The 53495-nt window shown below is 67.8% G+C and carries 60 protein-coding genes (2 of these 60 running past the window's edge); 32 read left to right on the top strand and 28 right to left on the bottom strand.

Annotated features, from left to right (window positions below; translation table 11 throughout):
- Positions 1-569, top strand: the final stretch of a protein-coding gene (cysS, locus tag PFX90_RS13380) for a cysteine--tRNA ligase (RefSeq protein WP_285713039.1). The gene continues 949 nt to the left of window position 1, outside the view; 569 of the gene's 1518 nt are visible here — the last part of the coding sequence; its start codon lies off the left edge, out of view; it ends in the stop codon at positions 567-569.
- Here the strand turns inward: cysS and PFX90_RS13375 are convergent.
- Positions 566-1180 carry a 2OG-Fe(II) oxygenase gene (locus PFX90_RS13375; protein ID WP_285713038.1) on the bottom strand — a complete coding sequence of 205 codons (615 nt, stop codon included), beginning with the start codon at positions 1178-1180 and terminating at the stop codon, positions 566-568. The two genes, cysS and PFX90_RS13375, sit on opposite strands and share 4 nt — an antisense overlap.
- Positions 1181-1291: 111 nt before the next feature.
- Here PFX90_RS13375 and PFX90_RS13370 point away from each other — a divergent pair, with 111 nt between their 5' ends.
- From PFX90_RS13370 to PFX90_RS13355, 4 genes are all read left to right on the top strand, one after another.
- Positions 1292-1648 (top strand): hypothetical protein, encoded by a 357-nt coding sequence (locus PFX90_RS13370; protein ID WP_285713037.1) that lies wholly within the window; start codon positions 1292-1294, stop codon positions 1646-1648.
- Positions 1649-1658: 10 nt separating this feature from the next.
- On the top strand, positions 1659-2597 hold the full coding sequence (locus tag PFX90_RS13365; protein WP_285713036.1) for a D-2-hydroxyacid dehydrogenase: 939 nt from the start codon (positions 1659-1661) through the stop codon (positions 2595-2597).
- A gap of 169 nt (positions 2598-2766) precedes the next feature.
- Positions 2767-4425, top strand: coding sequence for an acetolactate synthase large subunit (locus PFX90_RS13360; protein WP_285713034.1), 1659 nt, complete (start codon positions 2767-2769; stop codon positions 4423-4425).
- Positions 4426-4560: 135 nt separating this feature from the next.
- Positions 4561-5994, top strand: coding sequence for an aldehyde dehydrogenase family protein (locus PFX90_RS13355; RefSeq protein WP_285713033.1), 1434 nt, complete (start codon positions 4561-4563; stop codon positions 5992-5994).
- A gap of 151 nt (positions 5995-6145) precedes the next feature.
- On the opposite strand, the gene PFX90_RS13350 is transcribed toward PFX90_RS13355, so the two are convergent.
- Positions 6146-6571 (bottom strand): hypothetical protein, encoded by a 426-nt coding sequence (locus PFX90_RS13350; protein ID WP_285713032.1) that lies wholly within the window; start codon positions 6569-6571, stop codon positions 6146-6148.
- Positions 6571-6786 (bottom strand): hypothetical protein, encoded by a 216-nt coding sequence (locus tag PFX90_RS13345; protein ID WP_285713031.1) that lies wholly within the window; start codon positions 6784-6786, stop codon positions 6571-6573. The genes PFX90_RS13350 and PFX90_RS13345 overlap by 1 nt, the downstream gene beginning before the upstream one ends.
- Positions 6787-6909: 123 nt before the next feature.
- Here PFX90_RS13345 and PFX90_RS13340 point away from each other — a divergent pair, with 123 nt between their 5' ends.
- From PFX90_RS13340 to PFX90_RS13330, 3 genes are read left to right on the top strand one after another with little or no spacing between them, the layout of a single operon-like run.
- Entirely contained in the window at positions 6910-7590 is a 681-nt protein-coding gene (locus tag PFX90_RS13340) for a S24 family peptidase (protein WP_285713030.1), read from the top strand.
- Between the two features lie 11 nt (positions 7591-7601).
- A complete protein-coding gene (locus tag PFX90_RS13335; protein WP_285713029.1) occupies positions 7602-8045 on the top strand; it encodes a hypothetical protein in 444 nt (147 codons plus the stop codon).
- A gap of 59 nt (positions 8046-8104) precedes the next feature.
- Positions 8105-8746, top strand: coding sequence for an MBL fold metallo-hydrolase (locus tag PFX90_RS13330; RefSeq protein ID WP_285713592.1), 642 nt, complete (start codon positions 8105-8107; stop codon positions 8744-8746).
- A 156-nt stretch (positions 8747-8902) separates the two neighbouring features.
- Here the strand turns inward: PFX90_RS13330 and PFX90_RS13325 are convergent, their stop codons facing one another.
- Positions 8903-9229 carry a metalloregulator ArsR/SmtB family transcription factor gene (locus tag PFX90_RS13325; protein WP_285713028.1) on the bottom strand — a complete coding sequence of 109 codons (327 nt, stop codon included), beginning with the start codon at positions 9227-9229 and terminating at the stop codon, positions 8903-8905.
- 90 nt (positions 9230-9319) lie between these two features.
- Here PFX90_RS13325 and PFX90_RS13320 point away from each other — a divergent pair, with 90 nt between their 5' ends.
- Positions 9320-10222 (top strand): acyl-CoA desaturase, encoded by a 903-nt coding sequence (locus PFX90_RS13320; RefSeq protein ID WP_285713027.1) that lies wholly within the window; start codon positions 9320-9322, stop codon positions 10220-10222.
- Here PFX90_RS13320 and PFX90_RS13315 read toward each other — a convergent pair.
- On the bottom strand, positions 10219-10614 hold the full coding sequence (locus tag PFX90_RS13315; protein ID WP_285713026.1) for an MAPEG family protein: 396 nt from the start codon (positions 10612-10614) through the stop codon (positions 10219-10221). The genes PFX90_RS13320 and PFX90_RS13315 overlap by 4 nt on opposite strands.
- Positions 10615-10846: 232 nt before the next feature.
- On the opposite strand from PFX90_RS13315, the gene rpmF reads away from it, so the two are divergent.
- The 5 genes from rpmF to PFX90_RS13290 all read left to right on the top strand — a co-directional run bounded on the left by rpmF (position 10847) and on the right by PFX90_RS13290 (position 14011).
- Positions 10847-11023 carry a 50S ribosomal protein L32 gene (gene rpmF / locus PFX90_RS13310; RefSeq protein ID WP_086736123.1) on the top strand — a complete coding sequence of 59 codons (177 nt, stop codon included), beginning with the start codon at positions 10847-10849 and terminating at the stop codon, positions 11021-11023.
- 38 nt (positions 11024-11061) lie between these two features.
- Positions 11062-12156 carry a phosphate acyltransferase PlsX gene (plsX, locus tag PFX90_RS13305; protein ID WP_285713025.1) on the top strand — a complete coding sequence of 365 codons (1095 nt, stop codon included), beginning with the start codon at positions 11062-11064 and terminating at the stop codon, positions 12154-12156.
- A complete protein-coding gene (locus PFX90_RS13300; protein ID WP_285713024.1) occupies positions 12153-13118 on the top strand; it encodes a beta-ketoacyl-ACP synthase III in 966 nt (321 codons plus the stop codon). The genes plsX and PFX90_RS13300 overlap by 4 nt, the downstream gene beginning before the upstream one ends.
- Positions 13119-13260: 142 nt before the next feature.
- The gene (locus PFX90_RS13295; RefSeq protein ID WP_197426385.1) at positions 13261-13560 is read left to right on the top strand and encodes an integration host factor subunit alpha; all 300 of its coding nucleotides are present in this window, start codon (positions 13261-13263) and stop codon (positions 13558-13560) included.
- A 19-nt stretch (positions 13561-13579) separates the two neighbouring features.
- Positions 13580-14011, top strand: coding sequence for a MerR family transcriptional regulator (locus tag PFX90_RS13290; RefSeq protein ID WP_285713022.1), 432 nt, complete (start codon positions 13580-13582; stop codon positions 14009-14011).
- Between the two features lies 1 nt (position 14012).
- On the opposite strand, the gene PFX90_RS13285 is transcribed toward PFX90_RS13290, so the two are convergent.
- The 4 genes from PFX90_RS13285 to PFX90_RS13270 all read right to left on the bottom strand — a co-directional run bounded on the left by PFX90_RS13285 (position 14013) and on the right by PFX90_RS13270 (position 19609).
- Entirely contained in the window at positions 14013-17435 is a 3423-nt protein-coding gene (locus tag PFX90_RS13285; protein WP_285713021.1) for a chromosome segregation SMC family protein, read from the bottom strand.
- A gap of 27 nt (positions 17436-17462) precedes the next feature.
- On the bottom strand, positions 17463-18209 hold the full coding sequence (locus PFX90_RS13280; protein WP_285713020.1) for a DsbA family protein: 747 nt from the start codon (positions 18207-18209) through the stop codon (positions 17463-17465).
- A gap of 102 nt (positions 18210-18311) precedes the next feature.
- Entirely contained in the window at positions 18312-19043 is a 732-nt protein-coding gene (locus PFX90_RS13275) for a thioredoxin domain-containing protein (protein WP_285713019.1), read from the bottom strand.
- 5 nt (positions 19044-19048) lie between these two features.
- Complete coding sequence (locus PFX90_RS13270) at positions 19049-19609, bottom strand: DUF721 domain-containing protein (RefSeq protein WP_285713018.1); 561 nt, start codon at positions 19607-19609, stop codon at positions 19049-19051.
- A 14-nt stretch (positions 19610-19623) separates the two neighbouring features.
- On the opposite strand from PFX90_RS13270, the gene PFX90_RS13265 reads away from it, so the two are divergent.
- Positions 19624-20667 (top strand): A/G-specific adenine glycosylase, encoded by a 1044-nt coding sequence (locus PFX90_RS13265; RefSeq protein WP_285713015.1) that lies wholly within the window; start codon positions 19624-19626, stop codon positions 20665-20667.
- On the opposite strand, the gene PFX90_RS13260 is transcribed toward PFX90_RS13265, so the two are convergent.
- Positions 20664-20885, bottom strand: coding sequence for a hypothetical protein (locus PFX90_RS13260; protein WP_285713014.1), 222 nt, complete (start codon positions 20883-20885; stop codon positions 20664-20666). The genes PFX90_RS13265 and PFX90_RS13260 overlap by 4 nt on opposite strands.
- A gap of 109 nt (positions 20886-20994) precedes the next feature.
- Between PFX90_RS13260 and PFX90_RS13255 the strand changes: the two genes are divergently transcribed.
- From PFX90_RS13255 to PFX90_RS13245, 3 genes are read left to right on the top strand one after another with little or no spacing between them, the layout of a single operon-like run.
- Positions 20995-22314: a serine hydrolase domain-containing protein gene (locus tag PFX90_RS13255; protein WP_285713013.1), complete on the top strand. Its 1320-nt coding sequence runs from the start codon at positions 20995-20997 to the stop codon at positions 22312-22314.
- On the top strand, positions 22314-23207 hold the full coding sequence (gene nudC / locus PFX90_RS13250) for an NAD(+) diphosphatase (RefSeq protein ID WP_285713012.1): 894 nt from the start codon (positions 22314-22316) through the stop codon (positions 23205-23207). Before PFX90_RS13255 ends, nudC begins: the two co-directional genes overlap by 1 nt.
- Positions 23204-23890: a DsbA family oxidoreductase gene (locus PFX90_RS13245; RefSeq protein ID WP_285713011.1), complete on the top strand. Its 687-nt coding sequence runs from the start codon at positions 23204-23206 to the stop codon at positions 23888-23890. The genes nudC and PFX90_RS13245 overlap by 4 nt, the downstream gene beginning before the upstream one ends.
- Here PFX90_RS13245 and PFX90_RS13240 read toward each other — a convergent pair.
- From PFX90_RS13240 to mgtE, 5 genes are read right to left on the bottom strand one after another with little or no spacing between them, the layout of a single operon-like run.
- Entirely contained in the window at positions 23887-24279 is a 393-nt protein-coding gene (locus tag PFX90_RS13240) for a DUF1489 family protein (protein WP_285713009.1), read from the bottom strand. The two genes, PFX90_RS13245 and PFX90_RS13240, sit on opposite strands and share 4 nt — an antisense overlap.
- 31 nt (positions 24280-24310) lie before the next feature.
- Positions 24311-25684: an aromatic ring-hydroxylating dioxygenase subunit alpha gene (locus tag PFX90_RS13235; RefSeq protein WP_285713006.1), complete on the bottom strand. Its 1374-nt coding sequence runs from the start codon at positions 25682-25684 to the stop codon at positions 24311-24313.
- Positions 25681-26175, bottom strand: coding sequence for a nuclear transport factor 2 family protein (locus tag PFX90_RS13230; protein WP_285713004.1), 495 nt, complete (start codon positions 26173-26175; stop codon positions 25681-25683). The genes PFX90_RS13235 and PFX90_RS13230 overlap by 4 nt, the downstream gene beginning before the upstream one ends.
- Positions 26172-26930 carry a glucose 1-dehydrogenase gene (locus PFX90_RS13225; protein WP_285713003.1) on the bottom strand — a complete coding sequence of 253 codons (759 nt, stop codon included), beginning with the start codon at positions 26928-26930 and terminating at the stop codon, positions 26172-26174. Before PFX90_RS13225 ends, PFX90_RS13230 begins: the two co-directional genes overlap by 4 nt.
- Before the next feature lie 28 nt (positions 26931-26958).
- Positions 26959-28407 carry a magnesium transporter gene (gene mgtE, locus PFX90_RS13220; protein WP_285713002.1) on the bottom strand — a complete coding sequence of 483 codons (1449 nt, stop codon included), beginning with the start codon at positions 28405-28407 and terminating at the stop codon, positions 26959-26961.
- Between the two features lie 102 nt (positions 28408-28509).
- On the opposite strand from mgtE, the gene PFX90_RS13215 reads away from it, so the two are divergent.
- Positions 28510-28971 carry a peptidylprolyl isomerase gene (locus PFX90_RS13215; RefSeq protein WP_285713001.1) on the top strand — a complete coding sequence of 154 codons (462 nt, stop codon included), beginning with the start codon at positions 28510-28512 and terminating at the stop codon, positions 28969-28971.
- 25 nt (positions 28972-28996) lie between these two features.
- Positions 28997-29410, top strand: coding sequence for a hypothetical protein (locus tag PFX90_RS13210; RefSeq protein ID WP_285713000.1), 414 nt, complete (start codon positions 28997-28999; stop codon positions 29408-29410).
- A gap of 23 nt (positions 29411-29433) precedes the next feature.
- On the opposite strand, the gene PFX90_RS13205 is transcribed toward PFX90_RS13210, so the two are convergent.
- Positions 29434-29832 carry a hypothetical protein gene (locus PFX90_RS13205; protein WP_285712999.1) on the bottom strand — a complete coding sequence of 133 codons (399 nt, stop codon included), beginning with the start codon at positions 29830-29832 and terminating at the stop codon, positions 29434-29436.
- A gap of 182 nt (positions 29833-30014) precedes the next feature.
- Between PFX90_RS13205 and miaB the strand changes: the two genes are divergently transcribed.
- On the top strand, positions 30015-31364 hold the full coding sequence (gene miaB / locus PFX90_RS13200) for a tRNA (N6-isopentenyl adenosine(37)-C2)-methylthiotransferase MiaB (RefSeq protein WP_285712998.1): 1350 nt from the start codon (positions 30015-30017) through the stop codon (positions 31362-31364).
- On the opposite strand, the gene PFX90_RS13195 is transcribed toward miaB, so the two are convergent.
- Entirely contained in the window at positions 31335-32240 is a 906-nt protein-coding gene (locus PFX90_RS13195; RefSeq protein ID WP_285712997.1) for a hypothetical protein, read from the bottom strand. The genes miaB and PFX90_RS13195 overlap by 30 nt on opposite strands.
- A gap of 179 nt (positions 32241-32419) precedes the next feature.
- Here PFX90_RS13195 and PFX90_RS13190 point away from each other — a divergent pair, with 179 nt between their 5' ends.
- From PFX90_RS13190 to PFX90_RS13170, 5 genes are all read left to right on the top strand, one after another.
- Positions 32420-33463: a PhoH family protein gene (locus tag PFX90_RS13190; RefSeq protein ID WP_285712995.1), complete on the top strand. Its 1044-nt coding sequence runs from the start codon at positions 32420-32422 to the stop codon at positions 33461-33463.
- A gap of 12 nt (positions 33464-33475) precedes the next feature.
- Entirely contained in the window at positions 33476-33859 is a 384-nt protein-coding gene (locus PFX90_RS13185; protein WP_285712994.1) for a hypothetical protein, read from the top strand.
- A gap of 20 nt (positions 33860-33879) precedes the next feature.
- Complete coding sequence (ybeY, locus tag PFX90_RS13180; RefSeq protein WP_285712993.1) at positions 33880-34362, top strand: rRNA maturation RNase YbeY; 483 nt, start codon at positions 33880-33882, stop codon at positions 34360-34362.
- A gap of 23 nt (positions 34363-34385) precedes the next feature.
- The gene (locus PFX90_RS13175; RefSeq protein ID WP_285712992.1) at positions 34386-35309 is read left to right on the top strand and encodes a hemolysin family protein; all 924 of its coding nucleotides are present in this window, start codon (positions 34386-34388) and stop codon (positions 35307-35309) included.
- 94 nt (positions 35310-35403) lie between these two features.
- On the top strand, positions 35404-36285 hold the full coding sequence (locus PFX90_RS13170) for a LysR substrate-binding domain-containing protein (protein WP_285712991.1): 882 nt from the start codon (positions 35404-35406) through the stop codon (positions 36283-36285).
- Between the two features lie 193 nt (positions 36286-36478).
- On the opposite strand, the gene PFX90_RS13165 is transcribed toward PFX90_RS13170, so the two are convergent.
- From PFX90_RS13165 to PFX90_RS13135, 7 genes are all read right to left on the bottom strand, one after another.
- Entirely contained in the window at positions 36479-37339 is an 861-nt protein-coding gene (locus PFX90_RS13165; protein ID WP_285712990.1) for a lysophospholipid acyltransferase family protein, read from the bottom strand.
- Entirely contained in the window at positions 37332-37754 is a 423-nt protein-coding gene (locus PFX90_RS13160; protein ID WP_285712989.1) for a Fur family transcriptional regulator, read from the bottom strand. Before PFX90_RS13160 ends, PFX90_RS13165 begins: the two co-directional genes overlap by 8 nt.
- 178 nt (positions 37755-37932) lie before the next feature.
- Complete coding sequence (locus PFX90_RS13155; RefSeq protein ID WP_285712988.1) at positions 37933-38385, bottom strand: Ros/MucR family transcriptional regulator; 453 nt, start codon at positions 38383-38385, stop codon at positions 37933-37935.
- 113 nt (positions 38386-38498) lie between these two features.
- Positions 38499-38978, bottom strand: coding sequence for a GNAT family N-acetyltransferase (locus tag PFX90_RS13150; protein WP_285712987.1), 480 nt, complete (start codon positions 38976-38978; stop codon positions 38499-38501).
- The gene (gene tsaB, locus PFX90_RS13145; RefSeq protein WP_285712986.1) at positions 38975-39601 is read right to left on the bottom strand and encodes a tRNA (adenosine(37)-N6)-threonylcarbamoyltransferase complex dimerization subunit type 1 TsaB; all 627 of its coding nucleotides are present in this window, start codon (positions 39599-39601) and stop codon (positions 38975-38977) included. Before tsaB ends, PFX90_RS13150 begins: the two co-directional genes overlap by 4 nt.
- A gap of 41 nt (positions 39602-39642) precedes the next feature.
- The gene (locus PFX90_RS13140; protein WP_285712985.1) at positions 39643-40251 is read right to left on the bottom strand and encodes a malonic semialdehyde reductase; all 609 of its coding nucleotides are present in this window, start codon (positions 40249-40251) and stop codon (positions 39643-39645) included.
- Positions 40248-40829, bottom strand: coding sequence for a NifU family protein (locus PFX90_RS13135; RefSeq protein WP_285712984.1), 582 nt, complete (start codon positions 40827-40829; stop codon positions 40248-40250). The genes PFX90_RS13140 and PFX90_RS13135 overlap by 4 nt, the downstream gene beginning before the upstream one ends.
- Positions 40830-40953: 124 nt before the next feature.
- Between PFX90_RS13135 and PFX90_RS13130 the strand changes: the two genes are divergently transcribed.
- The 5 genes from PFX90_RS13130 (at position 40954) to PFX90_RS13110 (ending at position 48945) form a co-directional block, all read left to right on the top strand.
- The gene (locus PFX90_RS13130; protein WP_285712983.1) at positions 40954-44019 is read left to right on the top strand and encodes a M16 family metallopeptidase; all 3066 of its coding nucleotides are present in this window, start codon (positions 40954-40956) and stop codon (positions 44017-44019) included.
- A gap of 140 nt (positions 44020-44159) precedes the next feature.
- Entirely contained in the window at positions 44160-45545 is a 1386-nt protein-coding gene (locus tag PFX90_RS13125; RefSeq protein WP_285712981.1) for a class II 3-deoxy-7-phosphoheptulonate synthase, read from the top strand.
- Between the two features lie 125 nt (positions 45546-45670).
- A complete protein-coding gene (gene egtB, locus PFX90_RS13120) occupies positions 45671-46960 on the top strand; it encodes an ergothioneine biosynthesis protein EgtB (RefSeq protein ID WP_285712980.1) in 1290 nt (429 codons plus the stop codon).
- 1 nt (position 46961) lies between these two features.
- Positions 46962-47948 (top strand): L-histidine N(alpha)-methyltransferase, encoded by a 987-nt coding sequence (gene egtD / locus PFX90_RS13115; RefSeq protein WP_285712979.1) that lies wholly within the window; start codon positions 46962-46964, stop codon positions 47946-47948.
- A 31-nt stretch (positions 47949-47979) separates the two neighbouring features.
- Positions 47980-48945 (top strand): NAD(P)/FAD-dependent oxidoreductase, encoded by a 966-nt coding sequence (locus PFX90_RS13110; RefSeq protein WP_285712978.1) that lies wholly within the window; start codon positions 47980-47982, stop codon positions 48943-48945.
- On the opposite strand, the gene PFX90_RS13105 is transcribed toward PFX90_RS13110, so the two are convergent.
- The 4 genes from PFX90_RS13105 to PFX90_RS13090 form a co-directional block, all read right to left on the bottom strand.
- A complete protein-coding gene (locus tag PFX90_RS13105; protein WP_285712977.1) occupies positions 48918-49694 on the bottom strand; it encodes an FkbM family methyltransferase in 777 nt (258 codons plus the stop codon). The genes PFX90_RS13110 and PFX90_RS13105 overlap by 28 nt on opposite strands.
- Positions 49687-50856, bottom strand: coding sequence for a hypothetical protein (locus PFX90_RS13100; RefSeq protein ID WP_285712976.1), 1170 nt, complete (start codon positions 50854-50856; stop codon positions 49687-49689). Before PFX90_RS13100 ends, PFX90_RS13105 begins: the two co-directional genes overlap by 8 nt.
- Positions 50853-51650: an NTP transferase domain-containing protein gene (locus tag PFX90_RS13095; protein ID WP_285712975.1), complete on the bottom strand. Its 798-nt coding sequence runs from the start codon at positions 51648-51650 to the stop codon at positions 50853-50855. The genes PFX90_RS13100 and PFX90_RS13095 overlap by 4 nt, the downstream gene beginning before the upstream one ends.
- A 93-nt stretch (positions 51651-51743) precedes the next feature.
- Positions 51744-53255: a tryptophan halogenase family protein gene (locus PFX90_RS13090; RefSeq protein WP_285712974.1), complete on the bottom strand. Its 1512-nt coding sequence runs from the start codon at positions 53253-53255 to the stop codon at positions 51744-51746.
- 195 nt (positions 53256-53450) lie between these two features.
- Here PFX90_RS13090 and PFX90_RS13085 point away from each other — a divergent pair, with 195 nt between their 5' ends.
- On the top strand, positions 53451-53495 hold the 5' portion of the coding sequence (locus PFX90_RS13085) for a TonB-dependent receptor domain-containing protein (protein WP_285712973.1). The gene runs 3315 nt beyond the window's last position; 45 of the gene's 3360 nt are visible here — the first part of the coding sequence; the start codon lies at positions 53451-53453; its stop codon lies off the right edge, out of view.

Genomic DNA, 53495 nt, shown 5'->3' with positions numbered 1-53495 from the left:
AGGCGCATTATCGCTCCGAGCTGGAGTTCTCGTGGGAGGGATTGGGCGCGGCGCTGACGCGGTTGAAGCGAATGGTGATGGCGGTCGAGGCTATCAGGGCTCGTCATGCTGAACTTGGTTCAGCATCCATCACGCCTCAAACGCCGGCGCTTGCGGACGGATGGACCCTGAAACAAGTTCAGGGTGACGATTGGGGTAAGTTGCAGCCGATGCTCGACAAGTTCGATGCGGCGATGGGGGACGACCTCAATACGGCGGTTGCGCTGACGGCGTTCGACGACGTGCTGGCGGCCAAAAAGGTCGACGTTGAAAAGAAAGGGCGACTGGCGACGGCAATGGACTCCGTTCTCGGCACGAACCTGTTCAGCCTCACCCGCGCCGACCTGCGCATCCGCCCCAAGGGCGCGACCATTACCGAGGACGAAATCGAAGCCGCTCTCGCCCGCCGCAAGGAAGCCCGCGCTGCCAAGGACTTTGCCGCCTCCGACGCGATCCGCGACGAACTCGCCGCGCAGGGCGTCGAGGTGATGGACGGCGATCCGCTCGGGTGGGAGTGGAAGCTCGGCTAAGCCGCCGGTGCGCCGGCCCGTTCGCGCCCAAGCCAGCACACCAGCGAAAAGCGCGCGTCGGCAAAGCGGTTGCCCGGCAGGCTGATCGGCGCGACCTGGTGCGGGGCGATCGAGGGGAAGGCCACCAGCCGGTCGTGGCGCGGCGCGATAACCCGGCGTTCCTCTCCGACCAGCGCGTGCATTACCAGATCGCCGCCCGAAAACACCTTGGGCTTGGCGTGGAGGTAATAGACGAGGCTCAACACCCGGTCCGCCGGACCGAGCATCCGGCTGGCCCCGGTCGCCGTGTCGACATGGCGGCGAAAGCGGTGCCCGTCGCAATGCGCGACCAGTTCCAGATCGGTGAGATCGGGGCCGAAATCGCCGCAGCCGGTCGCCGCCTTGAGCTTGGCCGCCTCGCGCGCGACCGCGGCGGCGAAGGGGGCGATGACCTCGCCGAGATCGCCCTCGAAGGACAGCGAGTTGCGGGTCTCTGGCTTGACCACCTGATCGCCCTCCGACCCGACTTCCGACGGCACAAAATCCGCCTCATGCGCCAGCGCGAAGGCGAGCAGGTCTCCCGCCGCGTCGGCTCCGAGGAAATCGTCGATGATCACGGCGGGCAGCAGCATGGACGGGAGTATCGGAGTGCGGCCTTGCCGGTGTCAAGGGCGCGCCGTGCCCGACCCGGCCAGCCGGTAGGGAGGCTTGCGCGCGGTGCGCAGTGGGGTTAGACCAGTTGCATGATGCAACCTATCCTCTGGCTGATCCTTGCCGCGATCCACGCCATGCCCGCGCTCGCCTTCTTCCGGCCTGCGACGCTGACGAGCCTCTACCGCTTGCAGCCGGACAATCCGCTGTTCCTGCTGATGCACCACCGCGCGGGGCTGTTCGTGGCGGTCTTCGCGGCCTGCATCTGGGCCGCTTTCATCCCCGAAGGCCGCAAGCTCGCCGTGCTGGTGGTCGGCATCAGCATGGTGAGCTTCCTCGCGCTCTACTGGCAGGCCGGATCGCCGCCGGCCCTGCGCAAAATCGCCAACGTCGACCTGGCCGGCCTGCCTGTTCTGGCAGGGGTGGCGTGGCTCGCGTTCCGGCAGTAACGCTGGCGCCATGACCATTCTCGCCATCTCCGGGCTGATCCGCCCGATGCTCGAACACCGCCTTCCGCAAGGCCTCGACGTGCGCTGGTTCATGTCCGCCGAGGAAGCCGCGACCGCCGTCGCCGACGCCGAGATCGGCTGGTTCGACATGAACGACAAGGAGGCGATGGCAGCGACGCTGATTGCGGCGAAGAAGCTCAAGTGGCTCAATTCGATCTACGCCGGCCTCGATTTCCTGCCGATGGACGTGCTGATCGAGCGCAATATCACCGTCACCAACGGGGCGGGGATCAACGCTGTCACCATTGCCGAATATGTGGTGATGGGAATGCTCACCATCGCCAAGGGCTATCGCGAGGTGGTGCGGGCGCAGGACCGGTACGAGTGGCTGTTCGACAGCCCGGGCAAGCGCGAACTCGCCGGATCGAAGGCGCTGCTGCTCGGCTACGGGGCGATCGGCAAGCTGATCAAGCCACGGCTCGAGGCCTTCGACATCGATGTCACCGTGGTGCGCCGCTCTGGCGGAGAGGGCACGCTCGGCCCCGACCAGTGGCGCGCCGCGCTCGGCCAATTCGACTGGGTGATCCTCGCCGTCCCCGCCACGCCCGAGACCGACGCGATGATCGGCGCCGAAGAGCTCGCGGCGATGAAACCCGACTGCATCATCGTCAACATCGCGCGCGGCGCGGTGATCGACCAGCCGGCGCTGGTGGCGGCGCTTCAGGCGAAGCAGATCGGGGGCGCCTTCCTCGATGTCACCACGCCCGAGCCGCTCCCGGCCGACGACGTGCTCTGGACCCTGCCCAACGCGCATATCTCGATGCACCTGTCGGGCCGGGCGCAGGACAAGATGTTCGTCCGCTCGGGCGAGCGTTTCCTCGACAATCTAGAGCGTTACCTGCGCGGAGAGCCGGTCGCGCCGGTGTTCGACCCGAAGCTGGGGTACTGAAGGCAGCGCGCGCGGCAGAATCGCACTGGCGATCTGGCGCTTTTCTGCAATACTCCGCCCTGCAAATCGCCCATCACCGGGCGGTAATACGCGCGCGCTATCTCATGGGGATGGGATGGCGCGCGGCTCTTGCCAGCCGGGGGGCTGCGTTATGCGAAGGGGGGAACAGATGAGCGATACCAAAAAAGCCTCGGACGTATTTGTCGAGTGTCTCGAAGCGGAAGGCTGCGAGTATATCTTCGGCGTGCCGGGGGAAGAGAACCTCGATTTCCTCGATTCGCTCAGCCGGTCGACCAAGATCAAGCTGATCCTCACCCGCCACGAACAGGGCGCGGGTTTCATGGCCGCGACCTATGGCCGTCACACCGGGAAGACCGGCGTGTGCGTTGCCACGCTCGGCCCGGGCGCGACCAACTTCGTGACCTCGGCGGCCTATGCGCAATTGGGCGGGATGCCGGTGCTGATGATCACCGGGCAGAAGCCGATCAAGAAATCGAAGCAGGGCCGCTTCCAGATCGTCGACATCGTCTCGCTGATGAAGCCGATCACGAAGTATGCGATCCAGATCGCGGCGGGCGACAACATCCCCAGCCGCGTGCGCGAGGCCTATCGCCTCGCCGAGGAGGAAAAGCCCGGCGCCACGCTGATCGAGCTGCCCGAGGATATCGCCGAGGAACCCACCACCGACTGGAAGCCGCTGCCCAAGAGCATCGCGCGCCGCCCCAGCGCCGAGCCCAAGGCGGTGCGCGCCGCGGTGCAGGCGATCGAGAAGGCGAAGAACCCGGTGCTGGTGATCGGCGCGGGTGCCAACCGCAAGCTGTGCGGGCGGATGCTCGAACAGCTGGTCGAGAAGACCGGGATCCCCTTCCTCACCACCCAGATGGGCAAGGGCGTGATCGATGAGCGGCACCCCAAGTTCCTCGGCTGCGCGGCGCTGTCGGCCGGGGACTTCGTCCACCGTGCGGTGGAAGCAGCGGACTGCATCATCAATGTCGGCCATGACGTGATCGAAAAGCCGCCCTTCTTCATGAAGGATAACGGCGTCACCGTGATCCACGTCTCGACCCGCACCGCGGAGGTCGATCCGGTCTACTTCCCGCAGATCGAGGTGATCGGCGACATCGCCAACGCGATCTGGCAGATCAAGGAAGACATCAGCCCCAACCGCAGCTGGGATTTCGCCCACATGCTCGCCTATCATCAGGCCGAGATGGAACACACCGGCAAGCTTGCGGCTGACACCCGCTTCCCGATCTTCCCGCCGCATCTGGTGCAGCAGGTGCGCGACGCGATGCCGCATGACGGGATCATCTGCCTCGACAACGGGGTCTACAAGATCTGGTTCGCGAGGGGCTATACCGCTTACCTGCCCAACACCGTGCTGCTCGACAACGCGCTGGCGACGATGGGCGCAGGGCTGCCCTCCGCGATGATGAGCGCGATGCTCTATCCCGAACGCAAGGTCATGGCGATCTGCGGCGACGGCGGGTTCATGATGAACAGCCAGGAGATGGAGACCGCGGTGCGCCTCGGCCTCAATCTCACCGTGCTGATCCTGCGCGACGATGCCTACGGGATGATCCGCTGGAAGCAGGCCAATATGGGCTTCGTCGATTTCGGCCTGACCTATGGCAACCCGGACTACGTCAAATACGCCGAAAGCTACGGCGCGACCGGGCACCGGGTGACCTCGTCCGAGCATCTGCGCGAACTGCTCGTCCACTGCCGCGACACGCCGGGGGTGCATCTGATCGATTGCCCGGTGGACTACACCGAGAACGACCAGATCCTGAACAAGGATATCAAGGCGCTGTCGAAGGCGTTGTAATCCCATGTCCCCCTCCCGCTCGCGGGAGGGGTTAGGGGTGGGCCCGAAACGCCGCCCCTGCTTTCCCACCCGTGATCGGAGTCACGCGCCTCCGATCACCCCCTCCCGCAGTCAGGAGGTGCGAAGGAAGTGACCATGCTCAAGGATGTCTACCCGCTCTACCTCAACAACAAGGCGGTGCAGCCCAACGCCGATCTCGAGGTGACCGACAAATACACCGGCGAGGTCGCCTTTCGCACCGCGCTGGCGACGCCCGATGTGATCGAGGAAGGCATCGCGGGTGCGGTGCGCGCGGCCGAGCCGATGGCGCGGCTGGCGAGCTTCGAAAAGCAGGACGTGCTGATGCACTGCGTCAAGCGCTTCCGCGAGCGCTTCGACGAGCTCGCCTATGCCCTGTGCGTCGAGGCCGGCAAGCCGATCAAGGATGCCGAAGGAGAGGTCACCCGACTGATCGACACCTTCCGCATCGCGGCCGAGGAAGCGGTGCGCAACTACGGCGAGGTCCAGCCGCTCGACATCTCCCCGCGCGCCAAGGGCTATCAGGGGATGTGGAAGCGCGTGCCCATCGGCCCGTGCAGCTTCATCTCGCCGTTCAACTTCCCGCTCAACCTTGCCGCGCACAAGATCGCGCCCGCCATCGCGGTCGGCTGCCCCTTCGTGATGAAGCCCGCCTCCAAGACGCCGCTCGGCGCGATCATCATGGGTGAGGTGCTGGCGGAGTGCGACGTCCTGCCCGAGGGCGCCTTCTCCATCCTCCCCGCCAGCCGCGACGGGGCCGACCTGTTCACCGAGGACGAGCGGCTGAAGCTCCTCTCCTTCACCGGCTCGCCCGGGGTGGGCTGGGACCTCAAGGCCAAGGCGGGCAAGAAGAAGGTCGTGCTTGAGCTCGGCGGCAATGCGGCGGTGATCATCGACCGCGATGCCGATCTGGCCGACGCGCTGGAGCGGGTGATCTTCGGAGCCTTCTACCAGTCGGGCCAGTCGTGCATCGGGGTGCAGCGCATCCTGATCCACGCGGGGGTTTACGACACATTCAAGGCGATGTTGGTCGAGCGCGCTGGCAAGCTGATCGCGGGCGATCCCAAGGACCGCGACACCTTCATCGGCCCGATGATCTCGGACGGCGAGGCCAAGCGCTTGAAGGGCTGGATCGACGAGGCGGTCGCGGCGGGCGCGAGCCTGCTGTGCGGCGGGGGGTTGTCGCGGGGCAACATGCTTGAGGCGACCCTGCTCGAAGGCGTGCCCGATGATGCCAAGGCGAAGAACGAGGAAGCCTTCGGGCCGCTCGCGATCCTCCAGAAGTTCGACCACTTCGATGAAGCGCTCGAGGAGGTCAACAACTCCAAGTTCGGGCTGCAGGCCGGCATCTTCACCCGCGACCTGTTCCAGATGTTCGACGCCTGGGACCGGCTCGATGTCGGCGGCGTGGTCATCAACGACGTGCCGAGCTACCGGGTCGACAACATGCCCTATGGCGGGGTGAAGGATTCAGGTCTGGGCCGCGAAGGCGTGCGCTTCGCGATGGAGGACATGAGCGAGATCCGGAATTTGGTTATTCGCAGAACCTAGTCACCCCTCCTCTTCAGAGGAGGGGCAGCGAGACTTGGCCCGGCACTTGCCGGGCCATAGTCGCAGCGGGGTGGTGCCTATATCCGGGCGCGACGCTTCGCGCCGCGCAACCACCCCCAACCCCCTCCTTTGAAAAGGAGGGGGCTCCTTCCTAACCCTCCTCCAGCAGCAAAAGCACCGCCGTCACCTCCAGCCGCTCCATCGCGCCGAAGCGGTGGTCGACCTTGGTGATGGTCGCATCGGCGACCAGCTGGCGGGGGATGGTGAATTCGTGGTCGGGCAGGCGCTCGATCAGCTCCTCGCCCGCCACCACCGCATCGGCACCGCAGAATTCGAGCGTCACCTCGTGGCGCGTGCCGGCGAAGGTGATCGAGGCCCAGGCCTTTTCCTCGTGGGCGAGCACCGTGCCCGCGCCGCCGGTGATGTCCATCAGCCCGGCGCGGACCCGGTCGGCGAGCGTGCGGCGGGGGCGCAGCGCGGGGGGAGCGCTAACCGGCAGCGGGGCAGATTTGACCTCGACAGGCGCGAAGTCGGCGGCGAGATCGGCGAAGGGATCGCGCAGGCTTTCGGTAAGCATCAGGCCATCTCCCCCTGCTTGGAAAACTCCGTCTCCGCCGCGCGCGCGGCATAGCCCTGCATCCAGGCGCGGGTGCGCATCTCGGTGTCACGGCGCGGGGTGCGGCCCATGCGCAGGTCGAGCACGAAGCGCGGATCGTGGTGGGCAAGCCGCCCGAACTTGGTGGCGGGCAGGTTGTGGGTCCTCAGGAAGGTTTCGACGGTCCTTAGCAGCATGGTTTTGCGTCCCTCAAATAGCTGATCTGGGCGATTCGCACCGGGCGACTCGCCCGATGTTCCTGATTTGTTTCACTACATTTCCTACTTGTCTAGGAAAAATCCTTCGCGTAGGATGAATTCATGTCAGACACCGCTCAAAAACCCCGTGGAATCCCCGATGGCCCCCGCGCGCGGCTGCTCGAATTGTCTCAGGCGAGGGGGGTGAGCCTTGCCGCGTTATCCGAGTTGCTCGGGCGTAATCCGAGCTATCTCCAGCAATTCATTCGCAAGGGTAGTCCGCGTAAGCTGGAGGAACAGGACCGCGCGACGCTCGCCCGCTTCCTTGGCGTGGGCGAGGAGGAATTGCGCGAGGCGCAGGAAAATTCCTATGTAGTCCCCCCTAAGCGGCGGGGCGAGGCCGAGTGGGTGGAGGTCCCCCGCCTCGATCTTGGCGCGGCTGCCGGGGCAGGGCGGGTGCCGGGCACCGAGGCCGCTTTCGACACCTTCCGCTTCTCGCGCCGCTGGCTCGAGGAACAGGGCCTCGCCCGCGCCGAGCTCTCCGCGATCCGGGTGGAGGGGGATTCGATGGAGCCGCTGCTCAACGACGGCGACGAAATCCTCGTCGACCGCGCGCCGCGCGCCTTCCGCGACGGCATCCACGTGGTGCGCGTGGGCGAGACACTGATGGTGAAGCGCGTCGCGAGCGCGGGGCCGGGGCGGGTGGCGCTGCTTTCGCAGAACTTCGCCTACCCGCCGGTCGAGGTAGCGGCCGAGGAGGTCGAGATCATCGGGCGGGTTGTGTGGAAGGGGGGGCGGGTCTAGGCGCGCCGGCCATGACCGATCTCGCCAGCGACCACGCCATCGCCGCTCACGCCGCAAAGGTGCAGGCGGCGTGTTTGCCCAAGACCGAATGGACCCATGCCGGCCACTTCGCCTACGCCCTCTGGTGCCTGCGCCATGCGCCTGAAAGCGCGACGCCGGAGGCGATGCGCGAGACCATCATGGCGCTCAACGATGCGCATGGAACGCCCAACACCGACAGCGCGGGCTATCATCACACCATCACCATCGCCTCGCTTCATGCTGCACAGGCGGTGCTCGAGGCGCATCCCGGCGCGCCGCTTGGCGACGTCCTTGCGGCGCTGATGGCGGGGCGTTTCGGGCGTTCGGACTGGATCCTCGAGCACTGGTCGCGCGAGGTGCTGTTCACGCCCGCAGCGCGGCGCAACTGGGTAGCGCCCGACCGCGCGCCGCTCCCCACCGCGCACTTTGGGTGATTGCATTTGGCAGTCGCGAGCGGCATTTGCATGGCATGACCGAACAGCCCCAACTCCCCATGCGCGCCGCGATCATCCCCGTGACGCCGCTCCAGCAGAACTGTTCGCTGATCTGGTGCACCAAGACCATGAAGGGTGCGCTGGTCGATCCCGGCGGGGACTTGGACAAGCTCAAGGAGGGCGTCGCCAAGGCGGGCGTTACCCTCGAGAAGCTGTTCGTCACCCACGGGCACTTGGACCATTGCGGGCAGACCGGGATGCTGGCCGACGAACTCGGCCTGCCCATCGAAGGCCCGCACGAGGATGACCGCTTCTGGATCGACCAGCTCGACGACGACGGCCCGCGCTGGGGGATGGTCGCGAAGAGCTTCACCCCGACCCGCTGGCTCAAGCACGGCGACACGGTGACGGTGGGCGAACTCACCTTGGACGTGATCCACTGCCCCGGCCACACCCCGGGCCATGTGGTGTTCTTCCACGAACCCAGCCGCTTCGCGATCGTCGGCGACGTGCTGTTCCAGGGCTCGATCGGGCGGACGGACTTCCCGCGCGGCAATCACCAGGACCTGATCGACTCGATCACCCAGCGCCTCTGGCCGCTGGGTGAGGACGTAATGTTCATTCCCGGCCACGGCCCGACGAGCACCTTCGGCCGCGAGCGCAAAACCAATGCGTTCGTGAGCGATTATATCTTGAGCTGATCGCCAAGGTGCCTCCCCGTCCCGCAGGGATGGGGAGGGGGACCGCCCGCGTGAGCGGGTGGTGGAGGGGTTTTGCTGCGACGCCCTACCCCTCCGTCAGCCCTGCGGGCTGCCACCTCCCCATTCGCAAGCGAACGGGGAGGGACGGGTTGATCCTCAGTCGTCTTCGCGGCCGCCCTTCGCCGCTTCGCTCAGCGCCTTGCTCTCCTTCTTGAGCGGGCGTGAGACCGGGCAGACTTCCTGCACATAGCCGTTCAATGTGTTCGCGAGGTTCTCGCGCACCAGCCGGTAATGCACGAACTGCCCGCGCTTCTCGCTCTCCACGAGTCCCGCATTCTCCAGTACGCTAAGGTGCTGCGAGACCGCCGGCTTGGAGATGGCGAATCGCTCCGCGATCTGCCCGGCGGTCAGTTCGGATTCCGACAGGTAGGCCAGGATCTTGCGGCGCACCGAGGAGGCGAGGGCTTCGAAGACTTTCTGCATGGGCCCATCATGTAAGGGCTTGCTTAAATACTTTCCAGTGCTATCGAGTAATTAAGCGATGCATTAATTATCTACACAATGGAGAGCCCGATGACGCGTGACCGATGCGAGGTGAACTGGATCGCCCATACCCCCGGCGCCGACGCGGTCCACGGCACGGTGCGCTGGGATGCGGGGCACAGCCTGTGGAACGGCGGGATGCTGCTCGGAGCGCTCGGCTTCGCGCCGTTTTTCACCACGCCGGCGGCGGTCGTCACGGGCATCACGCTGACCGGTGCGATGCTGTTGCTGGGCCACTCTGTCGGCTTCCACCGCCTGCTGATCCACGGCAGCTTCCGCACGACTCCGGCCTTGCGGGCCTTCCTGATCTGGTGCGGCACCGTGGCGGGGATGAGCGGGCCCTTGTGGATCGTGCGCACCCACGACCTGCGCGACTGGGCGCAGCGCCAGCCGCGCTGCCACGATTACCTCGCCCACCGCCGCCCGATGCTGATCGACGCATGGTGGCAGCTCCATTGCCGTCTCGATCTCGAAAGCCCCCCGCGCTTCGACATCGCCGCGCTCGAGGCCTCGCCTTTCCTGCGCTGGCTGGAGCGGACGTGGATGCTCCAGCAGCTGCCCGTCGCGGGCGTGCTCTACCTCGCGGGCGGCTGGGCCTTCGTGGTGTGGGGCGTCTTCGTGCGGGTCGCGCTGACGGTGCACGGGCACTGGCTGGTCGGCCACCTCGCCCACCGGCGCGGCCCCCAGCACTGGCAGGTCGCGGATGCGGGCGTGCAGGCGCATGACGTGCCCTGGGCCGGGCTCCTCACCATGGGCGAGGCGTGGCACAACAACCATCACGCCTATCCCGGCAGCGCGCGCATCGGCTTGCACAAGGGCCAGAGCGACTGGGGCTATGCCTTCATCCGCCTACTCGAGCAGACGGGGCTCGCCTGGGACATATGCCTGCCTGCCGACCTGCCCGAGCGCGCGGGCAAGCTGATGCGGGTCTAGATGATGCCGGCCATGATCAGCGCGGCGGCCACCGACAGGCCGAGCAGCGTCAGCAGCGTGGTCATGGTGCCGATGAACCGCCCCTTCAGCAGCGCTCCGCCGTCCATCCCGAAGCCATGGCCGATGCGCCCCGCGAAATAGACCGCCGCAACCACCCCCAGCCACCAGCTGCCCTTGCCCGACAGCTCGATCGCCCCGATCAGCGCGAGCACGAAGGGGGTGTATTCGACGAAATTCGCCTGCGCCCGCATCCGCCGCTGGATCGCCTCGTTGCCGCCGTCGCCGAGATAGACCCCGGCGGCGCTGCGCGCGGCGTTGATCCTGAGCGCCAGCCAGATCGAGAGGATGCCTGCCGCAGCGGCGGAGGCGAGGGTTACGGGCAACATAATCATGTAGCGATCCCTTCACTATTGCCACGCCGTGCTAGGCCGCGCCGAGGCTGCTTGCAACGCGCGAATTTTTCGCTATAGCGCGCCGCTTCCCGCCGCTGCTGGCCAAGGAAAGCGCGCAAGTCTCGTGCTTGTGTGCTTGGGCTCCTTGCCGTAAGGGCGGCCTTCGAGAATCAGGGCGCCGCCACTTCCAACAGGCGTTGCCACGTCAGTTATTTGAGGAAATGGTGCGACCATGGCTGTCCCCAAGAGAAAAGTATCGCCTTCCCGTCGCGGCATGCGTCGCTCGCACGATGCCCTGAAGGTCGAGGCATTCCACGAGTGCCCGAACTGTGGCGAACTCAAGCGCCCGCACAACATCTGCGGCCATTGCGGCCACTATAACGGGCGTCAGGTCGTCGCCGTCGGCTAAGCGCCGGTGGCTCACATCTTGAACCGGAGTAACGCAGCATGAGCCTCCCGCGTATCGCCGTTGACGCGATGGGCGGCGATGAAGGCGTGCGCGTCATGGTCGAGGGCGCGGCGCTCGCCCGTCGCCAGCACGAGAAGTTCAAGTTCCTGCTGGTCGGCGATCAGGCGCGGATCGAAGCCGCGCTCGACAACCACCCCAATCTGCGCGCCGCCTCCGAAATCCTCCATTGCGACGATGTGGTGGGCGGTGACGAGTTGCCGAGCAAGGCTATCCGCCGGGCCAAGACCACCTCGATGGGGCTCGCCGTCAACGCGGTGAAGACCGGCGAGGCCGGCGCCGCGGTCAGCGCGGGCAATACCGGCGCGCTGATGGCGATGAGCAAGCTCGCCCTCAGAACCATGCCCGGGATCGACCGCCCCGCGCTCGCGGCGATCATGCCGACCCTGCAATCGCACGACGTGGTGATGCTCGACCTCGGCGCCAATACCGAGGCCGATGCGAGAAACCTCGTGCAATATGCGGTGATGGGCGCGGCCTATTCGCGGATCGTCAACGGCTTCGACAAGCCGGTCGTCCGCCTGCTCAACATCGGCACCGAAGAAATCAAGGGCACCGAGGAACTGCGCGATGCCGCCGCAATGCTGACCGCGGCCTCGGCCAATGACGGGCTCGCGCTGACTTTCGACGGCTTCGTCGAGAGCGACAAGATCAACCGCGGCGAGACTCATGTGGTCGTGACCGACGGCTTTTCGGGCAATATCGCTTTGAAGGCGATCGAGGGCTCGGCGCGCTTCGTGACCGATCTGCTGCGTCAGGCCTTCACCTCCTCGCTGCGTTCCAAGATCGGCTTTCTGGTCTCGCGGCCGGCGACCGAGTTGCTCAAGCACCATCTCGATCCCAACAACCACAATGGCGCGGTCTTCCTCGGTTTGAACGGCGTGGTGGTGAAGAGCCACGGCAGCGCCACCGCCAAGGGCGTCGCCCATGCCGTGGCCGTGACCGCGCGGCTGCTCGAGAACAAGCTCACCGAACGGATCGCGCAGGATCTCTCGCGGCTGGGCGAGGGCACGCTGCGCCAGAGCGCACCGGCGGCCCCGGCTGGCACCTCCAAGGACAGCGAGGCGACTGCGTGAGCGGTTCGCGCGTGCTCGGCACCGGTTCGGCGCTGCCTAAGCGGGTGGTGACCAATGCCGAACTGGCCGAGACCGTCGATACCTCGGACGAATGGATCGTCGCGCGCACCGGCATCCGCCAGCGCCACATTGCCTCGGACGACGAGACCACCTCCACCCTCGCCATCGCCGCCGCGCGCGCGGCGCTGGCCGATGCGGGCGTGGAGGCGTCCTCGATCGGCCTGATCGTCCTCGCCACCGCCACCCCCGACAACACTTTCCCCGCCACCGCCACCAAGGTGCAGGCCGCGCTCGGCTGCCAGGGCGGGATCGCCTTCGACGTCGCGGCGGTTTGCTCGGGCTTCCTCTACGCGCTCGCCACCGCCGATTCGCTGCTGCGCACGGGAATGGCCAAGCGCGCGCTGGTGATCGGCGCGGAGACCTTCAGCCGCATCCTCGACTGGGAGGACCGCACCACCTGCGTGCTGTTCGGCGACGGTGCGGGCGCGGTGGTGCTCGAGGCGCCCTCGGGCGCGAATGACGGGGTCGGCATCCTCGGCACTAGGCTGCACGCGGACGGCGACCAGCACGATCTGCTCTATGTCGACGGCGGGCCTTCCAGCACCCGGACCGTCGGCCATGTCCGCATGCGCGGGCCCGAAGTGTTCCGTCACGCGGTGGTGAACCTGTCGGACGTCCTCAAGGAAGTGCTTGAGGAAACAGGCTTTAAGCCAGCCGACATCGACTGGGTCGTGCCGCATCAGGCCAATGCCCGGATCCTCGATGCGACCGCGAAGAAGCTCGGCCTGGCGCCCGAAAAGGTGGTGGTGACGGTGCAGGACCACGCCAACACCTCGGCCGCCTCGGTGCCGCTCGCGCTCGACGTTGCGCGCAAGGACGGGCGGATCAAGCAGGGCGATCTGGTGATGCTCGAGGCGATGGGCGGCGGCTTCACCTGGGGGGCAAGCCTCATCCGCATGTGAGGCCCCCACGACTACACCTGTCACTTTTGGTAAGACAGGTGAGGAAAACTCAACAATCCGCACTCCATCGCTTTGCAATCGCGTCCAAAAATCGTAAGCACCTGCCACCTTTGTTCGGGTCGCGCCGCGAAGGAGAATTCGCATGATGCGTTCGGTTGGCACTTTGACCCGCGCCGATCTGGCGGAAACCATCAATCGCAAGATGGGTTTCAGCCGCGCGGAGTCGCTCGATCTGGTCGAGGCAATCCTCGCCAAGATGAGCGACGCGCTTGCCCGGGGCGAGAACGTCAAGATTTCCGGTTTCGGCAGCTTCGTGCTGCGCGACAAGAACGAGCGGATCGGCCGCAATCCCAAGACCGGGATCGAAGTGCCGATCACCCCGCGCCGGGTGATGACCTTCCGCGCCAGCCAGCTGCTCAAGGAACGCATCGCCAAGGGGTGATTTTGCAAGGTGAGGCCAGATGACAGCATTCGATGACGGCAAGGACGAGGGCGCGCTGCGCACCATCGGCGAAGTCAGCGAGGCGCTGGACATCCGGCCTCACGTGCTACGTTATTGGGAGGCGCAGTTCCCGCTGCTGAAGCCGCTGAAGCGCAGCGGCGGGCGGCGCTACTATCGCCCAGCCGACGTCGAGCTGGTCCGGACCATCGACCGGCTGGTCAACCGCGAGGGCTATACCCTGAAGGGCGCCGAGGCGGTGCTGCGCGCGGCCGCCAAGTCCCCGCTCGACCGCCGCCACGCCGACCGCCGCGCGGGCGACCGCCGCGCCGAGGCCGATCCCGATGCGACCCCGGGCGTGCGCATCGCGGTCGCCGAGGGGCCGGACATGGCCGAAGTGATCGCAGGACTGAAAGCGGTGCGCGCCAAGCTGGCTGCGGCGCTGGAGGCGTAAGCTATTCCGCCGCCAGCAGCGCAGCCTCGCCCAGATCGACGCTGACGAGGCGCGAGACGCCCTTTTCCGCCATCGTCACCCCGAACAACCGGTGCATCCGGCTCATCGTGACCGCGTTGTGGGTGACGATCAGGTAGCGGGTGGTGGTGGTGCTCACCATCGATTCGAGGAGGTCGCAGAAGCGTTCGACGTTCGCATCGTCCAAGGGCGCGTCGACTTCGTCGAGCACGCAGATCGGGGCGGGGTTGGTGAGGAACAGCGCGAAGATCAGCGCGGTCGCGGTTAGCGCCTGCTCGCCGCCCGACAGCAGCGACAGCGACTGCAACCGCTTGCCCGGTGGCTGGGCATAGATTTCGAGGCCCGCCTCCAAGGGATCGTCCGAATCGACCAGCGCGAGGTGCGCCTGCCCGCCTTCGAACAGGCGGGTGAACAGCACGCGGAAATGCCCGTCGACGGCCTCGAAAGCGGCCCGCAGCCGCTCGCGGCCCTCGCGATTGAGGTTACCGATCGATCCCCTCAGCCGCGCGATGGCCTCGACCAGTTCGGCCTGCTCCTCGGCGCTGGAGCCATGCTCGGCCTCGATCCGGGCGAGTTCGTCCGCTGCCACCAGATTGACCGGCCCGATCCGCTCGCGCGCGGCGGTGAGTTTTTCGAGTTCCTCGGATTCCTGCTGGGCTTGGGCGAGGTCGTTTTCGTCGAAACCGAAGCGCGACAGCAGCAGCGGCGGGGGGCACTGGAAGCGCTCGCCCGAGATGCGGGCCATTTCGGCGCGGCGGAGCTCCTCGTTCTCGGCGCGCGCGGCGAGGCTGGCGCGGGTCTCGCGGGCCTGGGCGAGAACCTCGGTGCATTGCGCGAGCGCGGTGTCGGCGGCGCGGGCGCGCCCGTCGGCCTCGCGCATCGCGGCGTCGGCTTCGGCGAGTTCGGCGGCAAGCCGCGTGCGGGTGGCCTCGCCCGCCTCGATCTCGGCGGCGAGCGCGGCGGGCTTGGCGGCGATGACGGCGTGCTCCTCGGCGATTTCGGCGAGGCGGCGGCCGGTTTCGGCCATGCGCCGCTCGGCATCGGAGGCGCGCGCCTGCCACCCGGCGTGGTCGGCCTGCTGCCCCGCGAGCCGCTCGCGCGCGACGGCGAGGGCCTGATCCTGCGCCGCGAGGTCGGCCATCGCGGCCTGCACGGCGGCGCGGGCGGCGGCGTTCTTCGCTTGCGCCGCCTCGAGCGCGGCGCGTCCGGCATCCTTTTCAGGGAGGCGCGCGCAGGCTTCGCGAGCAGTCTCGACCTCGTCCTTCGCCGCGGCGATCTGGGCCTCGATGTCCGAGGCGCTGGCGGCGAGTTCGGCGAGGCGCGCGGCGAGGCGTTCCTTGGCGGCCTCGGCCTGGTCGAGCCGGCGCAGCGCCTGCCGCTCGGCCTCGATGGCCCCGGCGATGGCACGTTCCTGCGCGACGAGGCTAGTCTGCAGGCTGGCGAGTTCCTCGCGGGCTGCCTTGTCCTCGGCCTCGGCGGCGGCGGCGGCATCGCGCAAGGGGGGGAGGGCGGCGTCGAGTTCGGCGAAGCGGTTGGCGGCTTCGAGCTGCGCGGCTTCGGCAGCACCTTCGCCCCGCGCGACGAAGCCGTCCCAGCGCCGCAGGTGCCCGGCGCGGGTGACGAGCCATTCGCCGGGCGCGAGCGCGCGGCCATCGTCTTCATCGACGCAATGCACCAGCGCGAGGCGCGCGGCGAGTTCATCGGGCCATTGCGAAAGCCGGTGGGCAAGGCTGTCGGCGACCGGCTTGGGCGGGGTGGCACCCGTCCAGAACCGGCCATCGGGTGTCCCCGCAGGCGCGCCCAGCGGCGATTTGCCGTCGCGCCCCAGCACTGCCGCAAGCGCGCGTTCGTAACCGGGGGTGACGGTGACCCGGTCGAGCGGGGTTGCCATGCCCTGCCGCCCGGCCTCGCGCTTGGCGCGGGCTTCGCGGTCACGGGCGAGGGCGGTGTGCTCACGTTCCACCCCGGCGAGTTCTGCCCGCGCTGCGGCGAGAGCGCTGGCGACTTCATCACGGCGCGCTTGCAGGTCTGCCTTGCGCGCCTGATCCTCGGCGAGGCGGGCGCGCAGGTCTGCCAGTTCCGCCGCCGCCTCCTCGGATGCATCGCGCGCGGCAATCACGTCGGCCTCAGGATCGCCGCTTGCCGCGAGTTCTTCGCGGGTGCGGGCGAGCCGGGCGGCTTCGGCCTCGATCCGGGCAAGCCGCGCCTGCGCCTGATCGACTGCCGCTTCGGCCACGCGCCATTCGGCCTCGACCCCGGCCTGATCGGCGGTGGCCTTGGCGAGCGCGAGTTCGGCGGTGCGGCTGGCGCGTTCCTTGTCCTCGGCCTTTTCGGCGAGCAGCGGGCGCGCGGCCTCTGCCGTCTTCACGCCGGCGCGGCTCACTTCAAGTTCCTGCGTCAGCCGCGCCAGCGCCTCGACCGCAGCCGAGGTCAGCCGGTCGGCATCCGTTCGGTCTTCCTCGAGCCGCACGCGCTGGCGTTCGAGATCGCGCAGCCGCGTTTCGGCAGCGTCGAGCTTCTCCGCCAGAGCCGCCATGCGGTGTCCGTGCGCCGAGGCATCGTCGCGCCGGTCGGCGAGTTCGTCGCGCGCTTCGGCGAGGGCTGCGGCAGCCTCGGCCTGTTCCTTCTGGACGACCTCGACCGCCTTCTGCGCTTCTGCCACGCGCGCCTCGGCCCCCTCGGCGGCGGCGCGCGCCGCTTTCGCGGCTTCCGCCGCCTCGCGCCAGCGGGCGAAGAGCAGTCGCGCCTCGGCGGCCTGGATCTGCTTGGTGAGTTCGGTGTAGCGCTCGGCCTGCCGTGCCTGACGCTTCAGCGAGGCGATCTGCGCGTCGAGCCCCGCCATGAGGTCTTCCAGACGCGCGAGGTTGGTTTCGGCGGCGCGCAGCTTGCTCTCGGCATCCTTGCGGCGGACGTGGAGGCCCGCGATCCCGGCCGCTTCTTCGAGCATCGCACGGCGCTCGGCCGGCTTGGCGGCGATCACCTGCGCGATTTTGCCCTGGCTGACGAGCGCGGGGGAATGCGCGCCGGTCGCCGCATCGGCGAAGGTCAGCGCGACATCCTTGGCGCGCACGTCGCGGCCGTTGACGCGGTAGGCTGACCCAGCGCCGCGCTCGATCCGGCGGGTGACGACCAACTCGTCGCCCGCATCATCGCTGGCGTGGAGCACCACCTCGGCAAAGTCGCGGGGCGGCCTCGTGGAGGTGCCTGCGAAGATCACGTCCTCCATGCCCCCAGACCGCATCGACTTGGCCGAGGTTTCCCCCATGACCCAGCGGATCGCTTCGAGGAGGTTCGACTTGCCGCAGCCGTTGGGGCCGACGACGCCGGTTAGCCCGGGCTCGATGCGCAGTTCCGCCGGCTCGACGAAGCTCTTGAACCCGCTGAGCTTGAGCCGGTGGATCTGCATCTATGTCGGCGCCCCCGCGTGCCCGCCTCAGCGCGCGCCGGCGCGCTGGAGCTTGGGTTCGAGATCGGCCCAGCTCGAGGCATCGACCTTGTTGCCGTTGAGCACGAAAGTCGGGGTCTGGCTGATATTGTCCTCGGTGCCATAGGCTTCCGAGGTCTTGGAGATCTTCTCGAGGCTGGCGAAGTCGGCCATGCAGGTGCGCGCCTGATCGGCGCTGATCCCGCGCGCGGCGAAGAATTCGTAGAGGCCGAGCGCCTCGGCGAAAGTCACGAAACGCTGGTTTTCGGGCAGGGTGTTGATGTTGGCGAGCGCCGGGGCTGCGGCCTGCTGGCGCATCTGGATCTCGCCGAGGTTGGCCCAGATCTGGTCGGCCAGCGGCAGTGCGGCGCCCGGGGTCGAGCAGCCGATCAGTCGGGTCAGGGCGAGGTCTACGGGTCCGTGGATCACGAAGCTGCGGAATTCGAAGCTGACGCGGCCCGAATTGACGTAGGTCTCCATCAGCGGCTTCATCCCCTCCTCGGCAAAGCGTGCGCAGGCCGGGCAGGTGAGCGAGCCGTATTCGATGAGCTTCAGGGGCGCATCGGGATTGCCGACGAGGTAGCCGCCCTTCTCGGTGGTGGCGACCGTCTGCGCCCAGGTCGTGCCCGCCGGCGGCGCGACGACCGGCAGCGGCTCGCTGCTGGCGCCATCGGCGGTGGCGTCCCCGCCGCAGGCCGCGAGCAGCAGCGGCGCGAGTGCGGCAAGGCAGAGCGAGAACAGGCGGGTCAGGGTCATCGTGTAATCCTCGGGACTTCGCTTAGGGGAGAAGGATAGCCCCGCACGCGCCATGCCAGCAAGCACCGGCATGCGGGGGATGTGGAACAATCTGTGGGCGCGTCAGTCGGCCTTGGCGGTGAAGCGGTCGCGCAGCAGCGGGTAGAGAGCCTCCCAGCTGTGGACCTCGGCGAGCAGCTTGCCGTCCATCGCGAAGCTGGGGGTGCTGGTGACGCCGAATTCAGCGGCATCGGCCTCGTCGTTGCGCAGCAGCTTCTGCGCGGCGGCATCATTGGCGATGCAGGCGTCGAGCTCGGCCTTGGACTGGCCCTTGGCGGCGAGCATCGCGGTGAGCCCCAGCGCGCTCGCGGCATTCTGCCGCCCGGCGCGGTCGCCGCGCTGCCAGATCGCCTGCTGGCTCTGCGGCGCGAGGCGCGCCTTGTCGAGCCAGTCGGCCTGGGCGAGGATCAGCGTGCGGTGGCGCACCTTGAACTGCGCCGGATCGCCGCAATTGGCGAGCAGCGTCACCGCAAGGTCGAGCCCGTTGCGGATCACCGGGCGCACCTCGGTCCTGATCTTGCCCGGCCCCAGCAGCACCACATCGAGCGCCGGTTCGCCGCGCGCGGCAAAATCGGCACAGTGCGGGCAGGTGTAGCTGATGAACTCGACCAGCGTGGTCTTGGCCTCGGGATTGCCGATCAGGTGGCCGCGCTCGGTCCGCTCGACGGTGTTCTGCCAGTTGCCCGCCTTGGGCTTGGGCGCGAAGCTGCTGTCGGGGCGCGAGAGGTCCTGCGCCGAGGCGACCCCGGCGGCCAGCGCCAGGGCGGCGGCGGTGAAGAGGAGGGGCTTCATCATGGGGGCTATTCTTCCGGTGGGGTCGGTGTTTCGCTGTTGGTGAGGCTGCGGGCGAGCGATTCGAGCACGGTGCGCAGTTCCGGATCACCGATATCGCGCAAGCTGTCGCCCAATTCCAGCGGGATCGGCTTGAGCGAGGGCGGCGGCTTGGCGGGGCGGCCGTCTGCAGGGGGCGTGACCGCGCCGTGGCGCAGCTTGACCCGGGCGACGGCGCGGTAGCCGAAGAAGCGGTTCACCCGCTCGATGATCTCGGGGATCACCTGGGTGATGAGCGGCGCGTGGGCCGGGATCACCACCAGATCGAGGATGCCCTCGGCCTTCTCGCCCAGGGGGAAGCGGATCGCCTCGGGGCTGCACACGCGGGCATGTTTGGGCCCGACGATCTCGGGCCAGCGGGTGACGACCGAGCTCTGCACGAAGCCGAAGCGGCGGAAGGCGGTGCGGCCGATCTCGGGCATGAGATCGCCGATCGCCTTCGCGCCCTGGCCGCGGGGGCGGGTGTAGGGCTTAATCTTGCCGTCCTTGGCCGGAGGTTTCTTGTCGCTTCCCATGATTGCGTCTGCCATGCCATAGGCCGCGCGTGACTGCCAGCATCTCGGAAAATCTGCTCGAATGGTATGACCGCAACGCGCGCGATTTGCCGTGGCGCCTGCCGCCGGGCGCGCCGCTGCCGGACGATCAGGCATGGTCCTACCGCGTGTGGCTGTCGGAGGTGATGCTCCAGCAGACCACGGTTGCGGCGGTGAAGCCCTATTTCGCGAAGTTTACGGGCATCTGGCCGACGGTCGAGGCGCTCGCGGCGGCCAGCGACGATGACGTTATGGCGGCATGGGCAGGGCTCGGCTACTATTCGCGCGCCCGCAATCTGCTCAAATGCGCGCGGGCGGTGGCGGAGCGGGGCGGGTTTCCCTCGACCGAGGCCGAATTGCGCGCGCTCCCCGGCCTCGGCGACTACACCGCCGCCGCGATCGCTGCGATCGCCTTTGGTCAGCGCGCGGTGGTGGTCGATGCCAATGTCGAGCGGGTGGTCGCGCGGCTCTTCGCCATCGACGCGCCGCTGCCGGGGGCGCGGAAAGCGATCCGCGCCGCCGCTGCCACGATTACGCCCGAGGCGCGCGCGGGCGATTTTGCGCAGGCGATGATGGATCTCGGCAGCCACGTCTGCACCACCCGCACGCCGCGCTGCCTCATCTGCCCGCTCGGCGAGGCCTGCGAAGGGCGCAAGGCGGGCGAGCCCGAGCGCCTGCCGGTGAAGCCGCCGAAAAAACAGGTGCCCGAGCGGCGCGGCACCGCCTTCTGGATCACCCGCGCGCGCGGCACGCAGGTCTGGCTCGTCACCCGCCCGGCGCAAGGAATGCTCGGCGGGATGCGCGCGCTGCCCGATGACGGCTGGAGCGCGCAAGCCGACGGTTCGGGCAAGGTGCCGCTTGCGGGCGAATGGCGGCGGCTGGGCGCGGTGCGGCACGGCTTCACCCATGCCCATCTGACACTCGAGGTGCAGGCGCTCGAGACCCTGTCACAGCCGCGCGGGGCGGGGCAGTGGTGGCCGGTGGAGACAATCGGCGAGGCGGGGCTCGCGACCCTGTTCGCCAAGGCCGCGCGGCTCGCGATTGCCTCGGGCTAGATGACGCCGCCTCCGAGGCTCAGCCGCACGCCCGCGATCAGCAGCACCACCAGGCAAAAGTTGCGCCCCCCGTCCTTCGACGACAGCGCCCCCAGCACGATCCCGACCACGATCACCGGCAGGGCAAGCCAGTTGCCCCAGCCGAGCAGCGGAATCTGCGAGGGGATGACGATGACGAGGCTGAGAAGGCCGACGAGATAGGCAAGGGCGTTGAGCATGTGTCTTATATAGATAAGACACCGCGCGCCTGCAAGCCTCCTCGCGGATTGACGGGGCCCGCGCCCTGCCGCAGACAGGCGCGCAAAATCCCTTGGGAGATTCTGCACTATGCCCCTCGACACCTTGGCCGACCCCCGTTTCTCCCGCCGTTCGCTGCTGCGGGCGAGCGCGTTGTTCGCTGGCGGCGCGGCGCTCTCGGGCCTGCCCTTCGGCCGCGCTGCCTTTGCCCATGATGTCGCCGAGGACTGGCCCAATGTCGCAGCGCTCGCCGACAAGTATGTCTCGCAGCGCAAGCTCGCCAACCTGTTCCTGACGTTCGGCTGGGACCAGCAGCCCCACGCCCACACCGTCGGCGGCGGCACGCTCGCGCTCGGCAAGCCGGCGATGGTGGACGAGAACTCGCTCTACCGGATCTATTCGATGTCCAAGCCCATCACCGGCATGGCGACGATGATCCTGATCGACGAGGGCAAATTGGGCCTCGATCAGCCGGTCCACGAGATCCTCCCCGCCTTCCGCGACATGCAGGTGCTGGTCGATCCCGAGGGCCCGCTCGAGAACACCGTGCCCGCCAACCAGCCGATCACGATCCGCATGCTGCTGACCCACACCGCGGGTCTGGGCTACCAGATCATCAGCAAGGGGCCGCTGCAGAAGGCCTTCAACGAACAGGGCCTGATCGGCGGCCGGGTGAGCCGCTTGCCGATCCCGGGGATCGAGCCGGTCACGCCTGCGCCGGGCCTCGCCGTCTGGGCCGACCGTCTGGCCGAACTGCCGCTGATGTATCAGCCCGCGACCAAGTGGAGTTACTCCTGCTCGATCGACCTCCTCGGCCGCGTGATCGAGGTGGTGAGCGGGATGGAATTCGAAGCCTTCCTGAAGTCACGCATCTTCGAGCCCTGCGGCATGACCAGCACCTGGATGCAGGTTCCCGCGAGCGAGGCGCATCGCCTCACCGACAATTACGGCATCGTCGGCGGCACGCCCTTCCCGATCGATCCGGGCCCGGCCTCGGTCTTCCTCGATCCGCCCGAAGTGGCAGCGGGCGGCGGGGGCCTCGTCTCGAGCCCGAAGGACTATGACCGCTTCCTCAGGATGCTGCTCGGCTATGGCCGGATCGACGGCAAGTTCGTGATGAGCGAGGAGGCGGTCCGCGTCGGCACCTCGAACCTCATCCCGGCCAGCGTCGACACCAAGGGCAGCTGGCTCGAGGGCGAGGGCCACGGCGCGGGCGGGCGCTCCAAGGGGTCGAGCTTCGGCTGGGGCGGGGCGGCGGGCACGCTCGGCGCGGTCGATTTCGACCTGAAGCTGCGCTCGTGCCTGTGGACCCAGTATATGCCGTCCGAGGCCTATCCGATCCGCGATGAATTCATGGCCGCGATGGAGAAAGACCTCGCGGCGATGCGCGCCAAGAAGAAGGCCGCCTGATGCACGCGCCTGCCGCAGCGCCGGGAATGGCCTTCGCCGGATCGCCGCTCGACCGGGCCGACCACATCCGTGTGGATGACGAAGCGCTCGCGGGCCTGATGAACTGGCGCGCGAGGGTGCTGCTGCTCGACGGGTTGCTGCCGGGGGTGGACGAGCAGGGCGGGCTCGTGTGGGGCAGCCTCGCCGATGTGCCCGAGGATGCCGAGCTGGTGTTCCTCGGAATGCTCGACGGCAAGGCCCATTTCGCCCCCGTGCCGGGCGAGGGCGCCGATGGCCCGGCCTATGCCATGCCGAGGGCGTGGGCGCTGATGACCCAGCTCGCGCCGCCCGACCTTGCGATCTATGGCGGGGCGCGCAGCCTCGTCGACTGGCACGCCCGCCACCGCTTCTGCGCGCGCTGCGGCTCGGCGACGAAGCTGGTGAAAGGCGGCTGGCAGCGGCATTGCGACAATTGCGGCGCAGACCATTTTCCGCGCACCGACCCGGTGACGATCATGCTGGTCGAGCATGAGGACAAGCTCCTCCTCGGCCGCCAGCCGCGCTTTCCGCCCAAGATGTATTCCGCGCTCGCGGGCTTCGTCGAGCCGGGCGAGACGATCGAGGAAGCGGTCGCGCGCGAGATCCACGAGGAGGCGGGGGTGCGGGTGCGCGATGTGACATACATCGCCAGCCAGCCCTGGCCCTTCCCGAGCCAGCTGATGATCGGCTGCACGTCCGTGGCCGACGATCCGACGCTCAACATCGACACCACCGAACTGGAAGACGCGCGCTGGTTCACCCGCGAGGAACTGCAAGCCGCGCGCGCGGCGGGCGAGGCGGGGACCGACCTCCTCTATTTCCCGCGCCCCTTCGCCATCGCCCATCACCTCGTGTGCTGGTGGCTCGACCGATGACCCAGACGCTCACCATCGACATCTATTCCGATGTCATGTGCCCGTGGTGCCTGATCGGCTACGGCCAGCTGACTAAGGCCCTGCGCGAGCTGGAAGGCGAGATCGCGGCGGAAATCCGCTGGCGGCCGTTCGAGCTCAACCCGCAGATGCCCCCCGAGGGCGAGGAGCAGGAAGCGCACCTGCGCCGCAAATATGGTCGCCCCGCCGAGGAGGGCGCGCGCATTCGCGGGCAGATGAAGGCGATCGCGGAAGGCGCGGGGGTGTCCCTCTCCTATGAAGGCGAGGGCGAGGCCCCCCCTGCGATGATGTGGAACACCCGCGATTGCCACAAGCTGCTGGCCTTCGCGCTCGAACAGGCCGGGCCGGAAGTGCAGACCGCGCTGAAACTCGCGCTGTTCCGCGCCCATTTCAACCAGCGCCGCAACCTCGGTGACCGCGCCGTGCTGCTCGATATTGCGGCCAGCGTCGGCCTGCACCGCGAGGCCGCCAAGGCGGCGCTCGACGATCCCGAACTCGAAGCCCGCGTGCTGGCCGAAGAGGCGCAGGCGTGGGACATGAATATTTCGGGCGTGCCCGCGATGATCGTGGAGAACAAGTTTCTCATACCCGGAGCGCAGGCCCCAGAGGTCTATGTCAACGCACTCCGGCGCGTGGCGGAGAAGGCGCGGGCGACGGCGCTTTAGACCAGCCCGAGCCGCTCCAGCTTCATAGCCAGCCTTCCGGGGAGCGCGTCTCCGATGTCCTCGCCCTCGGCGACGTCCTTCGGGGCCTTGTCCTCGGTGAGGTAGCGCCAGCCCTGATGCGCGCGCTTGGGCTGGGTGTGTACGCGGATCAGCTTGGGTTCGAGCACGATGTCCCAGCGCCCGTCCTCGGTCTTCTCGAAGCCGAGGATCGGGGAGCGGGCGACGATCGCGTGGTTGATGATCCAGTAGAGCGACCCACCCACGCATTCCTCATGCCGGGTCGGGCGGTTGCGGGTGGTGAGCGCGATGGCCTCGCGTCCCTCATACCAGCTTTCGAGATGCGCGTAGCTCTTCGCCCCGAAGGCGATCTTGGTCAGATGAAGCGGCATGGAGGCCTTGTTCGGCACCCGGCGGCGGGAGTCAACCGGCGAGGTATTCGTCGAGCGTCAGATGCAGCCGCCGGATGCGCGCTTCCTGGTAGTTGCCGAGCGTCTGCGCCCCTTTGCGCGAGGCCTTGGCCCCGTCGCGCTGGAGTTTGAGGTTTTCGGTGTCCTGATCGAGAATCTCGGCGAGCGCGAAGCCGGGGACGGTGGTGTAGCTGTCCTCCACGCCGAGGCGGATCGGGGTTGCGGGCGGCGGGCGCTCGCCGCTGGCGGGGAGGGGTTGCAGCACAAGGATCTCGTGCAGGCACTCGTCAGGCCCCAGCGGGCGGAAGCGGTAGCACAGGCGGATGCCGATGCCGGGGAAAAAGAAGGCATTGGGGAAGAGGAAGTATTCGATCGAATCCATCATCTCGGTGGTTGAGACGCCGGAAAGATCGGTGCCGAAGGTTGCGCCCAGTTCCTCGCGCAACAGCCGCGCGTGTTCGGCGCGCGCGCTGGCTCCGGACGGCAGGGCGGCGGGGTCGCGCCCGAGTTTGCCGAAGAGCGTCGCCTCGCTGACCTCCTGCCTGAGGTGCGGCGAGGGCACGCCCACGGCATGGATGAAACGCGACACGTGCTTGCCGAAAATGTCATACTGCGCATTGGCATCGGCGGCGGTGTAGACCGCCTGCGCGTGGGTCTCGAGCACGTGGAAGGCCTCGAGGAAGGCCTCCATCGCCATCTTCCAGTTCGCGGGAAGCACCTTCTCGGTGCGCAGCGCGACGTAGCGGTCGTGCATCGGCCAGAGCTTGAAATGCTCCGGCATCACTTCGAGTTGATCGGCAAGTGGCGGCGGGTTTTCGCCCATGTGGATGAAGACGAACCCGCCCCAGGTGTCGCAGGCGACTTCATCGAGGCCGAAATTGTCGTCGCTGATGTGGGGGAAGTCCCAGCGGCAGGGGACTTCGCGCAAAGTCCCGTCGAGGTTCCAGCTCATGCCGTGAAAGGGGCAGCGGATGTTCGCACGCCGCACGCCTCGCGAGCCTTCGGCGGCGAACTTCATCCCCCGGTGCGGGCAGGAGTTGACGAAGGCGCGGATTTGCCGGTCGGCCCCGCGCACCACCAGCACCGAGTGGTGGCCGACGTCATATACATAGCGGTCGCCCGGATCGGGGATGTGCTCCTCGCGGCACGCCCATTGCCAAACATTGGGCCAGAGGCGCTCCAATTCGAGGTCGTGAAACGCGGGGTCGGTGTAGCGGGCGAAAGGCAGGTCTTCGTCGCCGAGGAAGGTGTAGGCCTGCTCGCGCATGGCGGCGGGGGGATTGTCCCCGTCGGCATCGAGGATGTCCTGCATCGAGGGGCCGGGACAGCGCGCCTCGCCGGGGGCGAGCGAGGGGTCGGCGGGGGCGGTGAGGTCGGGGCGGCTCACCGCATCGCCTCGCGGTCATAGAGCGGGTCGGCGGGCTTGCGCTCGCCCATGATGAAGGGGGTGGCGGCGATCATGGCGTCGGTCGCCGGATCGTCACGCACCCAGTCGACCAGCTCGGAGCGGTAGGCGATCTTCCAGACGCCGCCGCGCCGCTCGTAGCGGTCGACATAGCGGCCCGCGATGAACAGGTCGCGCGGACTTCCGTCCTCGCCCGCGACGCGGTGGTAGGCCTGATAGTAGACCTCGCCGAAGGCTTCATCGGGCGTGACGAAATCGATCAGGTGCTGGCCGAGCATATGGTGGTTGCGCGCGTGATCCTTGAGCGCGGCCATGCAGAAGGCGGCAAAATCGGCGGGCGAGCCGCTGAAGATGCCGTATTCGCACCGCGCATCGGGCCAGAATTGCGCCTCGAGCAGCGCGCCGTCCAATCGGTCGAGCCCGCGCATGTAGAGCGCCGCGAGATCGATGATGGCGAAGCGGTCCGCGCTCATGCGATGCTGAGGCCCCCGTCGACGATGAAGGGCGCGCCGGTCGCGAATTTGCTTTCGTCACTGGCGAGGTAGACGACGAGGTGCGCGATATCGTCGACCTCGCCCATGCGGCCGATGGGCTGGGCGACGCTGAAAGCCGCGCGGGTGGCGTCGGGATCGGGCGTGCCGGCGATGACGCTCTCGACATTGGGGGTGAGGATCGTGCCCGGCTGGACAGAGTTGACCCGCACCCCGTTCTTCTCGCGCGCACAGTAGAGCGCGATGGACTTGGTCAGCGTCACCACCGCGGCCTTGGCGCTGTTGTAGGCGGCAAGATCGGGCGAGGGCTTGTTGCCCGCCGCGGAGGAGAAGTTGACGATCGACCCCCCGCCGCCCCGCGCCATCAAGGGGATCGCCGCCTTGCAGCCCATGAAGATCGAATCGACGTCGACCGTGTAGCAGCGTCGGAAATCCTCAGGAGAGATGTCGGCGATGCTCCCGAAGACGGTGATCGCGGCGTTGTTGACCAGCACGTCGAGCCGCCCATGCGCCGCTTCGACCTCGGCGATGACTTCCTGCCAGCGCGACCAGTCGGTGACGTCCTGCGGGATATAGCCGCAGCCCAGCTCCGCCGCCGTCGCGCGGCCTGCGGCCTCGTCGATATCGGTTATGATGACGGTTGCGCCCTCGGCCAGCAGGGCCTTCGCCGCAGCCTTGCCCAGACCCATCGCGCCGCCCGTCAGCAGCACAATCTTGCCGCTTACCCGTCCTGCCATCGCTCTCTCCCTTGTGTTTGGGAGAAGGCTAGAACGTGGCCAGACCCATCGCCACTGCCAAACCTAAGAAGGCGAAGAAGCCCATCGAATCGGTGATCATCGTCACGAAGACGCTGGAGGCGACCGCCGGGTCTTGGTCGAGCCGCTCGAAGATCACCGGCACCAGCACGCCCGCAAGACCCGCAATCGCGATGTTGATGATCATGGCGAGCGCGATCACCACGCCCATCATCGGGGTGAATAGCACCGCCGCCGCGAGGCCAATCAGCACCGCGATGGTGCCGCCGTTGAGGAGCGCCACCCGGAACTCGCGCCACAGGATGCGGCGGGTGTTCGAGCGGGTCAGCTGGTTGGTCGCGATCGCGCGCACCGCCACCGCCATGGTCTGCGTCCCCGCATTGCCGCCGATGCTCGCGACAATCGGCATGAGCACCGCGAGCGCCACCAGCTGCTCGATCGCCGCGCCGAAGAAGGCGATGATCGAGGAGGCGACCACCGCCGTCCCCAGATTGGCGATCAGCCAGCGCACGCGCGCGCCATAGGCCTCGCGGATCGGCTCGTTGATGTCGCCGTCACCCGCACCGCTCAGCAGCAGCGCGTCCTCGCCCGCCTCTTCGGAGATGATGTGGACGATGTCGTCGACCGTCATCTGCCCCACCAGACGCCCGCTCTCGTCCACCACCGCGGCCGAGATCAGCGCGTATTTCTGGAACATCAGCGCGGCCTCTTCCTGATCCATCGTCACCGGGATCAGGGTCTGGTCGCGCTTCATCACGTCGGTCAGCTTCACACCGCGCGGCGTGGTGAGGATCCAGCTCAAGGCGCAGGTGCCGACCGGATGGTGCCGCTCGTCGATCACGAAGACTTCGAAGAAGTCATGCTCGAGATCGCCGTCCTCGCGCAGGTAATCGATGAGGTCGCCCACCGTGAGATGCTCTGGCACCGCCACGAAATGGCGGCTCATCAGGCGCCCGGCGGTCTCCTCGGGATAGGCGAGCGCGCTGGACACCGCCTCGCGCGTTTCCGGCTCGAGCTCGGCCATCACCGCGCGCTGATCGGCCTCATCCAGGTCCTCGATCAGCTGCACCGCATCGTCGGTGTCGAGCTGTTCGGCGATGGTGGCGACCGCCTGCGCGGGCAAGGCCTCCATCAGGTCCTCGCGCACGTAGTCGTTGAGTTCCGCGATCACGTCGCTGGTCATCAGGTCGGTGATCGTGCGCGCCAGCACCGCGCGCTCGGAGCGTTCGAGCAGCTCGATCAGGTCGGCGATGTCGGCGGCGTGGAGCGGCTCGACGAGATCATAGACCGCGCCCTTGTCGCCGGCCTCCAGCGCCTCGTGCACCGCGTTGACGAAGCTGGGCTTGAGGCGGTTTTCCTCGTCGTGGCGCTCGTCGTCGACGCGGTCGTCCGGGCGCACTTCCACCTCTGCGGGATCGCCCGCCAGAAGCTCGTCATCGAGGATGCGCTCGTCGGCCATGTGGGCGGTTTAGGGAGGGGCCGATGAAAAGCAAGCCGGGGAGGGTGACAGGGGCGAGATGGCTGCTAAAAGCGCGGGCAAATTTCCGCAGGAGACACGAAAATGGCCGAAACCCTCACCTTCACCCTCGACAACGGCACCGGCGAGACCGGCGATGTGGTCATCAAGCTGCGCCCCGACCTTGCCCCCGGCCACGTCGCGCGCATCACCGAGCTGGCGCAGGAAGGCTTCTACGACGGGGTGATCTTCCACCGCGTGATCGCGGGCTTCATGGCGCAGGGCGGCGATCCGACCGGCACCGGCATGGGCGGCAGCGACAAGCCCGACCTCGCCGCAGAGTTCAACGCCGAGCCCCACGTCGAAGGCGTGTGCTCGATGGCCCGCGCACAGAACCCCAACAGCGCCAACTCGCAGTTCTTCATCTGCCTCGACGACGCGCGTTTCCTCGACAAGCAGTACACCGTGTGGGGCAAGGTGATCAGCGGCATGGAACACGTCCACGCCATCCCCAAGGGCGAACCGCCGCGCGCGCCGGGCAAGATCGTCAAGGCGACTGTCGCCTGATCGAGCATACCCGAGCGCGTTCGTGATGCGCCTGCCGAAGCATTGCCTGACAGCTTCCCGCGCCGCGGAAAGGAAATCTGGCAGCCCTTCGGCAGGCCCGCGAACCGTACTTGCCTTCGCGGCGTTGCTGATCCTTTCGGCATGTCAGGACATGCGCGAAGAGGTCGTGTGGAGCGGACAGACGGATAGAGGCGAGGACAAGGTCGTCGCCTGCCTCGCCGGGCGCAACGTCTTCGAGACCGTCAGCCGCATCCCGTCGCAAACCAAGGGCGCCTTTCCGGATTCGCGATCTTATTTCCTGTCGCGCGGCATGATCCTCCAATTCGATTATGCTGCGCGCGACATCGACCGCGTTTTCGTGCGAGCGGACCGGGCGCTGACGCAGGCCGAGAAGGACGAGCTTTCGCGTTGCGCGCGCTACCCGGACTTTCCGCTTTGATGCGATAGCCGGGCGAGCCTGTCTCAAATCCCCGGCGAGACCGCATGGCCTTGCAGGCTCTGCCAGAACAGCGCGAAGCCGATCCCCGCGATCGCCGCATGACCGGCAATCCCGACGAGGATCGGCTCGCGCCGCCATAGCCCCACCAGAAACAGCAACGCGACTAGCGCCAGGCCTAGCCCCCCGACGATCAGGAATGCCTCGATCGGGCCGAAACCCATTTCGTAAAGCGGGGCGATGGTGACGATGCCGATGATCAGCGCGATCATCCCGAACAGCCACCAGCCGGTGCTGTCTTCCTTGGGCAGGGTGACGAGGATCATCCAGACCAAGGTCGCCGCTGCCCAGGTGAGGATCACGGGCAGGGTGAAGCAGCGCGCGAGCGCGCCCGCCAAGGGGCTCTCGGGCTTATCGCCGTACATCGGTCGCGGGCCTCATGCAGCAAACCATGCCGCCTTGTCGCACCAAGGCGTGAATATCGTGTGAAAACCGCCGCTTGGGTGGGAAGGCGTCGGCGCGGTGGGCTCGGTTGCCGCGGCTGCCGCCCCCATCGCTGGCCGCACGATTGAACCGCGGCCTCATCGGCGCTAAAGGCGCACCCCTCATGAAACCCACCTCCGCCCCCCAAAGTCCTCCGGCTACCTACCGGGTCAAGAGCTTCGGCTGCCAGATGAACGTCTATGACGGCGAGCGCATGGGCGAGCTGCTGGCGGAGCGCGGCATCCAGCCTGCGCCCGAGGGCGAGGAGGCCGATCTCGTCATCCTCAACACCTGCCACATCCGCGAGAAGGCGGCCGAGAAGGTCTATTCGGACATCGGCCGCCTCGTGAAGGCGGGCGAGGAGGCGGGGAAGAAGCCGCTGATCGCGGTCGCGGGCTGCGTCGCGCAGGCCGAGGGCGAGGAGATCATGGCGCGCGCGCCTGCGGTCAGCATCGTGGTCGGCCCGCAGGCCTATCACCGCCTGCCCGAAATGCTCGACAAAGCGGCGCAGGGCGAGCGTGCGACCGATACCGATATGCCGGCCATCGCGAAGTTCGACGCGCTCCCGGCGCGGGCCAAGCGCGGCCCGAGCGCTTTCCTCACCGTGCAGGAAGGCTGCGACAAGTTCTGCACCTATTGCGTGGTGCCCTATACCCGCGGCGCGGAAATATCGCGGCCTTTCAGCCATCTGGTCGCCGAGGCGCATAAACTGGTGGAGCAGGGCGCGAAGGAGATCACGCTGCTCGGCCAGAACGTCAATGCCTGGGCGGGCGAGGACGACAAAGGGCGCCGCGTGGGCCTCGGCGGGCTTATCCGGGTGCTGGCGGGGATCGATGGCCTCGCGCGCATCCGCTACACCACCAGCCATCCCAACGACATGGACGACGACCTCATCGCCGCGCATGGCGAGGTCGCCAAGCTGATGCCCTATCTGCACTTGCCCGTGCAGGCCGGGAGCGACCGTATCCTCAAGGCGATGAACCGCCAGCACACCGCCGAAAGCTACCTGCGCCTCATCGAGCGCTTCCGCGAAGTGCGCCCCGATATCGCGCTCTCGGGCGATTTCATCGTCGGCTTCCCGGGCGAGACCGAGGCCGAATTTGCCGAGGCGCTCAGCATCGTCGACGCGGTGCGCTACGCCGCCTGCTTCAGCTTCAAATATTCCCCGCGCCCCGGCACCCCGGCGGCGACGATGGAGGGCCAGATCGCGCCAGAGGTAATGGACGAGCGGCTCCAGCGCCTCCAGCAGCGCATCGGCGCGCACCAATACGCCTTCAACCAGGCCAGCGTCGGCAAGACCTGCCAAGTGCTGGTCGAGCGCAAGGGGCGGCACCCCGGCCAGTGGCTAGGCAAATCGCCCTGGCTCCAGAGCGTCCACTTCGAGGGCGACCATGCCATCGGCGATCTGGTCGAAGTGACGCTGGCCGAGGCGGGGCCGAACTCGCTACGGGGCCTGCTTCGCGCGCACGCCTGACCGCTCCGCCGCCACCGCCGCGCGGGCGATGTCGTTGTAGACCCGCCGCGGCTTGGCATTGCGCGAGGCGTCGTAGAGCTCGCGCACCAGCGCGCGGTCGTAGACGGTCAGTTCGGCGGGCGGGGCGGGGTCGTCGAACAGGGTGAGGATTGTGCGCACCGGCGCGCCAGCCTCGACCGCGCCGGTGCCGAGCAGCGCGCGCATCGTCGCGTAATCCGCCAACTGGCCGAGAGTGAAGCCGTGCGCTGCCTCGCGCGAGATGAGCACCGCCGCGCCGGTAATCTCGGTTGTCACGATCGGGTCGGATGCGCTGAAGGGCTCGATCTCGGGGCGTATCGGTTGCCCCCCATACAACCATGCGCTTGGATCAGAATGGTGCAAGGGCCGGCCTTCGAAATCCCGCACCGCGATCCTGTTCCACGCCCTGACCGGCCCCGCCTCGGCCAGCACACGCTCCCGCTGATAGCTGACAAGGTGGGCGAGCTGGGGCGACTCCGCAGTCAGCCAGCTTTCGGGCGGGCCCGCCGCCGGGCTCATGAAGGCGACCCGAACCGTCGGCACGCAGGTCGGCGAGCGATCCGCGCCGACGCCCAGCGCCTCGGCATTGGCGCGAATGCGCTCGGCGATCACCGCGGCATCGTCGGGCGCGAGGCCGAGTACGGTGACGCACACCGGGAAGGCGAACTTCGCGACGGGCTGGTTCAGGCGCGGCGGGCGGATCACGGCGCGGGTGAATTCGCGCAGCTCGCGGTGCCGCTCGGCCTCGGTCGGGGGCGGGCGCACGATGATCTCGGGCGTGGTGCGGGCGGGTGCCTCCTGCGCGGCCACGGGCGCGGCGAGCGTCAGCGCCATGAGGACACCTGCAAACCTGCGCATATCCTGCACCCTTTCAAGGACTTGATGCAGCAAGAATAGCACAGGTCGGCCGCGCATGTGAAGCATCCGTGACTTTCCCCCACCATCTCGCCGCACCCGGCTTGCCAAGGCGCGCAGGCGGCTTAGGCTCGCGACTCAAGGGCCGAGGGATCGTCCTTCTGCCGCAGACAAAGGACCTTATGGGCCGACGACCCTCCCGTGCCGGGCATCCGGCGCTCTCGCCCGATCCGCGCGGTATTCCGGCACAGCGGCGCGCGCGCATCGATCTGACCTTCGAGAACCAGGCGCTGCTCGGGCCTCTGTTCGGCCAGTTCGATGCCAATCTGGTGCAGGTCGAGAACCGGCTCGGGGTGTTCATCCACGCGCGCGGGCATCAGGTGGTGATCGAAGGCCCGGAGGACGACGTCGCCCGCGCCCGCGAGACCCTCAAGACCATGTATGACCGTCTCGCGCGGGGCGAGGCGCTGGACAGCGGCGCGGTCGAGAGCCTGATCGCGATGTCGGCCGAACCCACCCTCGAAGGCATCATCTCGGGCGACGACGGCGCGCCGCCGATCATGATCCGCACGAGGAAGAAGACCATCGTCCCGCGCTCTGCGACGCAGATCGAATATATGCGCAGCCTTGCGAAGGACGACATCATCTTCGCGCTAGGCCCGGCGGGCACCGGCAAGACCTATATCGCGGTCGCGCAGGCGGTGAGCCAGCTCATCACCGGCTCCGTGCAGCGCCTGATCCTCTCGCGCCCGGCGGTCGAGGCGGGGGAGAAGCTTGGCTTTCTGCCCGGCGACATGAAGGAGAAGGTCGACCCCTATCTGCGGCCGCTATACGACGCCTTGAACGACTGCATGCCGCCCGAACAGGTCGAACGCCGCCTCGCCAACGGGGAGATCGAGATCGCGCCCATCGCCTTCATGCGCGGGCGCACGCTCGCCGACAGCTTCATCATCCTCGACGAGGCGCAGAACACCACCCGCGAGCAGATGAAGATGTTCCTCACCCGCTTCGGCCAGAACAGCCGCATGGTGATCTGCGGCGACCCCCGGCAGGTCGACATTCCCGGCGGGCCGCGCATGAGCGGCCTCAACGACGCGGTCGAGCGGCTTGAGGGAGTCGAAGGCTTCGGCACGATCCGCTTCACCGCCGCCGACGTGGTGCGCCACCCGATCGTGGGCCGCATCGTCGAGGCCTATGAGGGCAAGGACGAGGGCGAGGGGGCCTAGAGCGCTCCGGCCATGCTGATCGCCGCGTGGTTCGTGCTGCTCGCCGCTGCGGGCTGGCTGGTGTGGACCGGCTGGCTGATGGCCTTCCGCCCCTCCCGCGCGCTCGACCTGCTGCGCCGCACTGCGACGAGCCATCTGATCAACGCCATCGAACAGGTGCCCCGGCTGATCGCGGGCGCGGCGATGGTGGTGCGGGCCGAGGTCTCGCGCTTCCCGCAGTTCTTCACCATCGCAGGGCTGTTCATCGTCGCCAGTTCGGTGCTGCTGCTCGTCATCCCGCTGCGCTGGCATAATGGTTATGCGGTGTTCTGGGCGGAGCGCATCCCGCTGGCAGGGGTGCGCGCCGTCGCGCCTTTGGCGGTGCTGGGCGGGATCGGATTGATCTGGGCGGCATGAGGCCGCTACAGCCCCTGCCCATGCAGCTGGATATCGACATCGAGGATTGGCCCCAAGGCAACTGGGACGCGCTGGCAACCCGCGCCGCTGAGGCCGCGGGCGAAGGCGAGCCGCTGCTGGCCAGCGCGCGCCTCACCGCCAGCCTGCTGTTCACCTCCGATGCCGAGGTGCACACCCTCAACCGCGAGTGGCGGCAGCGCGACAAGCCCACCAACGTCCTCTCCTTCCCGATGCTCGAACGCGCGGAGCTCGAAGACCTCGGCCCGGAAGGCCCGCCCGAAATGCTCGGCGACATTGCGCTGGCTTACGAAACCTGCGCGCGCGAGGCGGCGGAGAAGGGCATCACCCTCGAAGCCCACGCCGCCCACCTCATCGTCCACGGCCTGCTCCACCTCGCCGGCCACGACCATCTCGACAGCGACGAACAGGCCGAGGCGATGGAGCAGCTGGAGACCCGCATACTTGCCAAACTGGGCATCGCTGACCCATATGGCGACAGGTAGCAACAGGAGCCACTTACAAGGCCATGGCCGATTCCCATTCGTCCGCGTCCCCGTCGGGAGAAGTGGACAGTAGCAGCGGGCTGATTGCCGCGCTTCGCAAACTCCTCGGGCTCGAGGGCGCGCGTTCCTTGCGCGAACAGCTCGAAGAGGCGATCGACGAGCACGAGGACGAGAACGGCGGCCCGGGCGAGGGCGCGGCCACCGGCGGCGACCTGTCGCGGGTCGAGCGGCAGATGCTGCGCAACCTCCTGCACTTTTCCGAACACGATGCCGACGATGTCGCGGTGCCGCGCGGCGAGATCATCGCGGTCGAGGCAACGATCAGCTGGGAGGAAATGGTCGCGGCCTTCTCCGAGCACGGCCATTCGCGCATGCCGGTCTACCGCGACACGCTCGATTCCGTGATCGGGATGATCCACATCAAGGATATCTTCCCCTTCCTCGCCAACGGCACCCCGCCGCCCGAGGACTGGACGACGCTGATGCGCCAGCCGCTCTATGTGCCGCAGGCGCGCGGCGCATTGGACGTGCTCGCCGACATGCGCACCCAGCGCGTGCACCTCGCGATCGTGCTCGACGAATTCTCGGGGACGGACGGGCTCATCACCATCGAGGATCTGGTCGAGGAAATCGTCGGCGATATCGAGGACGAGCATGACGAGGCCCCGCCCGAACTCATCACCCCGATCGGCGAGGGGATGTGGGATGTCGACGCGCGCGCCGAGCTTGACGACATTGCCGAAAAGATCGACCCGCGCCTCGCCGAGGTTGCCGAAAGCGTCGACACCCTGGGCGGTCTCGCCTTCGTGCTCGCGGAGCAGGTGCCGCCGGTCGGCACCGTGCTGGAACATGGCAGCGGCTGGCGGATCGAGGTGACCGCGGGCGACGAAACCCACGTCACGCGCCTGCGCCTCCACCCCCCGGCGCGCGAGGAAGAGGTGCAGTAGGCGCAACTTTTCAACTTTCGACACAATTTTTCTTCGATTTTTTGCATCCATTAGAGCGCTCGTGCGTATCTCCCTGCACCAAGGAGATATGACAATGCCCGCACGCCGCCTGCCTCCGCTTCGCGCCCTCGAAGCCTTCATGCGCACCGTGCGTCTGGGCTCGGCCCGCGCGGCGGCCGAGGAGATCGGCCTCAGCCCCTCGGCGCTGTCGCGGCGGATCAGCAATCTCGAGGAATTCGTCGGCAAGAAGCTGTTCACCCGCGCGCGCCAGTCGATGCAACTCACCGACGAGGGCCAGGCCTTCTACGAGGCGGTGAACCCGCACATGGAAGCGCTCGCCCGCGCGGTGGAGAGCCAGTCGGACAATATCGCGCTGCTGCGCCTGCGCCTGGGCGTGCTGCCGATGTTCGGCAGCCAGCGCCTGTTCCCGCGCCTCGGCGAATTGCGCAAGCGCCACCCGCTGCTCCACATCGACATCGACACCGCGCCGCATCTCGAAGACCGGGTGGGCGACACGCTCGATGCCGCGATCATCCTGTCGCGCGGCCCCGCGAGCGGGCTTCACGCCGTGCGGCTCGACCACAATCTCGTCCACGCGATCTGCTCGAAGGAAACCGCGCGCAGTATCCCGGAGATCACCCCCGAGGTGATGGCCAAGCAGACCTTCCTGATCCACAACGAACTGCCCGAAAGCTTCGTCGCGTGGAAGAAGGCGAACGCGCTCGACACGATGGATCCGGCGGCGATCGACCACTACGATTCCGGCGCGTTGATGCTCGAGGCGGCGGCGCAGGGCCTCGGCATCGCGATCATGCACGATGACCACCTGCGGCGCGCCAACGACAACCGCCTGATCAACCTCCCCGGCGCGCCGGTGGAGAGCCCCTATTCCTACTGGTTCGTGTGCAAGCCGGTCGCGCTGGAAAGCCGTCCGGTGCGGATTTTCCACGACTGGCTGGTGCGCGCGGGGTTGTAATCGCGGCCGCGCCAAGGCGTCGAAATTGCGGGCTTTCCTACAGGGCGGCTGAGTGACACACTCGCGCCCATGACCTGCGCTGACGCCCGTATTGATGCCCCTGCCGCACGGCGTGGCCAGCGGGCGGGTTTTTCGGCCCTGGACAGTGTCTCATGTGTCTCCAACACGCAGCCACAGCGGTGGCTGCTGCGTGTCAGTCGGCGGTCTCGGGCTTGGGCTCGTAGCGCACCGGGGCGACCGAGTGCGCGAAGGGGCGCAAGGGGTGGCCGCGGATCTCGACCAGCGCTTCCTCGATCCGGCGGCGGGCCTCGATGCTGATCGCCTTGCGGCCCTTGAAGTCCTCAGGCGAGAAGGGCTCGAGGTAATGGAGCCGCACGGGGAAGCTGCCCTTGCGTGACAGGACGCGCTTGGCGTTGTTGAGGCCGCCCTCCTCGCCGATCCAGCCGATCCACTCGGCGACGGGGCCGTAGTCGAGGATCACCGGCTGGACGAGCACGCCCGGCGGGGGCGGCTCGAGGACGGAGAGCATGGAGGTCTTGAACGGGAGGAGCGACTGGCCGTCGGTGGTGGTGCCTTCGGGGAAGACGGTGACCGACCAGTTGTCGACGAGGGCTTCCTTGAGGGCGTTGATCTGCTCGGCGACGCCCATGCGGTGCTCGCGTTTGACGAAGACCGTGCGGTTGAGGCTGGCGAGCCAGCCGACCACGGGGGCCTCGGCGAGCTCGGCCTTGGCGACGAAGGCGGTCCCGCTCGCCCCGGCCAGCGCAAGGATGTCGACCCATGAGATGTGGTTGGCAACGAAGAACACGTCGCGCTTCAGGTGGGTGCCCACGATCTGCACCCGCGCTCCGCAGACCCGCGCGGCGAAGCGCAGGAACAGCATCGGGAAGGGCGAGCCGTAGGAGATGACGCGATAGAGGTAATGGAGCGGCACGAACACCAGCAGCAGCGCGATCAGCGCGAGCGAGCGCGCCACGATGCGCAGCCAGCCGCCGGGGCTGACCGGCGTGATCTCGCCCCGCGCTGCGGCCTGGCGCAGCTCCCAGTCAGTCATTGCGCGAGAGCCGCACGCCGTAGAGCTCCATGCGGTGATCGACGAGGCGGTAGCCCAGCCGCTCGGCGATCTGGCGCTGGAGCGCCTCGACCTCGGGGTCGACGAATTCGACGACCTTGCCGGTCTCGACATCGATCAGGTGATCGTGATGCGCCTCGGGCACCGGCTCGTAGCGCGAGCGGCCGTCGCCGAAGTCGTGGCGATCGAGGATGCCCGCTTCCTCGAACAGGCGCACGGTGCGGTAGACCGTGGCGATCGAGATGCGCGGATCGATCGCGGCGGCGCGGGAGTGGAGCAGTTCGACGTCCGGGTGGTCGTCGCTCTCCGAAAGCACCCGGGCGATCACGCGGCGCTGTTCGGTGATGCGCAGGCCCTTTTCCGCGCAGAGTTGTTCGAGGTCGATCTTGTGGGTCAAGAAAAACTCCATCGCCGTGCGCGGGTAGCCCTTCCGGCTGCGACCGCCCAAAAGCATTGCAGCCCCATCCCTACAGGGACGGGGCTGCTTGCTCAAGCGCCCGCACCGCCCTCTCAACAGGGGCGGCGCGGGGTGCCGATCCGTTCTGGCCCGGACGCGACCCGAGGGCCCCTCGAACTTACGCGATCTTCTTGGCGCGGCCGCGGCCCTTGGGCGCGGGCGTGCCCGGCTTGCGGCCGAGCCCGATCTTCTTGGCGAGATCGCGGCGCTTTTCTGCATAGTTGGGCGCGACCATCGGATAGTCTGCCGCCAGACCCCACCGCGCGCGGTATTCTTCGGGGCTCATGTTGTAATTGGTGCGAAGATAGCGCTTGAGCATCTTCAGCTTCTTGCCGTCTTCAAGGCACACGATGTAATCGGGCTTGACCGAATTGCGGATTGCAACGGCAGGCTGGGGCTTGGCTTCTTCGACGACCGGCGTCTCGCCGAGATTGGCAAGTGCCGTATAGACGTTGGTGATGAGACCGGGGACATCCGCGACGGCGACATCATTGTTGCTGAGGTGCGCCGCGACAATGTCGCTGGTCAGTGTGATAAGCGTTTCTTTCATATCGATTTCCAGATCTTGCATGAGTTCCTCACGGGCGTCTTTTCCGCTGCGCCGGTTATTGCGCCATGGCGCAAGTTATTTTTCATAGCAACTAGGTTGCTTTGCTTGTTCACGATTTCGCGGTGAATCGAGGCTCAGTCGAGCGTGCGCGCGAAAGTAATCGCGTCGATTCTCTCGCCGTTTGCCATGCGGTAATAGTTGCGCCGCTCGCCGATCGGTTCGAAACCGAACTTGCGATACAAATGGATAGCGGGATTGCCGCGCCGCATTTCGAGAAATACGCGCGCCGTGCCGCGGGTGCGGGCGACATGGAAGAGATGCTCGATCAGCGCCGCCCCCACGCCGCGCCGCCGTGCGCCCGGAGTGACCGCGATCAGCAGCAGTTCTTCCTCGTCGAGCACGTGGCGGGTGAGGACGAAACCGGCAGGCGCCGCTGCCGGACCCGGGCCGTCGGGGATCAGCGCTCCCTCGGCATCGACCACCAGCGCGTGGGTGCTCGGCAGGCCGAGCGCATCGGCGACCTGGCGGCGGTTCCAGGCCTCGCCGTAAGCCGGATCGAAGGCCGCCTCCATCACCGCCATGATCCGGTCGAGGAGGTGCGAGCAGGGCGTCATGCGGGCGCCTGCACCTTCATCGGCGTCGCATCGGGGCCGCGGCCATAGATGGGCGCGAGTGCGGGAGTGAGGAGCGCCGGGTCAAGCAGGCCGACCGCGGCCGCATCGGGCAGCAGGTCGAGCGCCTCGGCGTCGGTGCCTTCAGCCAGCAGCGCGGCGCGGCTCCCGGCGACGAGTGCGGCATGGGGCCGGGCGCGGGCGGCTTCGGGGGTGAGCGAGGCGGTATCGCTCGTCGGCAGTCCGTCGGCGTCGAACTCTGCCACGAACCACTCGCCGTGGCCGCCATTGGTGCACACCGTCACGCCCGCGCTGCCGGGCCTCATGCCAAGCGCCTGTGCGGCGATCAGGGCGAGGGTGGGAAAGCCCAGCACCTCGGCCCCCCAGGCAAACCCGAGCGCCCGCGCGGTCGCAAGGCCGATCCGCACACCGGTGAAGCTCCCCGGACCAAGGCTGACGAGAATGCGGTCCGCACGCCCCTTGTCAGGCAGCGCGCCGATCATCGGCACCAGCGCCTCGGCATGGCCGCGGCCGAGGATGCGGTGGTCATGCGCAATGACCGCATCGCCCTCGAACAGGGCGACGGAACAGGCCTCGGAGGCGGTTTCGATCGCTAGCATCCGCATCGCGCTCGCCCTGCCTCAGCAGCGGGGCGCGCGCAAGCGGGTTAGGCGATGCGGTTGAAGGTGCCGAAGTCGGGACGGGGCGAGCGGTCGAAGATGCTTGCCGGGTCCCCGTAGCCGACCGAGCAGATGAAATTGACCCGGTGGCGCGGCTCGTCAGCGAAGAAGGCGGCGTTGACCGCGGCCGGATCGAAGCCCGACATCGGCCCGCAGTCGAGCCCCAGCGCGCGCGCGGCGAGCATCAGGTAGGCCCCTTGCAGCGAGGAGTTGCGGAACGCCCCTTCCTCGCGGCCCTTCTCGTTGCCCTCGAACCAGCTCTTGGCATCGGTGTGGGGGAAGAGCCAGGGCAGTTCCTCGTGGAAATCGATGTCGTAGCCGATCACCGCCGTGACGGGGGCCCCGAGGACCTTGGCCTTGTTGCCCTCCATCACGCAGTCCGCCAGCTTGGCCTTGGCCTCGGGCGACTTGACCCACACGATCCGCGCTGGCTGCATGTTGGCCGAGGTCGGGGCCATCTTCATCAGGTCCCAGATCGCGTGGAGCTGTTCGTCGCTGACCGGCTTGTCGAGCCAGCCATTATAGCTGCGCGCTTCGTTAAACAGCTGGTCGAGCGCTTCGGATGACAGGACATGATCGTGGAACTGGGTCGTCATGCCGCGCGCACCTCGGTGACTTCGGGGACGTAGTGCTTGAGCAGGCCTTCGATGCCGTGCTTGAGCGTCGCCGTGCTCGACGGGCAGCCCGCGCACGAGCCTTGCAGGGTGAGGTAGACCACCCCGTCGCGAAAACCCCGATAGGCGATGTCGCCGCCGTCGCCCGCCACGGCGGGACGCACGCGGGTTTCAAGCAGCTCGTTGATCGCGGCGATCACCTCGGCATCCTCGGGGCGTTCTTCGACCGCCATGTCCTCCTCGGGCGGCGGGACCGCGATGCCGCCCGCCGTGGCGGGGGCGAACAGCGGGGCCTCGGAGACGAAATGGTCGAGCAGGATCGCGATCACCTGCGGCTTCAGAGCGCTCCAGTCCGCGCCCGGCGCGGCGGTGACGCTGACGAAATCGGTGCCGAACATGACGTTCACCACCTCGCCCGTGTCGAAGATCGCGCTCGCGAGCGGGCTCGCCTCGGCGGCCTCGGGGGTGGCGAATTCGCGGCTGCCTGCGGCCATGACGGTCTGGCCGGGCAGGAACTTCAGAGCCGCGGGGTTGGGGGTGGTTTCGGTCTCGATGAACATGGGGCTCCATCTAGGGTGCGCCCGCGCGAGGGGCAAGGGCAAGCCGGCGATCCGCCTGCCGGACGCGCAAATCGCGAAAAGCATTCACTATCGCTTCAGACTTTGCCGCCCTATACTCGCGGCCATGACGTCCTTCTCCCGCGCATCGCGCGCGCTCGCCCTCGTTCTTGCCCCGCTCGTGGCGCTTCAGCCGTTGCTCGCCGACGAGGCGGCCGCGCCCGACAAGGTCGAGAAGCGGCCCGTGAACGTCCCGCACGCGGTGACCCAGAACCGGGCGCCGGACACGGCTGCGGTTCCGGTCGCACCCCCGGTGCCCGCCCCGAAGGGGCTCCAGCCCGCCGCCAGTTCGTGGCTCTACAAGGGCTCGGACATCCCGCCCGATGACCAGTGGCTGTTCGGCCAGCTGCCCAACGGGCTGCGCTATGCCGTGCGCCGCAACGGGGTGCCGCCGCGCCAGGTCTCGATCCGGGTGCGGATCGATGCGGGCTCGCTGCACGAGGCGGACGGCGAACAGGGCTATGCGCACCTGCTCGAACACCTGCTGTTCCGCGAGAGCAAGTATCTCGGCAAGGCCGAGGCAATCAGCGCCTGGCAGCGCCTCGGTGCGACCTTCGGCAACGACACCAATGCCGAGACCACGCCGACCCACACCGCCTACAAGCTCGACATCCCCAATATCGACGACGCCAAGCTCGCCGAGAGCTTCAAGCTGCTTTCGGGCATGATCCGCGAGCCGGTGCTGTCCGACAGCAATGTCGCGGCCGAGCGCCCGATCGTGCTCGCCGAAAAGCGCGAGCGCGGCGGGGCGGCGCAGCGCACCGGCGATCTCACGCGCCAGACCTTCTTCGCCGGCCAGCGGCTTGCGGTGCGCAATCCGATCGGCACCGACGCGACGCTGAACGCCGCGACCGGCCCTGCGGTGCAGGCCTTCTACGACCGCTGGTACCGGCCCGAGAACACCGTGATCGTGGTCGCGGGCGATGCCGATCCGATGGTGCTCGCCGGGCTGGTGGAGCAGTGGTTCGGCGACTGGAAGGGCACCGGCGCGCCGGGTGTCGCGCCCAATTTCGGCGATCCGGTAGCTCCCAAGGGCGCACCCAAGCCGGTCGGCGGGCTGCCCCCGATCGGGGAACTCGCCGTCGGGGTCGAACCCGATCTGCCGCGCAGCCTCACCTACGCGATCCTGCGTCCGTGGCGTCCCGTGCAGGACACCATCGTCTACAACGAGGGCCTGCTGACCGACGCGGTCGCGCAGGCGATCATCAACCGCCGGCTCGAAAGCCGTGCCCGCGGCGGCGGCAGCTTCCTCTACGCGCAGGTCCAGCAGGACGACGTCTCGCGCACGACCGATGCGACCTTCGTGACCTTCGCGCCGCTCTCGGCCGACTGGAAGGCCGCGCTTGCCGACGTGCGCAGCGTCATCGCCGACGCCATCGCCAATCCGCCCACGCAGGAGGAGATCGACCGCGAGGTCGCGCAGTTCGATGTCGCCTTCGCCAACGGGGTCGAGCAGGAGAGCGTGCAATCGGGCAGCGACCTCGCCGACAATCTCGTCAACGCGGTCGACATCCGCGAGACCGTCGCCGCGCCCAAGGTGGTGCTGAGCATCTTCCGCGACATGAAGCCGCGCATCACTCCGGCAAGCGTGCTCAAGCGCACCCGTGCGCTGTTCGAGGGCACGGTGACGCGCGGCGTTTATGTCACCCCCGCGGCGGGCGAGGCCGATGTGCCCGCGATCCGCACCGCGCTCGCCAGCAAGGCTGCGGCCGACGGGTCGGCGCGGGTCGGCGGCGCGGCGATCGCCTTTGCCGATCTGCCGCCGGTGGGCGAGCCGGGCACCATCGTCAGCCAGACACCGCTCGGCGTGCTCGAAGTCGAGCAGGTCGATTTCGCCAATGGCGTCAAGGCGCTGCTGTGGGCCAACGATGCCGAGCCCGGCCGCGTCACCGTGCGCGTGCGCTTCGGCGCGGGCTGGCGCGCCTTCGATGCGTCGAGCGCCGTCTATGCCGATCTCGGCCAGCAGGCGCTGGTCAACTCGGGGCTGGGCGAACTCGGCCAGAACGAGATCGACCGGCTCGCGACGGGCCGCAAGCTGGGCTTCGACTTCGATATCGACGATGCGGTCTTCACCTTCACTGCGCAGACCCGCTCGGAGGACGTGAACGACCAGCTCTACCTCTTCGCCGCCAAGCTCGGCATGCCGCGCTGGGACAAGGACCCGGTGCTGCGCGCCAAGGCGGGGGCGGAGCTGGCCTACAACACCTATGCCACCAGCCCCGGCGGGGTGCTCAACCGCGATCTCGAATATCTCGTGACCGGCGGCGACAAGCGTTTCGCCACTGCCGACCCGGTGGCGCTCAAGGCCGCCACGCCCGAGGAATTCCGCAAGGTGTGGGAGCCGCTGCTCAAGCAGGGCCCGATCGAGGTGCTGGTGTTCGGTGAGTTCGACAAGGCCAAGGTGATCGAGCAGCTGCGCCTCACCTTCGGTGCGCTGGGCCCGCGTGATCCGATCCCCGCCGATGTCGCCGCGCGCGTCCCCGGCTTTGCGCCGGCGGTCGACAAGCCCACGGTCGTCACCCACCGCGGCGATGCCAACCAGGCCGCGGCCGTGGTGGCATGGCGCAGCGGAGGCGGGACCGCGGACCTGCGCGAAAGCCGCCAGCTCGAGATCCTCACCCAGCTGTTCAACAACCGGCTGATGGACGCCCTACGCGAACGCGCCGGGGCGAGCTATGCGCCGCAGGTGTTCTCGACCTGGCCCGCCGACCTTTCCACCGGCGGGCGGATCACCGCGGTCGCCCAGCTCGAGCCCGCTTTCGTGCCGATGTTCTTCGCCGAGGCCGACAAGATCGCCGCCGATCTTGCCGCCAATCCGCCCACCGCCGACGAGCTCGCCCGAGTGACCGAGCCGCTCGCCCAGCTGATCCGCCGCGCTTCGACCGGCAACCAGTTCTGGCTCTACAACATGGAGGGCGCGACGCAGGACCCGACCCGCATCGGCCTGCTGCGCTCGCTGCTGCCCGATTACTCGCAGACCACGCCCGCCGCGATGCAGGCGCTGGCTGCGCGCTATCTGGTGAAGGAGCGCACCTTCCGCATGGCGATCATCCCCGAGGGCCAGACACTTGCCGAGGCGGTGCCAGCGGGCGCGGGTGCGAATCCTGCGCAGGAGACGATGATCGGTCGCTGATCGTTTCGCCCGCTGACAGTGGGCGGGAAATAAAGTTGTGCCGCGTGCCATTGCCGCTTTACACTTCGGCCTGCGCTCGGGTAGCGGGCGCGGCCTTCGCGGTGTTGTCCGCGCGCGCTTGAATGGAAAGAGTGAAGATCGTGCCCGAGACCTGGACCCCCGAGAGCTGGAAGGCCCACGAAGCGCGCCACCTGCCGCATTACGAGGATGCGGCCGAGCTGGCCGAGGCTGAAAAGACCCTCTCGTCCTATCCCCCGCTGGTCTTCGCGGGCGAGGCGCGTGCGCTCAAGGCCGATCTCGCGCAGGTCGCGAACGGTCACGGCTTCCTGCTCCAGGGCGGGGACTGCGCGGAGAGCTTCGCCGAGTTCCACCCCAACAATATCCGCGACACCTTCCGCGTGCTGCTGCAGATGGCGGTCGTGATGACTTTCGCGAGCAAGCGCCCGGTGGTGAAGGTCGGGCGCATGGCGGGCCAGTTTGCCAAGCCCCGCTCCTCGCCGACCGAGACGATCGGTGATGTGACCCTGCCGAGCTACCTCGGCGACAATATCAACGGGATCGAGTTCGACCCCGTCAGCCGCCGCAATGATCCGGCGCGGATGGTGAAGGCCTATTCGCAGGCCGCCGCGACGCTCAACCTGCTGCGCGCCTTCGCTGGCGGGGGCTATGCCAACCTGCGGCAGGTGCACCAGTGGACTCTTGACTTCATGGGCCGCACGCCCTGGACCGAGAAGTTCGCCCAGACCGCCGACCGCATCGGCGAGGCGCTCGACTTCATGGAGGCCTGCGGGATCGACCCCGGCACCGTACCGCAATTAAAGGGCACCAGCTTCTACACCAGCCACGAAGCACTGCTGCTCCCCTACGAGCAGGCGATGACCCGCAAGGATTCGCTCACGGGCGACTGGTACGCGACCAGCGCCCACATGCTGTGGATCGGCGACCGCACCCGCTTCCCCGGCAGCGCGCACATCGAATTCGCGCGCGGCATCGGCAACCCGCTCGGCATGAAGTGCGGGCCCAGCCTCGAGCCTGACGCGCTGCTGCGCCTGCTCGATGACCTGAACCCCGGCCGCGAGGCGGGGCGCATCACGCTCATCAGCCGCTACGGCCACGACAAGGTCGAGGAGGGCCTCCCCAAGCTGGTGCGTGCTGTCATGCGCGAGGGGCACCCGGTGGTGTGGAGCTGCGATCCGATGCACGGCAACGTCGTCAAATCGGACACCGGCTTCAAGACCCGCCCCTTCGACCGCATCCTGCGCGAGGTTAAGGGCTTCTTCGCCGTCCACCGCGCCGAGGGCTCGCACCCCGGCGGCATCCATATCGAAATGACCGGGCAGGACGTGACCGAATGCGTCGGCGGGGCCGTGGCGATCACCGAGGAACGCCTCGGCGACCGCTACCACACCCATTGCGACCCGCGCCTCAACGCCGAGCAATCGCTCGAGCTCGCCTTCCTCGTCGCCGAGATGCTCAACGAGGCAGCCGGTGGCGCGCGCGAGGCGGAAGTCAGCCACGCGGCCTGATTTCTCGCGGAAACCTGACGGGTGTGATAATTTTCTGATAGCCGCGCGGCTATCAGGCGTCTTTCCTGTGTAACGGCAAGCGGACATTGTGCGAATGTCCGATCCGGGCGGCGAGGAGGGCGCAGATGCATCGCAGCGAGTTGCAGAACACCCCGATCCCCGAGGCGGGCGGGCGGACGCTGGCGGAGCATTTCCGCGCCACCCGCGCGCTGACCGAGGCGCTGGTCGCGCCGCTCTCCGATGCCGATGCCAGCATCCAGTCGATGGAGGATGCGAGCCCCGCCAAGTGGCACCTCGCGCACACGACGTGGTTCTGGGAGACCTTCCTGCTGCGCGAGCACGCGCCGGGCTACCGCCTGCACGACGAGCGCTGGCCGTTCCTGTTCAATTCCTACTACGAGGCCGAAGGCGCGCGGATCGCCCGTGCAGCCCGCGGGATGCTCTCGCGCCCGACCCTCGCCGAGGTGCTGGCATGGCGCGCCCATGTCACCGAGGCGATGGCGCCGCTGCTCGGCGATCCGGCGCTGGCCGACCTGATCGCGCTCGGCATCGCGCACGAGGAACAGCACATCGAGCTGCTCCTCACCGATATCAAGCACGCCTTGTTCCAGAACACGCTGGGGCCCGCCATGTGGGCGCCTGCGGGGAAGGGGGAGGCGGCGGCTGCGACCTTGGCCGCCGCCTCTTCCGTCTGGCACACGCACCCGGGCGGCATCGCGCTGGTCGGGCATCAATCCGACGGGTTCGCCTTCGACAACGAAGGGCCCCGCCACCGCGTGCTGCTCGAGCCTTTCGCGCTCGCCGACCGGCTGGTGACCAATGGCGAATGGGCGGAGTTCATCGCCGACGGCGGCTACCGCAATCCCCGCCTGTGGCTCGCCGACGGCTGGGGCTGGGTGCAGCGAGAAGGCATCGCCGCGCCGCTCTATTGGGGCGAGGACGGCACGCACTTCACCCATCAGGGCTGGCAGGCACGCGATCCCTCCGCGCCCGTCACCCACATCTCGCACTACGAGGCCGACGCCTTCGCCACTTGGGCAGGCGCGCGGTTGCCGACCGAATTCGAGTGGGAGGCGATCGCGCGCGGGCAGGACAGCTCGGCCAGCACGCCCGCGCATGACCCGCGCGGCGGCAACCAGCTCTATTGCGCCGGGCCGGTGCTACCGATGGGCTCGCCCGGCCTGTTTGGCGATTGCTGGCAGTTCACCCGCTCGGCTTACCTGCCCTATCCCGGCTTCCGCGTCGCCGAGGGCGCGGTGGGCGAATACAACGGCAAGTTCATGAGCGGGCAGGTGGTGCTGCGCGGGGCGAGCTGCGCCACGGTGCGCGGGCACTCGCGCGTTTCCTACCGCAATTTCTTCTACCCCCACCAGCGCTGGCAATTCACCGGCCTGCGCCTCGCCAAGGACGCCTGAGATGACGAAGCCGGCAGGATTGAAGCTGGTCGAACGCGATGCGGACGGGGTGGACCTCGCCTTCCGGGCCGACGTCCTCGCTGGCCTTGCCGAGGCCCAGAAGGCGGTTCCGGCGCGCTGGTTCTACGACGATGCCGGATCGCAGCTGTTCGAGGACATCACACAGCTGCACGAATACTACCCGACCCGCGCCGAGACCGAGATCCTCTCGAACCGCGCGACCGAGATCGCCGAGTTGATCGGCGAGGGGCGTGCCGTAGTGGAGTTCGGCTCGGGCTCCTCGGTCAAGACCCCGCTGCTGCTCTCGGCGATCCGCCCTTCGGCCTATGTCCCGCTCGATATCGCGGGGGATTTCCTGCGCGCCTCCTCGGCAGCGCTTTCGGAGAAGTTCCCGGGCCTCCCCGTCCTGCCGGTCGAGGCCGATTTCATGCGCCGGGTCGAGCTGCCTGCCGAGGTCTTCGATCTGCCCAAGCTGGGCTTCTTCCCCGGATCGACCATCGGCAACATGATCGCCCGCACCGCGACCGACCTGCTGCGCACCATGCGTGCGACCTTGGGCGAGGGGGCGTTGCTGCTGATCGGGATGGATCTGGTGAAGGACGAGGACGTCCTTCTCGCCGCCTATGACGATGCGGCGGGCGTGACGGCGGCCTTCAACCTCAACCTCTTGGCGCGCATCAACCGTGAGCTCGATGGCGACATTCCGCTCGAAGCCTTTGCCCACGAGGCGCGCTGGAACGATCCCTTCGCACGGATCGAGATGCATCTGGTGGCGAAGCGGGACGTCGATTTCACCGTCAGCGGGCGGCGCTTCGCCATGCGCGCGGGCGAGAGCATCCACACCGAGAACAGCCACAAGTTCACCAAGCGCTCGGGGCAAATGTTGCTGGCCGCTGCCGGGTGGGAGCCGCTCGCGCGCTGGACCGACGAGGCAAAGCGCTTCTCGCTGGTGCTGGCCGAATCCCGACCGCCGCGTTCGGCGCCGTGAAACTTGTGGCCTTCCCGTGCGTTGGCGCGGGATGGACGGACAGGCTGACATTCTCATCATCGGCGGCGGCATGGCGGGGCTCTCGGCCGCGACCGCCTTGGCACAGACCGGCGCGCGCGTGACCGTGCTCGACAAGGGCCGCGGCCCCGGCGGACGGATGGCGGCGCGGCGGGTTGCAATCGGCGGCGAGCAAGTGAGCTTCGATCACGGCGCGCAATATTTCACCGCGCGCGATCCCGCCTTCCGTGAGGCGGTCGCAGGCTGGGAGGCAGCGGGTGTTGCGGCGCGCTGGCCCGCTGCGGGGGCGGACGCGTGGGTCGGTACGCCCGGCATGAATGCGCCGATCCGCGCCATGGCCGAAAGTCTGGACGTGCGCTGGAATATGCGCGCCGAGCGGCTCTGCCGCGACGGCGCGCGCTGGCGGGTGGAAGCGGGCGAGGCGGTGTTCCGCGCCGCCACCGTGCTGGTCGCGGTGCCCGCCGAACAGGCCGCCGTGCTGCTCGCCGATACCGCGCCCGACTTTGCCGCGCGTGCTGCCAGCGTCACCTCGGCACCGTGTTGGGCGGTGATGGCTAGCTTTGCCGGGCCACTGCCGCTTGCCGACACCCTCCGCTCCGAGAGTGGCCCCGTCAGCTGGGCTGCCCGCAATTCCGCCAAGCCGGGCCGCGCGGGGGCCGAGACATGGGTGATCCATGCGAGCCCCGCGCGCAGCCGCGAGTTGATCGACCGGCCCAAGGACGAGGTTGCAGCGCTGCTGCTGGCCGACTTCTTCGCCGCCACCGGCGCGCCCCCGGCCACGCCGGTGCACCTCGACGCGCACCGCTGGCTCTATGCCCAGCCCGAAGCCCGTCAGGGCGAGGGCCCCCTCTACGATCCCCAACTGCGGATCGGCATCGCGGGCGACTGGCTCCACAGCCCGCGTGTGGAAGGCGCGTGGCTGTCAGGCCGCGCGCTCGCGCAACAGGTGCTTCAGGAGCGGCTCGCCAGCACGTCGTAGTGGTGGCCGCGGCCGTATTTGGCAAAGCGGGTGAAGCCCGCCGCGCGCAGCAACGCCTCGATCTCTCCGGCGCTCGCCCAGCGATCATCGACCTCGTAGAAGATCGCCGAGACCCGCGCGAAGCTCGGCGTTTTGGCGAGTTCGGCGATCACCACCGCCTCCAGCCCCTCGACGTCGATCTTGACGAACATCGGCAGGTCACCGGCAAGCAGCGGATCGAGCAGCGGCGCGTCGATCGTCTCGATGGTGACGCCGCCCGAGCCCGAAGCGCCCTCGCGCCCGGCGAGGGTAGCCGTACCGGTGTGATCGGGCGCGACGTTGATCGTCACCTCGCCCGCGCTGTCGGCGATAGCGAGCAAGTGCAGCGCGGTCCGCGCCGCCCCGCCGTTGAGGGCGACATTGGCGGCAAGGCGGGCATGGGTGGTCGGCACCGGCTCGAAGGCGATGATCTTGCGGCACCTGGGGTTCTGCGCCGCGATCAGCGAATAGAGCCCTTGGTTGGCGCCGATATCGACGAAGACGAAGTCCTCCCGCTGCCCCAACAACAGGTCGGCCAGATCGCGCCCATAGGTGCCGAAGATGCAATAGCGGAAGGTGGTGTCCTGCCAGTTGGGCACCATCAGCACCCCGTAGGCCGAGCGCACCGCATCATCCCCGCGCGCCGCCATCAGCGGGGAGAGCGCGGCGGCCTTCAGCTTCCGTGCTGTCTTGACCACGCCGTAGCGCCAGAATGCTGCAAGACTAGCCACGGGTGTGTCCTTCCAGAAAATCGGTGATGGCGTCCGCCGCGCGCTCGGCCGAGGGGCGGTCGGAGAGCGAGAAGGTCGCGTCGATCAGCGCCTGCTGGCGGGGCGCATAGTCGGGATGCGATGCGACCGCAGCATCTATTGCGTCGAGCAGGTGATCGGCGCTCTCCAGCACCGGGCCGGCCTGCCAGTGGAGGTAATTGGGATCGCCCTGCCAGTCCACGCCGTGGCTGTTGAGGAACAGGCACGGGCGGGGCGCGCGCAGGAATTCATAGACCTGGCTGCTGACGTCGCCGAGGTAGATATCGGCGCGGTTGGTGTAGCTCATGTCGCTGCTCGCGCCGCTGCCGGTGTCGATGTGGATGCGGGGCTCTCGCGCGAATTCGGGGCCTGGGGGCTCGACGCGGGCGAGGCTCGGCGGGTCGACCGTCACCACCCATTTGCGCTCGAACAGCATCACGTGGGGTGCGAAGATCAGGTTGTAGCGGTCCTGCTGGCGGAAGGCGTCGAGCACCTTGGCCCCGTCCTTGAACCAGCTCGACAGCTTGGGCGAGGGGTGGGGGTTGTAGATCACGGTCGGCCGCTCTGGCGCGGGGAAGGTGCCTTCGTAGCGGTTGTGCGCGCACAGATCGAACTTGGGATAGCCGACCAGCGCGATCCGCTCCGGCGCAAGGCCCGCATCGGCGATCAACCGGTCGCGGATCTTGGGGCCCGAGACCAGCACCAGATCGAACTTCGCGCTTTCGGGGTTGAACCCGATCGCCCGATCCCCCGCGCCGTGGCGGGTGTGGATCAGTTTTATGTCACTGAGCCCGTAGCGGGTCTTCAGCAGCAGTGTCGTCTTTTCGGACACCACCACCGCATCGAAGCTGCGGAAGAAATCGAGATTGTCGCGGTAGATGAGAAGCTTGGTCGCCGGAACGAGCCGCTCGAGCATCCCCGCCAGCAGTTGCGATCCGCCGCGCTTCAGCCCAAGCTGCACCAGCTCCATGCGCGCCAGCAGCGCCGGATCGGCCTGCCGCGCGATCTCGGCGCGGACGCCCGCGCGGGCATAGGCGAGGGTGACGTGATGCTCCCCGCGCGCCGCCAGAGCCAGCGCGATGGGGAGCGAGTGCGCGAGCTGGTGGGTCTGGTCGTGGTTGAACAGGAAGCAGATGCGCTTCATCCGCGCGCTGCTCCCAAGAGGCGCTCGGCGAGCGCATGGTCTTCGGGCTTGTCGACGTCCACGCCCATGCGCCCGTCGGACAGCACCACAGGTGCGGCTGAAGCGCCCAGCTTCGCGCCCGCAGCGGCGAGGGCCTGCGTCAGCGTCATCCGGCGCAGCAGCAGCCTCACCATCAGCACTGGGCCGAAATGGGCGGCAAGGCGCAGCACGGACTTGCGGTCGGCCTCGACCTTTTCCCAGAACTTGAGCGCATTGACGCTGCCCGCGCCGGTCAGGGCAAAAAGGTTCGCTCCGGTGAAGTCCCCGCCCTTGAAGGCGAGCCAGGTGCGTTTGTTGGGGCCGACAGCGCGCTCGAGATTGCCGCGTTCGACGAAGGCCACGCTGACATCGCTCTTGCCCGCTCCCGCGACGAATTCGCCGATGGTCCGCGGCGTCAGCATCACGTTGTCGGCGGTCGTCACCAGCAGCGGCAGGCCGATCGCGGGGTCCTCCACCGCGCCCAGCACCGATCCGCTGATGGTGGGGCCCGAGGTGCGGAAGGTGATCCGCGGTTCCTCCACCGCCCAGGCCAGATCGCGGTGCGCGCGCAGTTGCAGTGTGTTCTGGGCGAGGACCACGATCCGCGCGATCTCGGGCGCATCGAGCAGCGCTTCCAGCACCCGGTTCAGCATCAGCTCGCCCACGACCGGGATCAGCGCCTTCATATCGGTGCCGAAATGCGCCGCCATCGGGTCGACCCCCGGGCGCTGCCCGGCCAGCACGAGCGCAGTCCAGCCATTGGGCGGTGCAGTCATGGCGAAAGGCAACCTCGGGCGAGCGGCGGGGAAGGGGGCGCCTGTCCCTTTCAGCCGCCGCTCCCGTTTGTCAAGAAACCCGCCGCTGCCACCTCACGCTGCCATCGGCGCGGGGCAATAGCGTGCGAGGTAGTCGCCGTGGTTCGGCATATGCTGGACGAGATAGCGGATCGATTGCTCCATCTCGTTGACCTCGGTGGCGGTCGTCGCAGGATCGAGCGCGTCGGCCATCGCGTTGTGGCTGCCCATCTGGATCCCCTGACCCATCATCACCGCCGCCCAGCTGGTCTCGGTGAAGAGCTCGTCCTCTTCGCGGAAGATCTGGCCGTTGGCCTTGAACAGCTCGACCTTCTCGGTGAGCGTGTCGGGCACGGGCATGGTGCGGACGTAGTTCCAGAAGTCGGTGTCGGTGCGCTCGGTGGCGTTGTAGTGGAGGATCAGGAAGTCGCGGATACGCGCATATTCGCGCCCTGTCAGGCGGTTGAAGGTATCCTCCTGCACCTGCGTGATCCCGTCCAGTGACAGCAGCGAGATCAGCTTGTCGATACCCGTATTGATGAGGTGGATCGAGGTCGATTCCAGAGGCTCCATGAAGCCCGCCGCAAGGCCCAAGGCCACGACATTCTTGTTCCAGAATTTCATGCGGCGCCCGGTGACGAAGCGCAGCCAGTTGGGCTCGGCCTGAGGCTTGCCGGCGATATTGCCGAGCAGGATGTCGAGCGCCTGCTGGTCCTCCATGTAAGAGGAACAATAGACATGGCCGTTGCCGTTCCGGTGCTGGAGCGGCACCTGCCACTGCCAGCCCGCGGCGTGCGCGGTGGCGCGGGTGAAGGGCGGGGGTGGGCTGCCGTCCTCGCGCAGGCAGGGCAGGGCCACCGCGCGGTTGCAGGGGAGGTAATGGCTCCAGTCGTCATAGCCGGTCTTCAGCGCCTGCTCGATCAACAGACCGCGGAAGCCCGAGCAGTCGATGAAGAGATCGCCCTGGAACGCCCGGCCATCCTCCAGCGTCACGCCGCTGACAAAGCCGCTCTCCCCATCCAGCTGGACATCGGCAACCTTGCCCTCCTGCCGCACCACGCCCCGGCTCTCGGCGAGCTTGCGCAAGAAGGCGGCATAGCGGCCCGCATCCAGGTGATAGGCGTAATTGACCGGCGGCAGATCGTCGCGCTGGAAATCCTCGGTCCGCGCGAACTTGCCGAAATAGGCGGCCATGGTCTCGAGGTTGAAGACCTGGATCGGACGCTTGTCGCCCGCGCCCTTCATGCGGTGCCACACATGGTGGAAGCTGATCCCGCCCATGGTGTAGCCATAGGCGCCGAAGGGGTGGATGTAGCTGTCGCCGAGCCTGCCCCAATTTTCGAACTGGATGCCGAGCTTGAAGGTGCCGCCGACTGCGGCGAGCATCTCGCGCTCTTCGACCCCGATCAGCTGGTTGAAGCCGACGAAGGGCGGAATCGTCGCCTCGCCCACCCCGACCGTGCCGATCGCCTCGGATTCGATCAGCGTGATTTCCACAGGCCGGCCCTTGCGGATGCGCGACAGCGCCGCCGCCGCCATCCACCCCGCGGTGCCCCCGCCGACAATGATAATCCTTTCAATCGCCACGTTTTCCTCGATCCCCTTGGGGCCCCGTGAGGCCAGCTGCGCGCTCTGCCCGAGCGTCTGCGAAGTGTTGCCAAGATGCAATATGAACGCAGGATTACAAGTCTTGAGAACGCTCTCAAGATGCGCTAGAACCTGTCCGCAGCCCGCAGCGACAGGCAAGATACTGTCGCGCGGCATGGGGAGAGACGAAACATCATGAACACCGCCAAGCTCGCGCCGCGCCGGCGCCTCCTTGCCCTC

Origin of the sequence: Erythrobacter oryzae (genome assembly GCF_030271515.1) — a bacterium.
Lineage (GTDB): Bacteria > Pseudomonadota > Alphaproteobacteria > Sphingomonadales > Sphingomonadaceae > Erythrobacter > Erythrobacter oryzae.
The sequence above is the reverse complement of the archived record's forward strand: the minus strand, read 5'-3'. Positions and strand labels throughout refer to the sequence as shown.

Coding starts and splice junctions, on each gene's coding strand:
- PFX90_RS13375 (WP_285713038.1), bottom strand. CDS start 1,180: ATGCTGCTGCCCGCCGTGATCATCGACGATTTCCTCGGAGCCGACGCG.
- PFX90_RS13370 (WP_285713037.1), top strand. CDS start 1,292: ATGATGCAACCTATCCTCTGGCTGATCCTTGCCGCGATCCACGCCATG.
- PFX90_RS13365 (WP_285713036.1), top strand. CDS start 1,659: ATGACCATTCTCGCCATCTCCGGGCTGATCCGCCCGATGCTCGAACAC.
- PFX90_RS13360 (WP_285713034.1), top strand. CDS start 2,767: ATGAGCGATACCAAAAAAGCCTCGGACGTATTTGTCGAGTGTCTCGAA.
- PFX90_RS13355 (WP_285713033.1), top strand. CDS start 4,561: ATGCTCAAGGATGTCTACCCGCTCTACCTCAACAACAAGGCGGTGCAG.
- PFX90_RS13350 (WP_285713032.1), bottom strand. CDS start 6,571: ATGCTTACCGAAAGCCTGCGCGATCCCTTCGCCGATCTCGCCGCCGAC.
- PFX90_RS13345 (WP_285713031.1), bottom strand. CDS start 6,786: ATGCTGCTAAGGACCGTCGAAACCTTCCTGAGGACCCACAACCTGCCC.
- PFX90_RS13340 (WP_285713030.1), top strand. CDS start 6,910: ATGTCAGACACCGCTCAAAAACCCCGTGGAATCCCCGATGGCCCCCGC.
- PFX90_RS13335 (WP_285713029.1), top strand. CDS start 7,602: ATGACCGATCTCGCCAGCGACCACGCCATCGCCGCTCACGCCGCAAAG.
- PFX90_RS13330 (WP_285713592.1), top strand. CDS start 8,105: ATGCGCGCCGCGATCATCCCCGTGACGCCGCTCCAGCAGAACTGTTCG.
- PFX90_RS13325 (WP_285713028.1), bottom strand. CDS start 9,229: ATGCAGAAAGTCTTCGAAGCCCTCGCCTCCTCGGTGCGCCGCAAGATC.
- PFX90_RS13320 (WP_285713027.1), top strand. CDS start 9,320: ATGACGCGTGACCGATGCGAGGTGAACTGGATCGCCCATACCCCCGGC.
- PFX90_RS13315 (WP_285713026.1), bottom strand. CDS start 10,614: ATGATTATGTTGCCCGTAACCCTCGCCTCCGCCGCTGCGGCAGGCATC.
- rpmF (WP_086736123.1), top strand. CDS start 10,847: ATGGCTGTCCCCAAGAGAAAAGTATCGCCTTCCCGTCGCGGCATGCGT.
- plsX (WP_285713025.1), top strand. CDS start 11,062: ATGAGCCTCCCGCGTATCGCCGTTGACGCGATGGGCGGCGATGAAGGC.
- PFX90_RS13295 (WP_197426385.1), top strand. CDS start 13,261: ATGATGCGTTCGGTTGGCACTTTGACCCGCGCCGATCTGGCGGAAACC.
- PFX90_RS13290 (WP_285713022.1), top strand. CDS start 13,580: ATGACAGCATTCGATGACGGCAAGGACGAGGGCGCGCTGCGCACCATC.
- PFX90_RS13285 (WP_285713021.1), bottom strand. CDS start 17,435: ATGCAGATCCACCGGCTCAAGCTCAGCGGGTTCAAGAGCTTCGTCGAG.
- PFX90_RS13280 (WP_285713020.1), bottom strand. CDS start 18,209: ATGACCCTGACCCGCCTGTTCTCGCTCTGCCTTGCCGCACTCGCGCCG.
- PFX90_RS13275 (WP_285713019.1), bottom strand. CDS start 19,043: ATGATGAAGCCCCTCCTCTTCACCGCCGCCGCCCTGGCGCTGGCCGCC.
- PFX90_RS13270 (WP_285713018.1), bottom strand. CDS start 19,609: ATGGCAGACGCAATCATGGGAAGCGACAAGAAACCTCCGGCCAAGGAC.
- PFX90_RS13260 (WP_285713014.1), bottom strand. CDS start 20,885: ATGCTCAACGCCCTTGCCTATCTCGTCGGCCTTCTCAGCCTCGTCATC.
- PFX90_RS13255 (WP_285713013.1), top strand. CDS start 20,995: ATGCCCCTCGACACCTTGGCCGACCCCCGTTTCTCCCGCCGTTCGCTG.
- nudC (WP_285713012.1), top strand. CDS start 22,314: ATGCACGCGCCTGCCGCAGCGCCGGGAATGGCCTTCGCCGGATCGCCG.
- PFX90_RS13245 (WP_285713011.1), top strand. CDS start 23,204: ATGACCCAGACGCTCACCATCGACATCTATTCCGATGTCATGTGCCCG.
- PFX90_RS13240 (WP_285713009.1), bottom strand. CDS start 24,279: ATGCCGCTTCATCTGACCAAGATCGCCTTCGGGGCGAAGAGCTACGCG.
- PFX90_RS13230 (WP_285713004.1), bottom strand. CDS start 26,175: ATGAGCGCGGACCGCTTCGCCATCATCGATCTCGCGGCGCTCTACATG.
- PFX90_RS13225 (WP_285713003.1), bottom strand. CDS start 26,930: ATGGCAGGACGGGTAAGCGGCAAGATTGTGCTGCTGACGGGCGGCGCG.
- mgtE (WP_285713002.1), bottom strand. CDS start 28,407: ATGGCCGACGAGCGCATCCTCGATGACGAGCTTCTGGCGGGCGATCCC.
- PFX90_RS13215 (WP_285713001.1), top strand. CDS start 28,510: ATGGCCGAAACCCTCACCTTCACCCTCGACAACGGCACCGGCGAGACC.
- PFX90_RS13210 (WP_285713000.1), top strand. CDS start 28,997: ATGCGCCTGCCGAAGCATTGCCTGACAGCTTCCCGCGCCGCGGAAAGG.
- PFX90_RS13205 (WP_285712999.1), bottom strand. CDS start 29,832: ATGTACGGCGATAAGCCCGAGAGCCCCTTGGCGGGCGCGCTCGCGCGC.
- miaB (WP_285712998.1), top strand. CDS start 30,015: ATGAAACCCACCTCCGCCCCCCAAAGTCCTCCGGCTACCTACCGGGTC.
- PFX90_RS13195 (WP_285712997.1), bottom strand. CDS start 32,240: ATGCGCAGGTTTGCAGGTGTCCTCATGGCGCTGACGCTCGCCGCGCCC.
- PFX90_RS13190 (WP_285712995.1), top strand. CDS start 32,420: ATGGGCCGACGACCCTCCCGTGCCGGGCATCCGGCGCTCTCGCCCGAT.
- PFX90_RS13185 (WP_285712994.1), top strand. CDS start 33,476: ATGCTGATCGCCGCGTGGTTCGTGCTGCTCGCCGCTGCGGGCTGGCTG.
- ybeY (WP_285712993.1), top strand. CDS start 33,880: ATGCAGCTGGATATCGACATCGAGGATTGGCCCCAAGGCAACTGGGAC.
- PFX90_RS13175 (WP_285712992.1), top strand. CDS start 34,386: ATGGCCGATTCCCATTCGTCCGCGTCCCCGTCGGGAGAAGTGGACAGT.
- PFX90_RS13170 (WP_285712991.1), top strand. CDS start 35,404: ATGCCCGCACGCCGCCTGCCTCCGCTTCGCGCCCTCGAAGCCTTCATG.
- PFX90_RS13165 (WP_285712990.1), bottom strand. CDS start 37,339: ATGACTGACTGGGAGCTGCGCCAGGCCGCAGCGCGGGGCGAGATCACG.
- PFX90_RS13155 (WP_285712988.1), bottom strand. CDS start 38,385: ATGCAAGATCTGGAAATCGATATGAAAGAAACGCTTATCACACTGACC.
- PFX90_RS13150 (WP_285712987.1), bottom strand. CDS start 38,978: ATGACGCCCTGCTCGCACCTCCTCGACCGGATCATGGCGGTGATGGAG.
- tsaB (WP_285712986.1), bottom strand. CDS start 39,601: ATGCGGATGCTAGCGATCGAAACCGCCTCCGAGGCCTGTTCCGTCGCC.
- PFX90_RS13140 (WP_285712985.1), bottom strand. CDS start 40,251: ATGACGACCCAGTTCCACGATCATGTCCTGTCATCCGAAGCGCTCGAC.
- PFX90_RS13135 (WP_285712984.1), bottom strand. CDS start 40,829: ATGTTCATCGAGACCGAAACCACCCCCAACCCCGCGGCTCTGAAGTTC.
- PFX90_RS13130 (WP_285712983.1), top strand. CDS start 40,954: ATGACGTCCTTCTCCCGCGCATCGCGCGCGCTCGCCCTCGTTCTTGCC.
- egtB (WP_285712980.1), top strand. CDS start 45,671: ATGCATCGCAGCGAGTTGCAGAACACCCCGATCCCCGAGGCGGGCGGG.
- egtD (WP_285712979.1), top strand. CDS start 46,962: ATGACGAAGCCGGCAGGATTGAAGCTGGTCGAACGCGATGCGGACGGG.
- PFX90_RS13110 (WP_285712978.1), top strand. CDS start 47,980: ATGGACGGACAGGCTGACATTCTCATCATCGGCGGCGGCATGGCGGGG.
- PFX90_RS13100 (WP_285712976.1), bottom strand. CDS start 50,856: ATGAAGCGCATCTGCTTCCTGTTCAACCACGACCAGACCCACCAGCTC.
- PFX90_RS13095 (WP_285712975.1), bottom strand. CDS start 51,650: ATGACTGCACCGCCCAATGGCTGGACTGCGCTCGTGCTGGCCGGGCAG.